The 57,671-nt window shown below is 68.2% G+C and carries 52 protein-coding genes and 1 pseudogene (1 of these 53 running past the window's edge); 18 read left to right on the top strand and 35 right to left on the bottom strand.

Annotated features, from left to right (window positions below):
- Positions 1-1,978 carry the 5' portion of an acyl-CoA dehydrogenase gene (locus A5773_RS13415; protein ID WP_067791273.1) on the bottom strand. The gene continues 146 nt to the left of window position 1, outside the view, so only the first 1,978 of its 2,124 coding nucleotides appear in the window; its start codon is at positions 1,976-1,978; its stop codon lies off the left edge, out of view.
- Positions 1,979-2,315: 337 nt separating this feature from the next.
- On the opposite strand from A5773_RS13415, the gene kstR reads away from it, so the two are divergent.
- Positions 2,316-2,915: a cholesterol catabolism transcriptional regulator KstR gene (gene kstR, locus A5773_RS13410; RefSeq protein ID WP_197505457.1), complete on the top strand. Its 600-nt coding sequence runs from the start codon at positions 2,316-2,318 to the stop codon at positions 2,913-2,915.
- Between the two features lie 69 nt (positions 2,916-2,984).
- Here the strand turns inward: kstR and A5773_RS13405 are convergent, their stop codons facing one another.
- Positions 2,985-4,064 (bottom strand): LacI family DNA-binding transcriptional regulator, encoded by a 1,080-nt coding sequence (locus A5773_RS13405; RefSeq protein ID WP_066955388.1) that lies wholly within the window; start codon positions 4,062-4,064, stop codon positions 2,985-2,987.
- 129 nt (positions 4,065-4,193) lie between these two features.
- Here A5773_RS13405 and A5773_RS13400 point away from each other — a divergent pair, with 129 nt between their 5' ends.
- From A5773_RS13400 to A5773_RS13360, 9 genes are all read left to right on the top strand, one after another.
- A complete protein-coding gene (locus A5773_RS13400; protein WP_067264622.1) occupies positions 4,194-5,135 on the top strand; it encodes a metal ABC transporter solute-binding protein, Zn/Mn family in 942 nt (313 codons plus the stop codon).
- Entirely contained in the window at positions 5,132-5,956 is an 825-nt protein-coding gene (locus A5773_RS13395) for a metal ABC transporter ATP-binding protein (protein ID WP_066955392.1), read from the top strand. The genes A5773_RS13400 and A5773_RS13395 overlap by 4 nt, the downstream gene beginning before the upstream one ends.
- Complete coding sequence (locus tag A5773_RS13390) at positions 5,953-6,813, top strand: metal ABC transporter permease (RefSeq protein WP_066955395.1); 861 nt, start codon at positions 5,953-5,955, stop codon at positions 6,811-6,813. The genes A5773_RS13395 and A5773_RS13390 overlap by 4 nt, the downstream gene beginning before the upstream one ends.
- Positions 6,814-6,844: 31 nt before the next feature.
- On the top strand, positions 6,845-7,555 hold the full coding sequence (locus A5773_RS13385; RefSeq protein WP_232001852.1) for a sensor domain-containing protein: 711 nt from the start codon (positions 6,845-6,847) through the stop codon (positions 7,553-7,555).
- Between the two features lie 58 nt (positions 7,556-7,613).
- Positions 7,614-8,372: a LamB/YcsF family protein gene (locus tag A5773_RS13380; protein ID WP_067791271.1), complete on the top strand. Its 759-nt coding sequence runs from the start codon at positions 7,614-7,616 to the stop codon at positions 8,370-8,372.
- A complete protein-coding gene (locus A5773_RS13375; protein WP_067791269.1) occupies positions 8,372-9,289 on the top strand; it encodes an MBL fold metallo-hydrolase in 918 nt (305 codons plus the stop codon). Before A5773_RS13380 ends, A5773_RS13375 begins: the two co-directional genes overlap by 1 nt.
- 5 nt (positions 9,290-9,294) lie before the next feature.
- Positions 9,295-10,536, top strand: coding sequence for an SLC13 family permease (locus A5773_RS13370; RefSeq protein ID WP_067791328.1), 1,242 nt, complete (start codon positions 9,295-9,297; stop codon positions 10,534-10,536).
- Between the two features lie 227 nt (positions 10,537-10,763).
- Complete coding sequence (locus A5773_RS13365) at positions 10,764-13,934, top strand: adenylate/guanylate cyclase domain-containing protein (protein ID WP_067264631.1); 3,171 nt, start codon at positions 10,764-10,766, stop codon at positions 13,932-13,934.
- Between the two features lie 115 nt (positions 13,935-14,049).
- Complete coding sequence (locus tag A5773_RS13360; RefSeq protein WP_067791267.1) at positions 14,050-14,892, top strand: alpha/beta fold hydrolase; 843 nt, start codon at positions 14,050-14,052, stop codon at positions 14,890-14,892.
- A 95-nt stretch (positions 14,893-14,987) separates the two neighbouring features.
- On the opposite strand, the gene A5773_RS13355 is transcribed toward A5773_RS13360, so the two are convergent.
- The 5 genes from A5773_RS13355 to A5773_RS13335 all read right to left on the bottom strand — a co-directional run bounded on the left by A5773_RS13355 (position 14,988) and on the right by A5773_RS13335 (position 23,956).
- Positions 14,988-15,299, bottom strand: coding sequence for a DUF3303 domain-containing protein (locus A5773_RS13355; protein WP_066955410.1), 312 nt, complete (start codon positions 15,297-15,299; stop codon positions 14,988-14,990).
- Positions 15,296-16,711, bottom strand: coding sequence for a cytochrome P450 (locus A5773_RS13350; RefSeq protein WP_067791265.1), 1,416 nt, complete (start codon positions 16,709-16,711; stop codon positions 15,296-15,298). Before A5773_RS13350 ends, A5773_RS13355 begins: the two co-directional genes overlap by 4 nt.
- Before the next feature lie 88 nt (positions 16,712-16,799).
- Positions 16,800-19,427: a LuxR C-terminal-related transcriptional regulator gene (locus A5773_RS13345; protein ID WP_067791263.1), complete on the bottom strand. Its 2,628-nt coding sequence runs from the start codon at positions 19,425-19,427 to the stop codon at positions 16,800-16,802.
- 91 nt (positions 19,428-19,518) lie between these two features.
- A complete protein-coding gene (locus tag A5773_RS13340; protein WP_067791261.1) occupies positions 19,519-20,760 on the bottom strand; it encodes a glycosyltransferase in 1,242 nt (413 codons plus the stop codon).
- A 1-nt stretch (position 20,761) separates the two neighbouring features.
- Positions 20,762-23,956 (bottom strand): adenylate/guanylate cyclase domain-containing protein, encoded by a 3,195-nt coding sequence (locus A5773_RS13335; RefSeq protein ID WP_067791259.1) that lies wholly within the window; start codon positions 23,954-23,956, stop codon positions 20,762-20,764.
- Between the two features lie 251 nt (positions 23,957-24,207).
- Between A5773_RS13335 and A5773_RS13330 the strand changes: the two genes are divergently transcribed.
- On the top strand, positions 24,208-25,605 hold the full coding sequence (locus tag A5773_RS13330) for an NAD(P)/FAD-dependent oxidoreductase (RefSeq protein ID WP_066955425.1): 1,398 nt from the start codon (positions 24,208-24,210) through the stop codon (positions 25,603-25,605).
- A 2-nt stretch (positions 25,606-25,607) separates the two neighbouring features.
- Here A5773_RS13330 and A5773_RS13325 read toward each other — a convergent pair whose 3' ends face one another.
- From A5773_RS13325 to carD, 6 genes are read right to left on the bottom strand one after another with little or no spacing between them, the layout of a single operon-like run.
- Positions 25,608-26,582: a glycerophosphodiester phosphodiesterase gene (locus tag A5773_RS13325; protein ID WP_232001846.1), complete on the bottom strand. Its 975-nt coding sequence runs from the start codon at positions 26,580-26,582 to the stop codon at positions 25,608-25,610.
- Between the two features lie 5 nt (positions 26,583-26,587).
- Positions 26,588-27,520 (bottom strand): 23S rRNA (guanosine(2251)-2'-O)-methyltransferase RlmB, encoded by a 933-nt coding sequence (rlmB, locus tag A5773_RS13320; protein WP_067791257.1) that lies wholly within the window; start codon positions 27,518-27,520, stop codon positions 26,588-26,590.
- Entirely contained in the window at positions 27,521-28,939 is a 1,419-nt protein-coding gene (gene cysS, locus A5773_RS13315) for a cysteine--tRNA ligase (protein WP_067791255.1), read from the bottom strand.
- Positions 28,940-28,989: 50 nt separating this feature from the next.
- The gene (ispF, locus tag A5773_RS13310; RefSeq protein ID WP_067791253.1) at positions 28,990-29,469 is read right to left on the bottom strand and encodes a 2-C-methyl-D-erythritol 2,4-cyclodiphosphate synthase; all 480 of its coding nucleotides are present in this window, start codon (positions 29,467-29,469) and stop codon (positions 28,990-28,992) included.
- Positions 29,466-30,152 (bottom strand): 2-C-methyl-D-erythritol 4-phosphate cytidylyltransferase, encoded by a 687-nt coding sequence (gene ispD / locus A5773_RS13305; RefSeq protein WP_067791251.1) that lies wholly within the window; start codon positions 30,150-30,152, stop codon positions 29,466-29,468. Before ispD ends, ispF begins: the two co-directional genes overlap by 4 nt.
- 16 nt (positions 30,153-30,168) lie before the next feature.
- Entirely contained in the window at positions 30,169-30,657 is a 489-nt protein-coding gene (gene carD / locus A5773_RS13300) for an RNA polymerase-binding transcription factor CarD (RefSeq protein WP_007166539.1), read from the bottom strand.
- A 297-nt stretch (positions 30,658-30,954) separates the two neighbouring features.
- Between carD and A5773_RS13295 the strand changes: the two genes are divergently transcribed.
- The 3 genes from A5773_RS13295 to disA are packed head-to-tail and all read left to right on the top strand — an operon-like array spanning position 30,955 to position 34,063.
- Complete coding sequence (locus tag A5773_RS13295; protein WP_067264649.1) at positions 30,955-31,503, top strand: hypothetical protein; 549 nt, start codon at positions 30,955-30,957, stop codon at positions 31,501-31,503.
- A gap of 59 nt (positions 31,504-31,562) precedes the next feature.
- Positions 31,563-32,993 (top strand): DNA repair protein RadA, encoded by a 1,431-nt coding sequence (radA, locus tag A5773_RS13290; RefSeq protein WP_067264653.1) that lies wholly within the window; start codon positions 31,563-31,565, stop codon positions 32,991-32,993.
- The gene (gene disA, locus A5773_RS13285) at positions 32,990-34,063 is read left to right on the top strand and encodes a DNA integrity scanning diadenylate cyclase DisA (protein ID WP_067791249.1); all 1,074 of its coding nucleotides are present in this window, start codon (positions 32,990-32,992) and stop codon (positions 34,061-34,063) included. The genes radA and disA overlap by 4 nt, the downstream gene beginning before the upstream one ends.
- On the opposite strand, the gene A5773_RS13280 is transcribed toward disA, so the two are convergent.
- On the bottom strand, positions 34,060-34,872 hold the full coding sequence (locus tag A5773_RS13280) for a hypothetical protein (RefSeq protein ID WP_156659631.1): 813 nt from the start codon (positions 34,870-34,872) through the stop codon (positions 34,060-34,062). The genes disA and A5773_RS13280 overlap by 4 nt on opposite strands.
- Before the next feature lie 126 nt (positions 34,873-34,998).
- The gene (locus A5773_RS13275; RefSeq protein ID WP_066955452.1) at positions 34,999-35,616 is read right to left on the bottom strand and encodes a carbonic anhydrase; all 618 of its coding nucleotides are present in this window, start codon (positions 35,614-35,616) and stop codon (positions 34,999-35,001) included.
- On the opposite strand from A5773_RS13275, the gene A5773_RS13270 reads away from it, so the two are divergent.
- Positions 35,615-36,526, top strand: a complete 912-nt coding sequence (locus tag A5773_RS13270; protein ID WP_066955455.1) for an A/G-specific adenine glycosylase — start codon at positions 35,615-35,617, stop codon at positions 36,524-36,526. The genes A5773_RS13275 and A5773_RS13270 overlap by 2 nt on opposite strands.
- Positions 36,527-36,533: 7 nt before the next feature.
- On the opposite strand, the gene A5773_RS13265 is transcribed toward A5773_RS13270, so the two are convergent.
- The 8 genes from A5773_RS13265 to A5773_RS13230 form a co-directional block, all read right to left on the bottom strand.
- A complete protein-coding gene (locus A5773_RS13265; protein ID WP_067791247.1) occupies positions 36,534-38,012 on the bottom strand; it encodes an NADH-quinone oxidoreductase subunit C in 1,479 nt (492 codons plus the stop codon).
- Positions 38,009-39,475 (bottom strand): proton-conducting transporter membrane subunit, encoded by a 1,467-nt coding sequence (locus tag A5773_RS13260; RefSeq protein WP_066955461.1) that lies wholly within the window; start codon positions 39,473-39,475, stop codon positions 38,009-38,011. The genes A5773_RS13265 and A5773_RS13260 overlap by 4 nt, the downstream gene beginning before the upstream one ends.
- Positions 39,475-40,137, bottom strand: a complete 663-nt coding sequence (locus A5773_RS13255; protein WP_067791245.1) for a hypothetical protein — start codon at positions 40,135-40,137, stop codon at positions 39,475-39,477. The genes A5773_RS13260 and A5773_RS13255 overlap by 1 nt, the downstream gene beginning before the upstream one ends.
- Positions 40,134-41,084, bottom strand: coding sequence for a respiratory chain complex I subunit 1 family protein (locus A5773_RS13250; protein WP_067791324.1), 951 nt, complete (start codon positions 41,082-41,084; stop codon positions 40,134-40,136). Before A5773_RS13250 ends, A5773_RS13255 begins: the two co-directional genes overlap by 4 nt.
- Before the next feature lie 5 nt (positions 41,085-41,089).
- Positions 41,090-43,066 carry a proton-conducting transporter membrane subunit gene (locus A5773_RS13245; protein WP_369817361.1) on the bottom strand — a complete coding sequence of 659 codons (1,977 nt, stop codon included), beginning with the start codon at positions 43,064-43,066 and terminating at the stop codon, positions 41,090-41,092.
- Positions 43,063-43,542, bottom strand: coding sequence for an NADH-quinone oxidoreductase subunit B family protein (locus A5773_RS13240; protein ID WP_067264673.1), 480 nt, complete (start codon positions 43,540-43,542; stop codon positions 43,063-43,065). The genes A5773_RS13245 and A5773_RS13240 overlap by 4 nt, the downstream gene beginning before the upstream one ends.
- A 5-nt stretch (positions 43,543-43,547) precedes the next feature.
- Positions 43,548-43,883 carry a lsr2/espR transcriptional regulator gene (locus A5773_RS13235; protein WP_066955470.1) on the bottom strand — a complete coding sequence of 112 codons (336 nt, stop codon included), beginning with the start codon at positions 43,881-43,883 and terminating at the stop codon, positions 43,548-43,550.
- A gap of 101 nt (positions 43,884-43,984) precedes the next feature.
- Entirely contained in the window at positions 43,985-44,755 is a 771-nt protein-coding gene (locus tag A5773_RS13230) for an alpha/beta fold hydrolase (RefSeq protein ID WP_066955472.1), read from the bottom strand.
- 63 nt (positions 44,756-44,818) lie between these two features.
- Between A5773_RS13230 and mhuD the strand changes: the two genes are divergently transcribed.
- The 3 genes from mhuD (at position 44,819) to A5773_RS13215 (ending at position 47,179) form a co-directional block, all read left to right on the top strand.
- Positions 44,819-45,139, top strand: coding sequence for a mycobilin-forming heme oxygenase MhuD (gene mhuD / locus A5773_RS13225; RefSeq protein WP_066955475.1), 321 nt, complete (start codon positions 44,819-44,821; stop codon positions 45,137-45,139).
- The gene (locus A5773_RS13220; RefSeq protein ID WP_067791244.1) at positions 45,114-46,478 is read left to right on the top strand and encodes a serine hydrolase; all 1,365 of its coding nucleotides are present in this window, start codon (positions 45,114-45,116) and stop codon (positions 46,476-46,478) included. Before mhuD ends, A5773_RS13220 begins: the two co-directional genes overlap by 26 nt.
- A gap of 260 nt (positions 46,479-46,738) precedes the next feature.
- Entirely contained in the window at positions 46,739-47,179 is a 441-nt protein-coding gene (locus A5773_RS13215; protein ID WP_066955481.1) for a pyridoxamine 5'-phosphate oxidase family protein, read from the top strand.
- Between the two features lie 24 nt (positions 47,180-47,203).
- Here A5773_RS13215 and A5773_RS13210 read toward each other — a convergent pair whose 3' ends face one another.
- From A5773_RS13210 to A5773_RS13155, 12 genes and pseudogenes are all read right to left on the bottom strand, one after another.
- The gene (locus A5773_RS13210) at positions 47,204-47,749 is read right to left on the bottom strand and encodes a histidine phosphatase family protein (RefSeq protein ID WP_066955484.1); all 546 of its coding nucleotides are present in this window, start codon (positions 47,747-47,749) and stop codon (positions 47,204-47,206) included.
- Positions 47,746-48,537: a CbtA family protein gene (locus A5773_RS13205; RefSeq protein ID WP_067264692.1), complete on the bottom strand. Its 792-nt coding sequence runs from the start codon at positions 48,535-48,537 to the stop codon at positions 47,746-47,748. The genes A5773_RS13210 and A5773_RS13205 overlap by 4 nt, the downstream gene beginning before the upstream one ends.
- A gap of 4 nt (positions 48,538-48,541) precedes the next feature.
- Positions 48,542-48,757, bottom strand: coding sequence for a CbtB domain-containing protein (locus tag A5773_RS13200; RefSeq protein WP_066955490.1), 216 nt, complete (start codon positions 48,755-48,757; stop codon positions 48,542-48,544).
- Positions 48,758-48,896: 139 nt separating this feature from the next.
- Positions 48,897-49,277: a YbjQ family protein gene (locus A5773_RS13195; RefSeq protein WP_066955493.1), complete on the bottom strand. Its 381-nt coding sequence runs from the start codon at positions 49,275-49,277 to the stop codon at positions 48,897-48,899.
- A gap of 69 nt (positions 49,278-49,346) precedes the next feature.
- Complete coding sequence (gene clpC1 / locus A5773_RS13190) at positions 49,347-51,881, bottom strand: ATP-dependent protease ATP-binding subunit ClpC (RefSeq protein WP_066955496.1); 2,535 nt, start codon at positions 51,879-51,881, stop codon at positions 49,347-49,349.
- 313 nt (positions 51,882-52,194) lie between these two features.
- Positions 52,195-52,533, bottom strand: coding sequence for a histone-like nucleoid-structuring protein Lsr2 (gene lsr2 / locus A5773_RS13185; protein ID WP_066955505.1), 339 nt, complete (start codon positions 52,531-52,533; stop codon positions 52,195-52,197).
- Between the two features lie 124 nt (positions 52,534-52,657).
- Positions 52,658-54,160 carry a lysine--tRNA ligase gene (gene lysS / locus A5773_RS13180; protein WP_066955508.1) on the bottom strand — a complete coding sequence of 501 codons (1,503 nt, stop codon included), beginning with the start codon at positions 54,158-54,160 and terminating at the stop codon, positions 52,658-52,660.
- 48 nt (positions 54,161-54,208) lie between these two features.
- Positions 54,209-55,024: a type III pantothenate kinase gene (locus tag A5773_RS13175; protein WP_067791242.1), complete on the bottom strand. Its 816-nt coding sequence runs from the start codon at positions 55,022-55,024 to the stop codon at positions 54,209-54,211.
- A 2-nt stretch (positions 55,025-55,026) separates the two neighbouring features.
- The gene (panD, locus tag A5773_RS13170) at positions 55,027-55,446 is read right to left on the bottom strand and encodes an aspartate 1-decarboxylase (protein WP_067791239.1); all 420 of its coding nucleotides are present in this window, start codon (positions 55,444-55,446) and stop codon (positions 55,027-55,029) included.
- The gene (gene panC, locus A5773_RS13165; RefSeq protein ID WP_067791236.1) at positions 55,446-56,384 is read right to left on the bottom strand and encodes a pantoate--beta-alanine ligase; all 939 of its coding nucleotides are present in this window, start codon (positions 56,382-56,384) and stop codon (positions 55,446-55,448) included. Before panC ends, panD begins: the two co-directional genes overlap by 1 nt.
- Positions 56,381-57,292: a Rossmann-like and DUF2520 domain-containing protein gene (locus tag A5773_RS13160; RefSeq protein WP_067791234.1), complete on the bottom strand. Its 912-nt coding sequence runs from the start codon at positions 57,290-57,292 to the stop codon at positions 56,381-56,383. The genes panC and A5773_RS13160 overlap by 4 nt, the downstream gene beginning before the upstream one ends.
- Positions 57,293-57,407: 115 nt before the next feature.
- Positions 57,408-57,671 (bottom strand): annotated as a pseudogene (locus A5773_RS13155) (hypothetical protein); the annotation flags it as partial.

Below are 57,671 nucleotides of genomic sequence, written 5' to 3'. Positions count from 1 at the left end.
TGAACTCCGCCAGCGCCTGCCGGTAGCGCACCCCGATGAGTTTGCGGACGCTGGACTGCGCCCCCGGGTCCTGCCCGCCCACGGCGAGCTGGGCGATCCGCTGGTCCAGCAGCGCGCCGGTTTGGGCGATGACGATCAACCGGCCGAGCCGATCCTGCTGCGCGGCATCGAGATCCAGCTCCGCCAGCACCTTGAGCAACTCCTCCATCGGGTTGCCCAGTGCGGTGCCGGTGGCCATCGCAATCCGCTCGTTGGCCAGCGTGGTGCGGGCCAGCCGCCAGCCGTCGTTCACCGCGCCGACCACCATCTCGTCGGGGACGAACACGTTGTCCAGGAAGACCTCGTTGAACAGTGAGTCACCGGTGATCTCGCGCAGCGGGCGGATCTCGATGCCCGGCGATTTCATGTCCACCAGGAAGTAGGTGATGCCCTTGTGCTTCGGGGCGTCCGGATCGGTGCGCGCCAGGCACACGCCCCACCGCGCCTTGTGCGCCGCCGACGTCCACACCTTCTGCCCGGTGAGCAGCCAGCCGCCGTCCCCGCGCGCCGCCTTGGTGCGCAGCGACGCCAGGTCGGAGCCGGCTCCCGGTTCGGAAAACAGTTGGCACCAGAGGAATTCACCGCGCAGGGTGCCCGGTACGAAGCGCTCGATCTGCTCCGGCGTGCCGTGCTCGAGGATGGTCGGGGCCGCCCACCAGCCGATCACGAGGTCGGGCCGCACCACCCCACCGGCCGCCAGCTCCTGATCGATCAGCAACTGCTCGGCCGGCGACGCGCCACGCCCGTGCGGCGCCGGCCAGTGCGGTGCCTGCAGCCCGGCCTCGGCGAGCGCCGCCTGCCGCTTCTCTTCGGGCAGCGCGGCGATTTCCGCGATGGCGGCGGCGATCTCCGCACGCTCGCCCTCGACGTCGGTGAGGTCGATCCCCAGGCGTCGCCGCACACCGCCCTGCGTCAGTTCGGTGACGCGGCGCAACCAGCGCTCGGCGCCGCCGAGGAAGCTACCGATGGCGTGCGCCCGCCTCAGGTACAGGTGCGCGTCGTGTTCCCAGGTGCAGCCGATGCCGCCGAGCACCTGGATGCAGTCCTTGACATTGGCTTTCGCGGCGGCGATGCCGATGCTCGCCGCCAAAGCGGCCGCAATCGAAAGCTGGTCAGCATCGCTATCCCCTGCGGCGCGTGCGGCGTCGGCGGCGGCCACCTCCGCCTGCTCGGCGCGACACAGCATTTCCGCGCACAAGTGCTTGACGGCCTGGAAGCTGCCGATCGGCTTGCCGAACTGCTCGCGGACCTTGGCGTAGTCGACGGCGGTGTCCAGCGACCAGCGGGTCACGCCCGCCGCCTCGGCCGCCAACACCGTCGCCGCCAGCTCCTCGACGCGCTGTGGCGAGTCGGTGATCTTGGTGGCCGGTGCCGACGTCAGTACCACCCGGGCCAACGGCCGGGAGAAATCGGTGGCGTCCAGGGCCTCGATCTGCACGCCGTCGCTCTCGGAGTCGACCAGCAGCCAGGTCCCGCCGGCCGGCAGCAACAGGACGCCCCCACCGGCGGCACCCAACACCAATGGCAGCACGCCCGAGGCCCGCGACGTTTCGCTGTCGAACTGCGCGTCCCCGTCCAGCGCCAGCCCGGCGAAGCGTTCGCCGGCGGCCAGTTGCGCCAGCAGTTCGGGGTCGGAGACGACGAGCGTTGCCAGCGCCGTCGTCGCCACCGGCCCGGGCACCAGTGCCTTGGCGGCTTCCTCGACCATCGCGCACAGGTCCTCGACGCTGCCACCGGCCCCGCCGTGCTCCTCCGGGATCGCGACTCCGAAAATGCCCAGCTCGGCGAGGCGGGCGAACACCGGGCGCCACGCGTCGGCGTCGCCTTGCTCGACCTCGCGGATCGCGGTCGTCCCGCCGGGTCCCGCCGCCGAATTGCGGGCCCAGTCGCGCACCAGCGCACGCGCGGCGAACTGCTCGTCTGTGACGGTCGCTACCACCCTCGGGACCTCCGCGTCCTTCGACTCGACGTGACATTGGGGCCTACGACCCCTAGCTCTCGATTCTCCTGCGTGTCTCGGGTCGCTGCGCAACCCGCCTCGTCGCAGACTAGAACGTGTTCTAATAGTGCCAGCGATCGACCGTCAAGTCGAACGCCATCACAGCAGCACACGCGGCTGTCCCGGCGGTACGGAGGTGGGAAATTCACACTCAGCATGCGTATCGTTTGCAAGCGAGCCGCCAGGAACAGGAGCAACCCGTCATATGCCAGCCGGTGCCAACTCGAGGGCCAACGCGAGCCGCGCTTCTGACTCGCAACCGCGCGAGGTCATGAACGTGGCGGTATTGGCGGAGTCCGAACTCGGCTCGGAGGCACAGCGGGAACGCCGCAAGCGGATCCTGGACGCCACCATGGCCATCGCCTCCAAGGGCGGCTACGAGGCGGTCCAGATGCGCGCAGTCGCGGACCGCGCCGACGTGGCGGTGGGGACGCTGTACCGATATTTCCCGTCGAAGGTGCACCTGCTGGTGTCGGCGCTGGGCCGGGAATTCAGCCGCATCGACGCCAAGACCGACCGCTCGTCGGTTACCGGGGGCACGCCGTTTCAGCGGCTCAACTTCATGGTCGGCAAGCTCAACCGTGCGATGCAGCGCAATCCCCTGCTCACCGAAGCCATGACGCGGGCCTACGTCTTCGCCGACGCCTCCGCGGCCAGCGAGGTCGACCAGGTTGAGAAGCTCATCGACTCCATGTTCGCCCGGGCGATGGCCGAGGGCGAACCGACCGAAGACCAGTACCACATCGCCCGGGTGATCTCCGACGTCTGGCTGTCCAATCTGCTCGCCTGGCTCACCCGGCGCGCCTCCGCCACCGACGTCAGCAAGCGGCTGGATCTGGCCGTGCGGTTGTTGATCGGGGACCAGAACGGCGGCTAGGCGGCGATCGCAAGCGCGGCGTCGCCGGGCGCGGCGGGTCGCCGCCATCAGCCATGCCTCGCGCGACAGCTAGGCCGGCGGACCGGCGGTTCGGCCGCGGATCAGCTCGGTAGCCAGGACCTCCGCGACCGGCAGGCCCGACCGCGGCGGATTCAGCAGTAGCTCACCGGCCCGGCGGCCCTTCTGCAGGCTGGGCTGAGACACGGTGGTCAGCCCACGGCCGACCGCGTCGGGCACGCCGTCGAAGCCGGTGACGGTCATCTGCCCGGGCACGTAAATGCCATGTGCGCGAAGGTAATCCATGGCGGACAGGGCCAAGATGTCGGCCGTACACATCAGCGCGGTGATCCGCGGGTTGGCCTCCAGCGCCGCCTTGGCGGCGGCTCCACCGGAATCCGGCAGGTGCTCGTAGCTCTCCACCACGGTCAGCGCATCGGGGTCGACGCCGGCGGCCGTCATCGCCTCCCACACGCCGATGATGCGTTCGCGCTGCACGTCGAAGGCCGGCGACCGCAACCGGTCCGCGTCCACCAGCCCCTGCCGGCGGTCCCGGCCCAGCCGCATTGTCAGCAGCCCGATCTCGCGATGCCCGAGCCCGAGCACGTAGTCCGCCAGCTCGCGCATCGCCGCCCGGTCGTCGATGCCCACCCGGGACACACCGGCGAGCCCCTTCGGCTGGTCGACGACCACGACCGGCAACCGGCGCTGCAAGACGACCTGCAGGTACGGGTCCTCTTCGCAAACCGAATACACCACGAAGCCGTCCACACCGGCGCCGAGCACCGCGCCCGTCCCGTCCTGGATGCTGCGGCCGGGCCCGACGGCCACCAGCAACAGTCCCTGCCCCAGCTCTTCGCAGGACTGGGCGACCCCTGCGACGAAGTCCCGTGCCGCCGGGTCACTGAAGAAATAGGTCAGCGGTTCAGCCATCACCAGCCCGACCGCACCGGCCTTGCGGGTGCGCAGCGAGCGCGCCACCGGATCGGGGCCCGGGTAGCCCAGCCGCCTGGCCGTCGCCAGCACGCGCTCACGCAGGTCGGAGGAGAGCTGATCCGGCCGGTTGAAGGCGTTCGAGATCGTGGTGCGCGAAACCTTCAATTCGTCCGCCAACGACGCCAGAGTCGCACGCCGGCGCGGTGCGGGGCTCACAGTCGGTGACGCTACAGCGAATCCCCACCCGCGCCTAAGCGGCTTCCACTCGTCACTTTGTAATGGAAACGATTTTCATTAGTATTATGTGTCGGCCAGTCGGCCAGCGAGAGGACATCGGACGTGCGCATGGCGCTCAAGCGGGGACGAAGCGCGGCCGCCAACGCACCGCGTTGGCTGCCTGCCGTCCTGCTCCTGCTCGCTGCCGGCGCCGCGCCCACCGGCTGCGCCAGCCCGGCGCATCCACACGCGACCGCCGTGGTCGCCTCGACCGGGGTGTGGGGCAGCGTGGCCCGCGCCATCACCGGCCGTCGCGTCGCGGTCACCACCCTGCTGCCCGGCGGGGACACCGACCCACACTCCTACCAGGCCAGTCCATCGGACGCGGCCGCGATCACCGACGCCAGCCTGGTCGTCTACAACGGCGGCGGTTACGACCCGTGGGTCGACCAGGTGCTGGCCGGGCATCCCGGCGTGAAATCGATCGACGCCTATGCGTTCCTGAAAAACTCCGGCACCGCAGCGCAGCAGGCCAACGAGCACGTGTTCTACAACCTGGACGTCGCGAAATCGGTCGCGTTCGCCATCGCCGACCGCATGGCCGTCGTCGACCCGGTCCACGCCGCCGACTACCGCGCCAACGCCGCCGAATTCTGCCGCGGCGCCGACGGCATCGCCATCTCCGAACACGCCATCGCCAGCGCCTACCCCGGCACCGGGGTCATCACGACCGAACCTGTCGCGTACTACCTGCTGGCGGCGTCCGGCCTGGTCAACCGCACCCCGCAAGCCTTCACCGCGGCCAACGAGAACGAAACGGATCCCGCGCCGGCCGACATGGCCTTCGTCCTCGACCTGATCGACCACCGTCAGGTGTCGGCGGTGCTGATCAACCCGCAGACCTCGACCACCGCGATCAACGGCGTGCGGGACGCCGCGCGCCGCGCCGGCGTGCCGGTGACCGAGGTGAGCGAGACGCTGCCCGACGGGACCGATTACCTGAGCTGGCAGCGCAACACGGTCAACCAGCTGCTGACGGTGCTGCAGTCCGGCCGGTCAGTACAGCCGTGAGCCTCGATGCGGTTCCGGCCGTCGACCGCTACCGGGACACCGTCTCGCTGCGGGGGGCGCGGCTGGCGTTCGGTGACCGCGTGCTGTGGGATCACCTCGACCTGTCGGTGTCGCGCGGCGAGTTCATCGCCGTCCTCGGTCCCAACGGCAGCGGCAAGACGTCACTGCTCAAGGTGCTGCTGGGCCAGCTGTCGCTGTCCGCCGGGGTCGCACTGGTGGACGGAAAGCCGATGACCTCGGGCAGCGGACGCGTCGGCTACGTGCCGCAACACCGACCGATGGACCACGACGTGATGCTGCGTGGACGCGACCTGGTTCGGCTGGGCGTCGACGGACATCGTTGGGGCAGCGTGCCACGCAGATCCGCCGACCGGGCCCGCCGGCGCGCGGCCGTGCGCGAGGCGCTGCGACAGGTCAACGCCGAACACCTGGCCGACGTCCGGGTGGGGGTGATGTCGGGCGGCGAGCTGCAGCGGATTCGCATCGCGCAGGCGCTGGTCAGCGACCCGATGCTGCTGCTGTGCGACGAGCCGCTGCTGGCCCTGGACCCGGCGAACGCGAAGCTGGTGTCCGCCCTGATTGACCGCCGCCGCCGCGATGCGTCGACCACCGTCATCGTCGTCACCCACGACGTCAACCCGATCCTGTCCTACGTGGACCGGTTGATCTATCTGGTCGACGGACGATTCCGGATCGGCACCGTCGAAGAAGTGATGACCACGGAGACCCTGTCCATGCTGTATGGGGCCGACATCCAGGTGGTGAAGGTCAAAGACCGCTACGTGGTGGTGGGCGAGCCGACCGACTGGGCCCACCAGTGAACCCTCGGCTCACCGGCGTCCTGGCCCACCTGCTCGACTTCGACGTCACCGCCCACCTGCTCGGCCACGACTTCGTCCAGCAGGCCCTGCTCGCGGCCGCGCTGCTGGGGCTGGTGGCCGGGTTGATCGGACCGTTCATCGTGATGCGTCAGATGTCGTTCGCCGTGCATGGTTCCAGCGAATTGTCGTTGACGGGAGCGGCTTTCGCGCTGCTGGTCGGCGTCGAGGTGGGGGTGGGCGCACTGGTCGGCAGCGCTTTGGCGGCCGCGCTGTTCGGCGTTCTGGGGCGGCGGGCCCGCGAACGCGACTCGGTCATCGGCGTGGTGCTGGCCTTCGGCCTGGGCCTGGCGGTGCTGTTCATTTACCTCTACCCGGGCCGGACCGCGACCAGCTTCGCGCTGCTCACCGGGCAGATAGTCGGCGTCGGCTACACCGGGCTGAGCATGCTGGCGCTGGTATGCCTGCTCGTCATCGCCGTCATCGCGACGTGCTACCGCCCGCTGTTGTTCGCCACCGTCGATCCCGACGTCGCCGCGGCCCGCGGCGTGCCCGTTCGCGCGCTGGGCATCGTGTTCGCCGCACTGGTCGGCGTGGTGGCCGCTCAGGCCGTCCAGATCGTCGGGGCGCTGCTGGTGATGTCGTTGCTGATCACGCCGGCGGCCGCGGCCGCCCGAGTGGTGGCCTCGCCGGCGGCGGCGATGGTCGCCTCGGTCGTCTTCGCCGAGGTTTCCGCCGTCGGCGGCATCGTGCTGTCGCTGGCGCCGGGTGTCCCGGTGTCGGTCTTCGTCGCGGGGATTTCGTTCGCGATCTATCTGTTCTGCTGGCTGCTGGGACGACGGCGGGAAGTTGCCTCCTAAACTTGTCGGCACAGACGTCCGAAAGGCTCTGGTGCGTAGGCAACTCCCAATCCTCCTGCAGGCGGTGGTGTGCGCCCTCGCGGCCGGCTGCACCAGCATCGTCGGCGGTAACGCCGCGCCCGCGGACACCCGCGGTCCGCTCACGCAGGCCCCGGTGGCCGTCACCGCCCTGGACGGGCTGCTGCTCGACGACAGGAAGGTCAACGACATCCTGGGTGCGGGAATGCGAATCCGGTATCGCACCCAGGAGATGTGGGACTCCACCCAGACGTTCAGCGAGAAGAGCTGCTTGGCGATGGCCGGGCCCGCCCAGCAGGCCGTATATGCGGACACCGGCTGGACCGCGGTGCGCGGCGAGCGACTGGACGACAGCTTCGACGACCCCAAGGTGCGCAACGACTCCGTCAACCAAGCCGTGATCGCCTACCCCACGGCCCGCCAGGCGAACGCGTTCTACGAGGCCTCGGTCAAGAGGTGGTCTGCCTGCGCCAACCGCCGCTTCGTCGACCATCCCGCCGGCCAGCCCGAGATCGCGTGGGCGGTGGCCGATTCCCATCAGGTCGGGGGCACGCTCAGCACGTCCGAAGAGCAGGTAGGCAGCGAGGACGGCTGGCGGTGCCAGCGCGCGCTCACCGCGCGCAACAACATCGTCATCGACGTGGCCGCCTGCGGCTCCTTCCTGCCCGGTGCGTCCGCGGTCGACGTCGCCCAACAGATCGCTGCCGCGGTCGTCACCCGGTAGCGACGGGGAGACGACCGGCTCTCCGGATGGCACTGGCGCCGCCCCATAAGCTGGGCGGGTGGCCCGCATCGACCTCAACGCCGACCTGGGCGAGGGCTTCGGCGTCTGGCGCCTCGGTGATGACGACGCCATGCTGCGGATCGTCACCAGCGCCAACGTGGCATGCGGGTTCCACGCCGGGGATCCAGCCGGATTGTTACGGGTCTGCCGGTCCGCCGCCGAGCGCGGCGTCCGCGTCGGGGCACAGGTGAGCTACCGCGACCTGGCCGGTTTCGGCAGGCGCTTCATCGACGTCGCCGCCGACGACCTGGTGGCCGATGTGGTGTATCAGATCGGCGCGCTGCAGGCCGTCGCGCACGCATCGGGTTCCGCGGTGTCCTACGTCAAACCCCATGGCGCGCTGTACAACACGATCGTGTCCAACCGCGACCAGGCGGCCGCCGTCGCGGAGGCGGTGCGGCTGGTGGACCCGGCGCTGCCCGTGCTGGGCATGGCGGGCTCGGCGTTCTTCGACGAGGCCTCGCGCCGCGGCCTGCGCACGGTGGCCGAGGCCTTCGCCGACCGCGCCTACCGCGCGGACGGCCAGTTGGTCTCCCGCCGCGAACCCGGCGCGGTGCTGCACGACCCGGCGGCGATCGCCGACCGCGTAGTGGCCATGGTGTCCTCCGGCCGGGTCACCGCCGTTGACGGCACACCGATCGCGGTCAGCGTGGAATCGGTCTGCGTGCACGGCGATTCGCCCGGCGCGGTGCAGATCGCGACCGCCGTCCGCGACCGGCTCGCGGCCGCCGGCGTCGAGATCGGGGCGTTCGGCTGATGCGGCTGAAACTCGGCCGGCCCGACATCGGCCGGTATGCGGATCGGTTCGACGCGCCCGGCGCCGAACCCGGATCCCTGTCGGTGACGTGGATGGGCGTGGCGACGTTGCTCATTGACGACGGGTCGTCGGCGCTGCTGACCGACGGCTACTTCTCCCGACCGGGCCTCGCGCGGGTAGCCGCCGGCAGGGTGGCGCCGTCGCCGGCCCGCGTGGATGGTTGCCTGGCCCGGGCCAAGGTGTCCCGGCTGGAGGCCGTGATCCCGGTACACACGCACATCGACCACGTGCTGGATTCCGCGTTGGTCGCCGACCGCACCGGTGCACGACTGGTCGGCGGCCGGTCGGCGGCCAACGTCGGGCGCGGATACGGACTGCCCGAGGACCGGCTCGTCGTCGCCGCCAGCGGCGAGCCGATTGCGTTGGGCGCCTTTGACGTGACGCTGGTCGAATCGCATCACTGCCCGCCGGACCGGTTTCCCGGCATGATCGAGGCGCCGGTGACCCCGCCGGTCAGGGCGTCCGCCTATCGCTGCGGGGAGGCCTGGTCGACGCTGGTGCACCACCGCCCGTCGGGCCGGCGGCTGCTGATCCAGGGCAGCGCCGGTTTCGTCAAGGGCGCGCTGGCGGGCCACCGCGCCGAAGCCGTCTATCTGAGCGCCGGACAGCTGGGCCTGCAACCGAAGCCGTACCTGGTCGACTACTGGACCGAGACCGTGCGCGCGGTGGGCGCGCGCCGGGTGATCCTCATTCACTGGGACGACTTCTTCCGGCCGCTGTCAAAGCCGCTGCGGGCCTTGCCCTATGCGGGCGATGACCTGGACTCCTCGATCCGCATCCTCGACGAGTTGGCCGCAGCAGACGGTGTCGCGCTGCACCTGCCGACGGTGTGGCGGCGCGAAAACCCCTGGGCCTGAATACATTGAACCTGACCCTTGCGCTGGTGCTGCTCGCTGCCGTCCTGGCCTTCGCCGTCGTGCGCCCGAGGGGCTGGCCGGAGGCGGCGGCGGCGGTCCCCGCGGCCCTCATCCTGATCGCGGTGGGCGCCATATCGGTGCATCAGGCGTTCGAGGAAGTGGCCGGTCTTTCGGGGGTGGTCGGCTTCCTGGGCGCGGTGCTGGTGCTGGCCAAGCTGTGCGACGACGAGGGCCTGTTCGAGGCGGCGGGTGCGGCGATGACGCGCGGACGCGTCGGGTCGCGCGGCCTGCTGCTGCGGGTTTTCGCCATCGCCGCCCTGATTACCGCCGTTCTGAGCCTGGACACCGCGGTGGTGTTGCTGACCCCGGTCGTGCTGGCCGGCGTCCGCCGGCTGCGAACCCCGGTGCGGCCCTACGCCTTTGCCACCGCGCACCTGGCCAACGGCGCTTCCCTGCTGCTGCCGGTGTCCAACCTGACCAACCTGTTGGCGTTTCACACCGCCGGCCTTTCGTTCACGCGGTTCACCTTGTTGATGGCGTTGCCGTGGGTGGGCGCGGTGGTCACGCTGTATGCAGTATTCCGCTGGTTTTTCGCCGCCGACCTGCGCGTGCAGCCGCACCCTGAGCAACCCGGGCCGGCGCCGCGGCCGCCGGTGTTCGTGTTGGCGGTGGTCGGGCTGACGCTGGCCGGCTTCGCGGTCGCCCAGTCCATCGGGGTGGCCCCCGCCTGGGTGGCGCTCGCCGGCGCCGCGGCCCTGGCCGTGCGCAGCCTTAGCCGCGGGCACACGTCGGTGGTGGACATCGCGCGCTCGGCGCACGTGTCGTTCCTGGTGTTCGTGCTCGCGCTGGGCGTCGTCGTGCGGGCGGTCATGCTCAACGGCATGGACAAAGCGATGTCGGCAGTGCTGCCGGCCGGTTCGACGCTGCCCGCACTGCTCGCCATCGCCGCGTTGGCCGCGGTGCTGGCCAACGTCGTGAACAACCTGCCCGCCACCCTGGTGCTGCTGCCACTGGTCGCGCCGAGCGGACCGGTCGCGATCCTGGCCGTCCTGCTCGGGGTCAACATCGGACCCAACCTGACCTACGTCGGGTCACTGTCGAACCTGTTGTGGCGGCGCGTGCTTCGCCAGCACGATGTGGACGCCGGAGTCGGGGAATACACCCGCCTCGGGCTGTGCACCGTGCCCGTGTCGCTGGTGGTCGCGGTCGTCGCGCTCTGGGTGTCGGCGCGGGTGCTCGGCGTTTAACCCCGGTGGTATGCCCGAGCTGCTCCCGGGCCTCCGCGCGCGGTTGGTGCAAGGGGGCACCCGTGAGACAGATTGAAGATCCCCAGGTCAGCGGACGCCGCAGCTGGCACAAAAGCCGCCCCTGACACCGCCGCCACTTAACGCTGTGTCAATATCGCTCTTCTTTGCTGGTAAAGACCCTATTCTTTGCGCATCGGGGAGTCGGGACCCGGATGGGCGGTGCTGGCATGACGGCTGCTGAAGTGGCATGCGTGGCATGCGGCACAGAACTGCGCCAGAATGCGAAATTCTGCGACGCCTGCGGGTCGCCGTTGACCGGGTCGGACACCCGCGCCGAGTACAAGCAGGTGACGGTGTTGTTCGCCGATGTGGTGCACTCGATGGACATCGCCGCAGCGGTAGGTACAGAGCGGTTGCGCGAGATCATGTCCGAATTGGTTGTCCGGTCCTCGGCGGCGGTGCAGCGCTACGGCGGGACGGTGGACAAGTTCACGGGCGACGGGATCATGGCGATCTTTGGGGCACCGGCTGCGTTGGAAGACCACGCATTACGCGCCTGCCTGGCCGCGGTGGACATCCAGCGGGAGGTGGAGCGCCTGGCAGCCGAGGTGGACCACGGGGATGGCGTGACGCTGGAGCTGCGAGTCGGGCTCAATTCCGGTGAGGTGATTGCGGGCAAGATGGGCTCGGACCCTGCCGGTTACACGGCTGTCGGGCAGGAAGTCGGAATGGCGCAACGCATGGAATCCGTGGCGCCACCCGGCGGGGTGATGCTTAGCGAGTCGACCGCGCGGCTCGTCGAGGCCTCCGTATTGTTGGGTGAGCTTGAGGCAGTGTGCATCAAGGGTTTCAGCACACCAGTGGGCGCACGCCGGCTGCTCGCACCAATCACGGAAACCAGGCACCCAGCCAGGTGGCGGTCGAAGCTGGTGGGTCGCGACATGGAGCTCGGCACCCTCGCCGGGTTACTCGATCAGGCGAAAGACGGCAACGGCCGCGTGGTCCGGCTGGTAGGACCGCCTGGGATCGGCAAAAGTCGGTTAGTGCTCGAGACAACCGCGATTGCGACCGAGCGCGGCGTCGAGGTCTACACGACCTACTGTGAATCCCACACCAGCGACATCCCATTCCACGTAGCGACTCGACTCATCCGGGATGTGTTTTCGATCGGTGGTCTCGGACCGGATGCGGCGCGCGCAAGGATTCGCGCCAGCCTGCCGGAGGCTGATCCTGAAGACCTGTTGTTGCTGGACGATCTGCTCGGCGTCTCTGATCCCGGCGCCTCGTTGCCGGTCGTTCATCCCGCCGCGCGCACGCGCCGGTTGACGTCATTGCTCAATGCGGCCGCGGTCGCTCGGACGTCTCCGGCGATTTTCGTGATCGAGGACGCGCATTGGATCGATCAGATCAGCGAGGCGATGTTCACCGAGTTCGCTAAAGCAGTGCCGCTGACGCGCGTGCTTTTGTTTATCACTTACCGGCCGGAGTATCACGGGCCGCTGGACCGGTTGCCGGGCTCACATCCCATTTCGCTTTCGCCGCTTCGGGATTCCGCTTCCACGGAACTTGTTAACGAATTGCTCGGGTCAGATCCATCGGTCAACGAGTTCGTCGAGCAAGTTACTCAACGCGCCGCGGGCAATCCGTTCTTCGCCGAAGAGATCGTGCGTGACCTGGCCGAGCGGGGAGTGGTGGGCGGCGAGCCTGGCGCTTATGTGTCGCAACACCACCCCACGGACCTGCGTGTCCCGGCCTCGCTGCAAGCTGCCATAGCCGCCCGCATCGATCGCCTCGGTGCGGCGGGAAAACGCTCGTTGAACGCCGCGGCGGTCATCGGACTCCGATTCGAGTCGGACCTGCTCGCCGGCATCGCGGAAGGCATCGAGCTACGAGACCTGGTCGAAGCTGAACTCATCGACCAGGTCGGGGTCACACCCGGACAGGAATACGCCTTTCGGCATCCGCTGATCCGCACGGTGGCCTACGAATCTCAACTCAAGGCGGATCGCTCTCGGCTGCACCGCAACCTGGCCACGGCGATCGAAGAACGCGATCCGAAATCGTGCGACGCGAACGCAGCGCTTATTGCTGAGCATCTCGAGGCGGCTGGAGACCTCAGCGCGGCGTGGAATTGGCACATGCGTGCCGGCGCATGGGCCCAGTCCCGCGATGTGCGGGCTGTGTATACGAGTTGGCAGCGGGCTCGCGACGTTGCCGACCGCCTTCCCGTCAACGAGCCCGACGGGTCCGCGATGCGGATAGCACCGCGAATGCTGATTTGCGGTAACAGCTGGAGACTCGGTATCAGTCTCGAGGAAGCCGGATTTGACGAACTTCGTCAGCTCTGCACCGCTGTTGGAGATGATCTGTCGCTGGCGCGCGGAACGGCCGGCATGCTGATGATGTTGTTGCTTCACAACAAGTTTCGCGAGGCGGCTGCTGGCGCATCGGAATGCGCCAGATTAATCGAGACGCGCGTTGAGCCGGCGCTGGTTCTCGATGTCATCTGCGCAGCAAGCAATGCCAAGTATCAAGCCGGTGAGGTCGTCGAAGGATTGCGGTTGGCCCAGTTGGCCGTCGATGCGTCCGGTGGTGATCCGACCAGGCCAAGCACGATCCTCAGGGTTCCGGTGGCTCTCGCATTGGCGTTTCGTGGACTGAACCGACTGTGCCATGGACTGCCCGGCTTTCGTGACGACCTCGACGAGGCCGCCTCGATGGGCCGGGCGTCGGGGGACACGTTGAACTACTCCACGTCCCTTTTTTGGAAGTACGGCTTTCCTGTTCTCAATGGTGCCGTACTACCCGATCAGATGGCCGTCCAGGAGACCGCCGAAGTGCTGGAGATGGCCAAGCGTTCCGGTGACGACTACGCAGCGGATCGCGCGCGAATAATTCGCGGCCTCATACTCGTTCGCCGGCCGGGTCAGCGGGCAGCTGGCTTGAAGCTGCTCAACTCGTTCGGCGAGGACTCGTCGCAGAACGACCTGTCAGCGTGGTGGCTGCGGCTCGTTGACACCGATATCGCGAAGGAAAAGGCCAGAGTAGGCGACCTCGATGTAGCGATTGCGTTGGCACGCGATGCTGTGGACTTCAGATTCACCTCAGGGGACATGACCTCTCGTGGGCCTGCCGTCACGGTGCTGGTGGAATCACTGCTCGGGCGAGGCACCGAGTCCGACATCACCGAGGCCGCTGCGGCTATCGAGACGTTAGCGGCGGTTCCGGTCGACCCGGGCTTCGTGCTGCACGAACTGCCCCTGCTGAGACTTCGTGCCCTGCTGGCTCAGGCTCGCGGCAACGACGCTGGATACCGATCATTCGCGAACCGGTATTGCGCGATGGCCAATGACCTTGGCTTCGAAGGGCATATGGCGATTGCAGAGGCGATGACATGACCACAGCCCGGGTTGGCATCCAGTTGGACACAGACATGAGACCAACCGCAAAGCCGCATGCCTGGTTGATGCTACGAACCGGAACTCCTGTTCTTGGAGCTATTAGGGGTGGTAGATGCCGCTTTCCGAGCTCATGATCGATACCGTTCTCGGGCGCCTACACGTCGAAGTCGAAGGTGAAGGATCTGTTGCGGTGCTGTGGCATAGCCTGTTCGTCGATTCCCGCTCCTGGTCGCGGCTACGCGGGCTGCTTCGAGAAGACCGACGCCTAGTCCTGATCGATGGCCCTGGCCACGGGAAAAGTGGTTATCCGACAGCAGATTTCGATCTCGACGATTGTGCCAAGGCGGCTACCGAGGTACTCGACGCCTTGGGTGTGCAAAAGCCCGTCGACTGGTTAGGTAACGCATGGGGAGGCCACGTCGGGCTCACGCTGGCCGCCAGTTCACCGGACTGGTGCCGCAGCGTGGCGACGATCTCTACCCCGGTGCAAGCGCTCAGCCGCCGCGAACGGATGACGATCGTGCCGATGGTGTGGGCCTATCGCTACGTCGGTGCCGCTCCCCCGCTCACGAATGCGGCTGCAGTCGCCATCCTCGGCAAGGAATTCATGCGGTCGCAGCCCGATGACGCCGCCGCCGTGATGCAGGCATTCCGCGGCGCGCCCCGAGCCGGCATGCATCGCGCCATGAAGTCGATCATGTTGAACAGGCCGGGTCTTGATCCCCTGCTACCACGCATCGACACTCCGACCGTGATGATGGTGACGACCGCGGACCCGATCCTTCCGGTCGCACAGATCCACAACGCGGTGGCTCAGATGCCTGCCGCGCGAGCCGTCGAGCTATGCGGTGAGGGCCATGTGGCCCCGATCATGACGCAGGTCGACGAACTGGTGGAGATCATTAGGGCGTTCTGGCGCGACCCGCGGGATTACGTCGCAACCGGGTCACTCTGATCTGGTGTCTAGGAGCGCGAGCAGACGCAGCCCCGGGGTTTGAGCGAGTCTGCGTCTGCTCGCCTAGTAACCGCCACCACTGTGGCGGCTGGCGTTCAGCTGATCGAATCTCTGAACTCCACGCCTTCCTGCAGCGCCTGAGCAGCTTGGGCCATGTCGACGACGGGATAGATCTGGTATTCGGCGATCATGGCGAATTTGCTTGTGGTGTCCGCCAAGTCGGCGGGGTTGTCGGTTTCCACCACGGCGAAACCGCCACTGCCATCCACTCGACCAAGGAACTGGTGATACGTCGAGCTCTGAGGCTGCGTCCACTTCGAGAACACGGCCAACCCGCGCCGCAAGGACTCTTCGTTCTCGGCTGCCGAGCCGCTCACACGGTAGGTCCACGCCAGTACATACTTCATTGCATCCTCCTTGGGATTTCGTTGGTTTTGACGGGGCCTGGGGTCCGCGCACGGACACGGGCGCGGATGGGCGCGGCGGCAACCACCGTGAATGGTGTTGCCAGCGGGAAGTCTTCGTCGAGCGATTCGATCTCGGCCGCGCGAATCATCGTCGCGACTGCGAGTGTGGCCTCCAGCATCGCGAAGTGGTCGCCGACGCATGACCGCGGACCGCCGCCGAAGGGGAGGTACTGCCAACGGCTTCGACCTCTCGACCGTTCCGGAAGGAACCGGTCCGGGTCGAAACGCAGCGGGTCCTCCCATAGCGCGGGGTCGCGGTGCAGCGCGTAAAAGCTCACCATCGCCATGGTTTCGGCCTCGACCCGATGGCCGTCCACGACGATGTCGCGGGTGGGGCAGCGCATCGTTCCCGCCGCGGGCGGACACAACCGCAGCGCTTCGTGCAACACGCGCACGGTCAGGGTGAGCTCGGGCACATCGTCTGGGGTCAGCGCCCGCTCACCCAGCGCGGAGACCTCCGCGCGGACCTGCTCCTGGATGTCGCGGTGGCGTCCCAACGACCACAACGCGTAGGTCAGGGTGGTCGAAGTGGTGTCGTGGCCGGCGAGCATGAACAGCACCAGCTCGTGGCAGATCTCATCGTCGGACAACGGCCGGTCGGTCTCTGGATCGATCGCCTCGATGAGGGCGCGCACTAAGGGGGCATCTAGATCGGGGTCGACACGAACCGCGTTCAGAATCTCGGCCGCCAGCTGGTGCAGGGTGTCGTTGGCCCGGCGAGCGGCGCGCTGGCCTCTGGTGGGCAGCCACCGCGGCGGGTTCACCGGCCGAGCCGCGCGGTCGGCAACCCATGTCAGTGAAGCGCGCAATGCACGACCCACTTCGTCGGCGCGCTCATCGAGGTCAACCCCGAGCACCGAGCGCCCCAGTGCGCGCAGGGTCAGCTTGCGGCACTCCGTATCGAGGTCCAAGAGCGCGCCGCCTCGCCAACCGTCGGCGACGGATTGCGCCGCCGCGGCCATGTGTCCCGAATAGCCGGCCACCCGTCGCTTGGTGAACATCGGCTGCAGCGCGCGTCGTCGCGGTAGCCAGCGGTCGTGCGGAAGGTCGAGTAAGTTGCCGCCCATCAGCGCGAGCAGCTCCACCATGGTGCGGGTACGGCCCCGGTCGGCGATCTCGTCGGTGCGGCCCAACAGATCACGCGCGCCTTGCGGGCTGGCAATCAATACCACGTTCGGTAACAGCCACTTCGGACCGAGCACGAGCCGGGTGATGGGGCCGCCGGCGTCCACCAGCGCTTGCATGCCGTCGACATAAGACCGCACCGCCTTAACCTGCCGCCAATACGGGAGCGGGTTCTTCGGCGCCAGCGAGCGCGGCCTGACTTCAGATTGTTCGAGCATCTCGACCATGCCGACTCCTTTGTCGAATGGCACGGTATTGCCGAATCAGGTGCGTTCACATGCGTAGTCGGCTACTCGACTTCGCGAGTATTTGGGCTCAGCCCGTCCCGCAGTCACCCGGCCCGGATCTGACGATCGACGCCAACGCCTCGCGTGATTGAGCCCCAACCCGCTGGCACGCCCGGTAGACGTGTCCTTCTACAGTGCGCACCGACATCACCAACTTCTCGGCGATCTGGCGGTTTGAGAGGCCGGCCACGACGAGCTCGACGACATCGCGCTGGCGGCCCGACAACTTAAGGCCCGTCGGCGTGCGCAGCGCGGGCGTGCATAAACCGCCACATTTTTGGGCCAACTCCTTGGCCAACGCCGCGGCATACAGTCCGCGCCTGTGCTGCTGGCTTTCGTTGAACGCGACCGAAGCCTGCGCCGCCGCGTCAGCGGCCGCGGCCCGATCACCGATCTGCCGGTACGCTGCCGACGCCTCCAGCAGGCCTTCGCCATCACCTGAGAGCAGGCTTTCCGCATGCAGGGCAACGGCGTTGGCCAGCGGCAGCGACAACGCCGCGGCTAGCTCGCGTGCCCGCACCGCCTGTGAGGCGTCGCCCCATTGGGCCGCGACCTGTATGCAGGCCAGCTCATGGGTGGGCTGGCCGCGCTCGCGGGCAAGCTGAGCAGCCTGGTGGGCGCTCGTCACGGCCTCGCTGAGACGACCGCTTGCTGCCAACGCCCAACCGCTAGCCAGCGACAGGGCGGTGTGCATGAACAAAAAGTCAGGCGGCACACACGACCGCGCCCCAGCTACAGCGTCGTTGGCCTCGGTGGGTTGTCCGAGCTTGGCGTGGGCCTCAGCCAGGGCGAAGTAGCTCGCCGCGCGCAAACCCGTTGTGACGGAGTGTTTTTCCACCCCGGCAAGCGCTTCGTGCACCAGTCGGGCCGCCTCGGCGACGGCACCGCGCACCAGTTCGGCGTTCCCCAGCAGGAGCGCCAGGTTCGCATACGCCAGACCCGGAATGTCGCGGGCGGAGTCGGCCAGTTGCTCTGCCGTGGTGACGAATTCGTCGATGCGCCCGGTCAATCGGCAGGCACGACCGTAAACAGCCCCGAACCAAAACCGCATATGGGACGCCTGGAACGACGTCGTCGTGCGCCGCAGCGCCTGCTCGGCCACGTCCGCGAGCTCATCGACCTCCCCCAGCGCACCCATCGCCATGATCAGCGCAAGCGATGCCATCATCGCGTGAAAGCCTGGTAGGGCTTCGAAACTCAATGCGGCCCGGGCCCGTTCGGCCGCAAGCGCGCAGCGCGCGGACATCGCGTCCAGGCAGGCCTGGACGGCCAGACGCTCCGCCGCCTGTGCCGGGGTCTCGGGGCTCGCGGCGAGACCGTCCAGGATCGCCGCAGCGGCTTGCGGGTTACCGAGCATCCAGGCCAGGTTGGCGGCCCGCACCGTCGCCCAGTGATGGCCGTCAGCCAAAACGGTGCCAGCCATGTCGCGCAATTCGGTCTCGGCCTCCTCGCCACGTCCGAGCAGCACCAGGTTCATTGCCAGCACCCCGGCCGCTCCGGGTGCCCCGGCTTGCGAAGCCGCAGTGGCGAACCGGTCAGCCAGATCCAGGTCCAGCAGCGTCATGGCGTGCCGCGCCGACTCCAGATAAAGGTCGGGGTCGGGATCAAGGTCCGATTGGAGCCTCAGCAGCGCGCGCCGCACGGTCGCCTGCATGTCGGCGTCACCGTCTTTGGTCAGCCGGGTCACCAGCCTGCCCCTGATTCCCGACAGATACATCTCGCCGGCGCTCGCGCGGCGCAGCTCACCGAACAGCGGGTGCGCCAGCCTGGCCGTCAGGCCGCCACCGGAGCGCTCGACGTTCACCAGACCCATGCTCTCGGCAACCGTCAGGTCGCGCCGGCGCGCCAAATCGCACAGCGCATCGACGGCCAACGGCTCGCACTGCGACAGCGTGTCTACCACGAGTGCCACTCCCGGGCTGAGCCGACCCATCTGGCGCGCGACGGTGTCGGAAAGGCTCGCCGAGACCGCGACGTCGCCGTCCCACATCCACACCCCGGCCAATTTGCGCATCCGCCCGGCCGCTATCTGATCGCTTAGTAGCTGCTGGAGGAACAAGGTATTTCCCCCGGTCAGCTTCCGGAACCTCGCCGCACTTCGGGCGTCGACTGGACCGCCAAGCGTGCTCTCGATCAGTTGGCGTGTTGCGCCGGCGGAAAGCGGTTCGAGATCGATGCGCGCCAGCAGCCCGTCCTTCCACAACGCCGTCACGGCGTCGGGCTCCGCACCGCCGGTTCGTAGCGTTACCACCAGCCGGGCCCCGCCCGACTGCGCCAACTGGTGAACGACAAGGGCGGACAGCCCGTCGAGCAGGTGAGCGTCATCGATTCCGACCATCACACGAGCCCGATGCTGTTGCGCGACAAACGAATCGATCACTCGGCGCACGTTTGCCAGTGGATCCGACATCGCATCGCCGAGCGCCCCGATGAACGCCCCCAGCGGTAGCGCACAAGCCGACTCTGTGCCGACGATCCACTTTGTCCGCTCACCGGACGCCTCTGCGCAGCGGAGCACTTCGCGGGCCAGCCTGGTCTTGCCCACACCGGCGGCTCCGGCGATCACTACGCCGGAGTGCTTGCCAGCCCCGTTCAATACGCGGCGAATGATCGCTAATTCAGTGTCACGCCCGGTCAACGGCTCTCCGCTGATCACGCGGCGACTATAGCGGTGCGGCGGTGTCACGCGGGCGGCTTTCTCGACGTTTCGTGGCACCGATTTATACCCCGTAGACCCTTTGCTGAGGTCAGCTGACGTTGGTGCCGAGGAGGCGCTGCTCGAAGAGATCCGCGCCGCGGGCCGTCCCGCCGGTGGCCTTGAATCCGGCCGCCACCCGTTTCGCACCGTGGGTCATCGTCATCGCTTCCCGCACTTTGGTGCGCAGCCGCGACGTTGAGAGTTTCTTTGCCGGCAGGCGGGTACCGCACTGGGCCACCTCGACGCGCCGCGCAACCTCGAGCTGGTCGCGACCGTATGGAACGACGCACACCGGTATGCCACGGGCGAGCGCCTTTTGAGTTGCGCCCATCCCGCCGTGCGTCACGGCACACACCGCCCGGTCCAGCACCAAGCCGTGCGGGATGAATTGCAGCACGGTTGCGTTGCGCGTCGACGCTACTTCGTCCGGTCGCCCGGCGGGCAAGGTCGCGACCACATGCACCGGCTCGTCCTTCAGTGCGGCGAGCGCGGTCCGGATCAGGTTGGTGTCCGCTTGTTTCTCCGATGACGTGGTGACCAGCACTATCGGCTGGTCGATTGAGGCCAGCCAATCGGGGACGGTGTGCGGCCCGGGGTCGACCACGCATGGACCGATCAGCTGCACCGCATCACCCCAATCCGTTTGCGGGTACTGGAACGGCTTGCCGCTGGCGACCAGCAGCAGCGGTGCGCGGCGCAAGAACTCGTCCATCGACGCGACCGACCGCAATTCGAGATCCGCGCGAATCCCGTTGATCGGTGGGAGCATCACCCGCTGCAGCGGACCCTCCACCGCGATGCGCACGGCGGCATCGCGCAACCGGCCCAACGCGCCCGACATCGGCCTGAGACCCGGGCCAAACGGTGGCACGCCGGGCGACCGCAGTGGCGGCGTGTACGGCACGAAACATGCCCATGGGATCTCACCGGTTTCGGCCGCCGACAGCGCCCCCCAGCAGTTCACGTCGACGAGCAGTGCATCTGGACCAACCCGCGCTATCGCGTCCCCGAGATCGGCGACTTCGTGCACGGCACGCCGGCCAAAGCTCGCAACTCCACGCTTGAGGGCGACCAGAGGATTGGCCGTCACCTCGCTGTCCCCGAGCTCGATCGCCTCGATGCGCGGATCGATCGCATCCGCCGTGAAGCCGAGCTCTCGCCCGATGTCTACACCGCTTGAGAGTGTCCGCACATAAACCCCGTGCCCACGGCTCGACAGCTCCGATAACAGCGCGCTCATCGGCAATAGGTGCCCCAGCGCGGGCGAGGTGTACGCCAGGATCGTCGCCACTTCAGCCCCGCCGCAGTGCAAGGGATTCATCGACCATCCGGCGTGCCTCGGGCTGCCGCCCGCGGGCATCGAGCTTGTTGCATGACTCGAGGTAAGCCTTCGACAGTTCGGCGTACTGGTCCGGGCGGCCTTCCGCCCGGGCCAGCAGCGCGCCGGATTTCAGCCACCACAGATCCGTAGCCGCGATGCCAGGCCGCCGAACGTGCCACCGACCGACGATGTCGCGGGCTTCGCGGAGGTCTTCGACGGATCCTCGCTCAACGAGCAGTTCGATGAGCGCCTCGGCCGTACAGCCGACGAACACTGGACTGCCGCTCTCGGAGTGCCGCAAGAACGTGGGGCGAAGATCGTCTATCGCTTCGTGGATCCGTCCTCTGCGGGCGGCATCGACCGCCAGATCGGCGGCAATGCTCGTCATCCCGATGTGATGCAGCTTGTGCTCCTCGATCAGGACGCGGGCGCGGTCAAGCAGATCGATGGCCTCGTCGCGCGACGTGTTCTCCGTGCGCAGCAGGGCCGATCCATGGGCCCACAGTGTGGCGATGATGCCGCTGACGTCGCCCAGCGATTCCCCGCATCGCAACGCCTCACGCGTCTCGTCGACCAAATCGTCGCCCCTGCACAGACCCAGCACCGCAACTGTTCCCGCGTAATGCGACATGGTCGCGTAGTTGAGGGGGCCGAGCGTATGTGCTTGTTCAAGGCCCTCCCGGAAATCCCGCTTGCCCTTACTGCAGTCGCCGAGGCACATGCCGATGATTCCGCGAAGAATTTGCGCCGCAACCGTTTCGTTCGCGGGCACATCCCCAGCCAGTGTCAGTATCGCGTCAATGACCCTTAGCGCGGCGTCGAATTCGCAGTTGGCAAACCGGATGAATGCTAACGAATTGAGGATTATGGCCCTGGTCGCCGCATCGCACACAATGCCGCTGACCATGTCTTCGAGCTCCGATGCCAGCGCCAGGGCCTCGGGAACCCGAATGTCGTTGATACTGAACGACCAGATGAGTCCGGCGGTCGCGAGCGCGAGCGGTGTCAGGTCGGTGGCCTGCGTGCTGAGACCGCGAAGCTCTTCGTAGAGACCGTCGGCGCCATCGGCGTCGCTCACGTAAAGCGCCGTAGAGATCAGCATGGCGCGCGGCGCGATTCGCATCGCGGTCACGTCCTCGTGGTCGTCGGACAGCCCATCTGCGATGCGGCGCGCACTCTCCCATTCCGCGCGGGCGGCGCGGATATCGCGCGGCCGAAGCCGTTCCGCCGCACGCAGATGCCAATGGTAGGCCTGGACGAGTTCGCCGCCCGACTCCAGGTGGGTTGCGATTAATGCCGCGTTGTCGTCGACGGCACCCGCGTCGCGCGCCTCGATCGCGGCGGCCAGCCGGCGGTGGGCCTGCACGCGGACGGCGCTCAGTTGTGACTCGTAGGCGACCGTGCGCACCAGCGGATGGTGGAAGCAATACCGTTGGCGCGGAACGAATTCGATCTGATCGATCAGCTCGGCCGACACCAGCTCGGCCAGGCTCGTGGATGCGCTCTCCGGCAGCAGAGCGTGCAGTGCGTCCACGTCGAAGTGGTTACCGATCACCGCCGCGGCGTTGAGGATCGACTTCGTGGTCGCGGGCAACCGATCGATGCGGGCGGCAAGCACCGCTTGCACCGTGGCCGGAACGGCGATTTCGTCGGCATCGCCCGTCAGGCGGTAGGCACCGCGACCGCCCGAGAGCACGCCGCGGCCCGCAAGGTCGCGAACGATCTCCTCGGCGAAGAAGGGATTGCCGGCCACCGCGGCTGCAATTCGTTCGCCCAGGCCACCCAGCGACTGGTCGCCCCCGAGGAGCTGGCGGACAAGGCGGACGGACGTCGATTCGGTCAGTGGCTGCAGCGTCACCGTCTGGTTCGATCGATTGCGTAGCGCGCCACGGAATTCTGGCCGGTAGGTCATGACGAACATCGACGTCGTCCCGTCGAGGGTGCTCGCGAAATCAGCGAGGACGTCGTCGCTGGGCTGATCGATCCAATGGGCGTCCTCCAGTGCAAACACCGTCGAAGTGGAGCGTGCCCGAACGGCATGCGCCAGGATTTCGATCAGCCGTCGGCGCCTCGCTTCGGCGCTGACCTGCAGGTGAGGGGCCATGGTGTCGGCGATGCCCATGGCCTCGAACAGGATTTGGGCGTCGGCGGAGTCCCGTCCAAGCAAATCTGCGTATTGCATGCTCGTGCGTTCGCGGGCCTCGCTTGCGCTAAGGCCTTCCAACTTGAACATGGCGCGCAGCAGGCGCGACAACGCCCGGAACGCAACCGTGCTGGTGTGCGCTTCGCAGCGGGCGACGACGATGTCGGCGCCTTGACTTGCGGCGATCGTCGTGAACTCCCTGAGCAGGCGGCTCTTGCCCAGCCCGGGGCGACCGACAATCCCAACGAGGCAGCCGGAATGGGCGGCGAACAGGGTTTGCAGCCGGCGCATCTCCGCATCGCGGCCCAGCATCAGGCCTTCTTGGCGGCCCAACACCATCCGCTCGGATTCCATGGCGAGGAGTTGTCGCGCGGGCACGGGTGCGTCGGCACCCTTGACGGAAATGTCTTCGACGGGACCGAGCCGGGCCGCTTCCTCGACGAGGCGTGCCGTGGAAAGCGAGCACATGACTCCACCCGGAGGGGCGGCGGCCTCCATGCGTTGTGCCATTCCGACGGGGTGGCCGACCGCGGTGTATCTTCCTTGGCCTGAACCTATTTCGCCGGCGATCACTGCCCCCGAGTTCAGCCCGACTCGCACCTGCAAGGTGACGCCGGCACGGCGAAGCACCTCGGCGGCAAGCTCTTTGGTGACCGATTGGATCTCCAGAGCGGAAATGCACGCCCGCAGCGCATGATCCTCCAGGGCCACAGGGGCACCGAACAGCGCCATCAAGCCGTCACCGGTGAACTTATCGACGGTCCCGTGATAGCGCTGAACCACGGCCGCCGCACGGTTGAACATCTCGTTCATGATCTCTTGGAGCAGTTCCGCGTCGAGGGCCGCCGCAAGCTTCATTGAGCCGACGACGTCGGCGAACAGCACGGTTACTTGTTTGCGTTCGCCGCTGGCCGGTCTTGGGATGACTGGAGAGCCGCAGACATCGCAGAAGCGCGCCTTGGCGCGCAGGTCGTTGCCGCACAGCCCACATCGGCCGGTGGCCTCGCTGACCGGGCTAACCATCCACCGATCTCCTGCGCCGTCAAAAGCCCCCGCGTGATCCCCATGATCGCCCATAGCGCCCCGCGGGCGGCACATATCCGCGAAACCTGCTCGCTGGAGTTGCCCAGAAGCTGGTCGGACCCTCCGCCGCGCTTTGCAGGACGACGGCTGACTCGGCACCCGCAAGTGGCGTAGCCGACTACGCTATCCCCTCCGACGGCGGCCGGTGAGCATGACTTTTGTCAGCTATCGGTGAGCGAAGGCGGTGTGCGATGTCCGACAAAGAGGCCAGGATCGGCAGTCACGCGGTGGTGTTGGGGGCGAGCATGGCCGGTTTGCTGGCCGCGCGATCGCTAGCCGACTTCTTCGACACGGTGACGGTCGTGGAGCGTGACCCGCTGCCCGATGCCCACGCCGCCCGCCGGGGCGTGCCGCAGGGACGGCACCTGCACGCTCTGTTGGCCCGGGGAGCACAGGTGATCGAGGGGATGTTCCCCGGCGTCCTCGACGAGATGGTTCTCGACGGCGCGCATCACTTCGACGGCCAGGATCTCTCCGAGCTCTACTACAACGTCGGCGGGCATCTGATGGCGCGGCGCGGCAGCGCCACGGGGCTGACCGCGTACAGCGCGACACGGCCCTTTCTCGAAGACCATGTCCGCACGCGGCTGCGCGAGATTCCCAACGTCACCCTGCTCGACGAACACGTGATCCTGGGCCCGGTATCGACACAGGATCGCCACCGCGTCACGGGAGTGCGGGTGGTCTGCGGCCGCACCGGCGAGCCCACCACGCTGCCCGCCGAGTTGGTCGTCGATGCCACCGGGCGCGCCGCACGCACCCCGACCTGGCTGGACGACTTGGGGTACGACCGCCCGCATGAGGATCGCGTCGACGTCCAGCTGACCTACGCGAGCCAGGCGCTGCGCATGACGGCGGAAGCGCCGCGGGAGCTCGGCTTCCTCATCGGTATCGTGCCCGGCAGGCCGAGAGGTTGCGGCCTGTTGCACTGCGAGGACGACACCTGGCTGCTCACGGTGATGGGGGTGGCCGGCCAGGAACCGGCGTCGCTCGACCTTGCGGAGATGTGTGATTTCGTGGCGGACTGCGCGCCGGCCCACCTGCTCGCCGCGGTGCGAGCCGCCGAACCCATCGGGGAACCGGTGCGGCACCGGACGCCATGCAGTCGATGGCGCCGCTACGACAAGCTGCGGCGCTTCCCCGAGGGCCTGCTGGTCATCGGAGACGCGATCTGCAGCTTCAACCCGGTCTACGGCCAGGGCATGACGGTCGCCGCGCTCGAGGCGTTGGCGCTGCGCGACTGCTTATCTGCCGGTACTGACGATTTGGCGCGGCGCTACTTCCGAGCCGCGGCAGCACCGATCCGCCAAGCCTGGCACCTATCGACCAACCCCGACCTTGCCCTGCCCGAAATCCACGGCACCGCACCGCTCGTCGCTCGGCTGTTCAACAAGTACGTCGATCGGGTGCTCACCGCGGCCGAAAGCGACACCGCAGCGCTGAATCAGTTCATCAGAGTGACCTCCCTCGTCGACCCCGCGACGCGACTGTTGCGCCCGAACATGATCTGGCGTGCTGCCCGCGCGCGCCGACCCGGCATCGATGCCGATATCGCGCCCGCCGACGTTCTGGTGGAAGCGCCGCGCTGACGCTAACCCCGGTGGTAGGCCGGCGGCAGCGGCATCCCGAGATCGGCCAACACGCCCCGCAACCGGGTCGGGTAGTCGGTGATGATGCCGTCGACGCCGTCGGCGATCTGTTCGCGCATCGCGGCCGCATCGTCGACTGTCCACGGGATCACCTTCAGCCCCAACGCATGTGCGCGATCGACATACGGCTGGCCGGCTACCAGCTGGTACCTGGGCGAGATGATGTCCGCGCCCACCAGCTTCGCCCCGATCATCGGATCGCCGATGGCGGTGGCGTTCGCCCCGGCCAGCCACGGCGAGTCCGGCACCCAGGTGTCCTCGTTGTACAACGCCACCAACGGAATTGACGGCTCTTCCCGGCGCACCATGGGCAAGGTCCGCCAATCGAAGCTCTGGATCTCCACGCGGCCGACCTTGCCGGCCGACCTGACCGCCGCCAGTATCACGTCGACAAACTGTTGGGGGTCGGCCGAGGTGCCGGGCTTGTCGGCTGCCACCTTCGTCTCGACGTTGTAGCGCACGGCCGCATGGTAGGAATCGGCCAGCGCAAACACCTCCGCCAGGACGGCTATCTTGTTGCCCCGCACAACTTCAGCATCGGGAAATTCGGCCAGCCGCCGCCCGCAGTCCAGCGTGCGAATCTGGTTCAGGGTGAGTTCGTACACCAACTTGCCGACGTAGGGATACTGCGGATCGCCGGCGAAGGCGGGCCCGGTGTCGGCGCATTTTTCGGCGTCGATCGTCGGATCGTGCCACACCAGCGGTTGCCCGTCTCTGGTGATGTTGATGTCGAGTTCAAGTGTGCTGACCCCCAACTCGAGTGATTTCGTGAAGGCCCGCAACGACTCCTCCGTCGTCTCCCCACGCCCGCCGCGGTGAGCCTGCAGGTCGAATTCGGGGGTTTGGGCGCCGGCCGCGGGCGCCAGCACAACGAGTAGCGCCAGCGCGGCACCGAGGCGCACGGGCCGCCGGCGCACCGGAGCTAAGCCCTGCGCTGGCGCGCGATTTCGGCGAGCACCACCCCGGCGGCCACCGAGGCGTTCAGCGATTCGGCGTGCCCGGCCATCGGGATGGACACCACCTCGTCGCAGTTCTGCCGGACAAGTCGCGACAGCCCTTTGCCTTCCGATCCGACGACCACCACCAGCGGGTCGGCGCCGTCGATATCGTCGACGACGGTGTCACCGTCGGCGTCCAGGCCGATCACCCGGATGCCTCGGTCGGCCCAATCTTTAAGCGTTCTGGTCAGATTGGTGGCCCGTGCCACCGGGATGCGCGCCGCGGCCCCGGCACTGGTGCGCCAGGCCACCGCCGTCACAGACGCCGAGCGTCGCTGCGGGATCAGCACACCGTGGCCGCCGAACGCCGCGACCGAACGCACGATCGCACCGAGGTTGCGCGGATCGGAGATGTTGTCCAGCGCGACCAGCAGGGCGGGCGGTGAGTTGATCGCGGTGGTCAGCAGGTCGTCGGGGTGGGCATAGTCGAACGGCGGCACCTGTAGTGCGATGCCCTGATGCAGGTGGTTGCTCGTCATCCGGTCCAGGTCGGCACGCGGCACCTCGAGGATCGAAATGCCCGCATCCGCTGCGCGGGTCACGCTTTCGGTGACCCGCTCGTCGGCCTCGATGCCCAGCGCCACGTACAACGCCGTCGCCGGCACGCCAGCCCGCAGGCACTCGAGCACCGGGTTGCGGCCGAGCACCGTCTCTGTCTCGTCGGTGGCGCGCTTGGCCGGCCGCCGCGGCGGCGACTGGGCGCGTTTGGCTGCGGGATGGTTCGGACGCAGGTGCGCCGGCGGTGTGGGACCGCGGCCCTCGAGCGCGCGGCGACGCTGGCCGCCCGAACCCACGGTGGGTCCCTTCTTGCTGCCCGCTTTGCGTATTGCCCCGCGGCGCCGCGAGTTGCCGGCCATCTAGTTGTCGCGCTTTTCTTCGCGGGCCAAAAGCTCCCACTGCGGCCCGTCCGCGGTGTCGGTGACGTCGATGCCGGCGAGTTTCAGGCGATCCCTGATCTCGTCGGCGAGCGCCCAATTGCGTTGCTCGCGAGCCTTTTCCCGGCTCTCCAGTTCAGCCCGCACCAACACCTCGACCGCGGCCAGCGCGGCCGTCGTCTCGTCGCGGGTTTCCCAGCGCTCGTCGAGCGGGTCACAGCCCAAGATGCCCATCATGGTGCGGATCGTGCGGGCTTGCTGCAACGCGCCGTCGTGGTCGCCGGTGTCGAGAGCGCGGTTGCCCTCGGCCCGGGCGTGGTGCACCTCGGCCAGCGCGGCCGGAACCGCCAAGTCGTCGTCGAGCGCCTCGGCGAACCGCGGGGTCCATTCGCCGGGCTGGACGGCACCGACGCGAATGCGGACGCGGTGCAGGAATTCCTCAACGCCCACATAGGCTTTCACCGCGTCCTGCAGTGCGGTGTCGGAGAATTCCAGCATCGAGCGGTAGTGCGCGCTGCCCAGGTAGTAGCGCAGCTCCGCCGGTCGCACCCGCTGCAACAGCGCCGGGATGGCCAGCACGTTGCCCAGCGACTTGCTCATCTTCTCGCCGCCCATAGTGACCCAGCCGTTGTGCAGCCAGTAGCGGGCGAATCCGTCACCGGCGGCGCGGCTCTGCGCGATCTCGTTCTCGTGGTGCGGGAAGACCAAGTCCATCCCGCCGCAATGGATGTCGAACTCCGGCCCCAGGTAGGTGCGGGCCATCGCGGAGCATTCCAGGTGCCAGCCCGGGCGTCCGCGCCCCCAGGGTGTGGGCCACGACGGCTCGCCGGGCTTGGCGGCCTTCCACAGCGTGAAGTCGCGTTGATCCCGCTTGCAGGTGGCCACGCCTTCGCCCTGATGGACGTCGTCGATCTTGTGACCGGAGAGCTGGCCGTACTCCGGGTAGCTGAGCACGTCGAAGTACACGTCGCCGCCCGCCGGGTACGCGTGGCCGGTTTCGATCAGGCGGTCCATCAATTCGACCATCTGGGTGATGTGCCCGGTGGCGCGTGGCTCGGCCGACGGCGGCAAGACGTCCAGGGCGTCGTAGGCGGCGCTGAACGCGCGCTCGTAGGTGGCCGCCCACTCCCACCACGGCCGGTCGGCGGCGGCGGCCTTGTTGAGGATCTTGTCGTCGATGTCGGTCACATTGCGAATGAAGGCGACGTCGCAGCCGCGCGCCATCAGCCAGCGGCGCAGGATGTCGAAGGCCACGCCGCTGCGGACATGGCCGATGTGCGGCAGGCCCTGAACGGTGGCGCCACACAGGTAGATGGAGACGTGGCCCTCGCGCAGCGGAACGAAATCACGCACGGCACCGGCCGCCGTGTCGTGTAGCCGCAAGCGGGCGCGATCGGTCACGACGTGCCAGCTTACCGGGTGGTTCCGAGTTGCCCGGCGCTGCGCGCGCCTTAGCCGGCGGCGATCACCAATGCGGTGGCGATGGCGGCGCGCCCCTCGCCGCGGCCGGTCAGGCCCAGCCCGTCGGTCGTCGTCGCCGCCACCGCGACCGGAGCCCCCAGCAGCTCCGATAGCACGCGCTGCGCCTCGGCCCGGCGCGGACCGACCTTCGGCTGGTTGCCGATCAGCTGCACCGCGGCGTTTCCGACCCGAAAACCGTCCCGGGCCACCAAATCGGCGACGTGGCGCAGCATGTCCGCGCCGCTGACCCCTTTCCAGCGGGGGTCGTCTACCCCGAAAACGGCGCCGATGTCGCCCAGCCCCGCGGCCGACAGCAGCGCGTCGCACAGCGCGTGCGCCCCCACGTCGCCGTCGGAGTGGCCGGCGCAGCCGTCGGCGCCGGGAAACAGCAGACCCAGCAGCCAGCAGGGCCGGCCGGGTTCGATCGGGTGCACGTCGACCCCGAGGCCGACCCTAGGCAGCTCGCTCACCGGCGCACGACCGCCTCGGCCAGCAACAGATCGAGCTGGGTGGTGATCTTGAACGCCAGCACGTCGCCGTCGACCACCTGCACCTGGCCGCCGACATGCTCGACGAGCGAGGCGTCGTCGGTGAAATCGGCGGTGCCCGCGCGCAGGTACGCCCGCAGCAGCAAGTCACGGGCGAAACCCTGCGGCGTCTGCACGGCGCGCAGTCCGGCCCGCTCGGGTGTACCCAGGACCACGCCGTTGGCGTCCACGGCCTTGATGGTGTCATGCAGGGGCAGCGCGGGCACGACGGCGTCGTGCCCGGCCCGCAACGCGTCCACCACGCGCACGATCAGTTCCGGCGGCGTCAGGGCACGCGCGGCGTCATGGACCAGGACGAAATCGGGTTCACCGGCGATGGCCGCCAGCGCCAGGCTCACCGATTGAGTGCGATCGGCGCCTCCGGTGACGACGGTCGCTCGCTCCCCCAGGACCCGCTCAGCCTCATTGACCCGGGCCGCAGGGACGGCCACGACCACGTGGTCGACGACTCCGGATTTCAGCAAACCCTCGACGGCGCGGTCCAACAGGGTGCGCCCAGCGACCTCGCAGAATGCTTTGGGGATGCCTGCGCCCAGTCGCTCGCCCGACCCTGCGGCCGGAACCACTGCGACAACCGTGCCCGAGGAGAGCGTCCCCGTGACCACCGAAGAGTCAGGGCCTTCAGGAAGCGGCGGCCAGAACCTCGTCGAGGATGGTTTCCGCCTTGGCGTCGTCGGTGCTCTCGGCCAGCGCCAATTCGCCGACCAGGATCTGGCGGGCCTTGGCCAGCATGCGCTTCTCGCCCGCGGACAGGCCACGTTCCTGGTCCCGACGCCACAGGTCGCGAACTACCTCGGCGACCTTGTTGACATCGCCGGAGGCCAGCTTTTCCAGGTTGGCCTTGTAGCGGCGCGACCAGTTGGTCGGCTCTTCGGTGTGCGGAGCCCGCAGCACCTGGAACACCTTGTCGAGGCCTTCTTGCCCGACGACGTCGCGGACACCGACGTACTCAGCGTTGTCTGCGGGTACTCGAACTGTCAGGTCTCCCTGCGCCACCTTCAAGACGAGATATTCCTTTTGTTCCCCTTTGATGGTGCGGGTTTCAATCGCCTCGACTAACGCAGCACCGTGATGCGGGTAAACAACGGTGTCGCCGACCTTGAAGATCATCTGATTCGAGCCCCTTTCGTTACTTCAGTCTAACACGGCCGCCCAATCGCGCGTGGAGCAACGATGCAGGTCAGGGGCACAACACGCGCAGATTAGGGGTTGACAGGGGGAGCAGAACGTGCAGTGATGCACATTACCAATGCGTCTATTCGGCCCCGGGAGCGGCCCCTGAGCGCCGTAAGGGAGCCCGCGGGACGGGCTCCCGGGCTGGTCTTACGCCCCGCGCTACCGCGCGCGAAACCTTCCTACTACTGTGCATAGTTGCATCAGTCGAACCGGCCCAGCAGGAGGCATTGAGTGAACCGATTCGAGATCAGCCTCTCGTTCCGGGCCGCGCTCGTCGGCCTGGTTGCGGTGCTCGCGGTCCTGCTGAGTGGCTGCGGGGCCGGCCAGGTATCGCAGATGGCCGTCCAGGAGCCCGCCATCAACGGCAACAAGGTCACCTTCAAAAACGTGGCACTGCGCGACATCCGCATGCAGGCCACGCAGACCGGTGAAGCCGTGCAGCCGGGCCGGACGGTCGATCTGGTGCTGGTAGCCATCAACCAGTCGCCTGACGTGCCGGACAGATTGGTCAGTATCACCAGCGACGTCGGCTCGGTGGCCGTGAGCGGAGACGGCCGCCTGCCCGCCGGCGGAAGGCTGATGATCGGGACGCCGGAGGGACAGAGGGTGGCGCCCGGACCCTTGGGCGCCAACACCAACGCCGCCAAGGCGACCGTCACCCTAGCCAAGCCGGTCAGCAACGGCCTCCTGTACAACTTCACCTTCAACTTCGAGAAGGCCGGCCAGGCCACCGTGCTGGTGCCGGTTTCGGCCGGGTTGAACCCGCCCCAGCAAAGCTAGGCGCGCGTAACCGCCTGTCATAGCGGGGATTTGTCGTACCGGCTCGATACCGTCATGGCGTGGCAAATCCGCGCTCGCAATACCGCTGCTCCGAATGCCAGCACGTCACCGCCAAGTGGGTGGGCCGGTGCTTGGAGTGCGGCACCTGGGGCACCGTCGACGAGGCGCCGGTACTGACCGCGGTCGGCGGCCGGCGAGCGGGTCCGGCCTCTGCGTCCGCTTCCCGGCCCGTCCCGATCACCTCGGTCGAACCCAACGCCAGCCAGCACCGCTCGACCGGCGTCGGGGAACTCGACCGGGTGCTCGGGGGCGGCGTGGTGCCCGGTTCGGTCACCCTGCTGGCCGGCGATCCCGGCGTGGGAAAGTCGACGCTGCTGCTCAAAGTCGCCCATCGCTGGGCGCTTTCGGGCCGGCGCGCGCTGTACATCTCCGGTGAGGAGTCCGCCGGCCAGATCCGGCTGCGGGCCGACCGGATCGGCTGCGGCGCCGACGAGGTCTACCTGGCGGCCGAATCCGATGTGCACACGGTGCTGGACCACATCGCGACCGTGCGGCCCGCCCTGGTGATCGTGGACTCGGTGCAGACCATGTCCACGACCGAGGCCGACGGCGTCGCCGGCGGGGTCACGCAGGTCCGCGCGGTCACCGCCGCGCTGACCGCCGCCGCGAAGGCCAACGGCGTCGCGCTGATCCTGGTCGGCCACGTCACCAAGGACGGAGCCATCGCCGGGCCGCGCTCGCTGGAACACCTGGTCGACGTGGTGCTGCATTTCGAGGGCGACCGCAACGGGTCGCTGCGGATGGTCCGCGGGATCAAGAACCGGTTCGGCGCGGCCGACGAGGTCGGCTGTTTCACGCTGCACGACAGCGGAATCGAGGACGTATCCGACCCGTCGAACCTCTTCCTGGATCAACGGCCGGCACCCGTCGCCGGGACCGCCATCACCGTGACGCTGGACGGGAAGCGGCCGCTGATCGGAGAGGTGCAGGCGCTGCTGGCGACCCCAGGGGGCGGCTCCCCGCGCCGCGCCGTCAGCGGCATCGACCCCTCCCGGGCTGCGATGATCAGCGCCGTGCTGGAAAAGCACGGCAGGCTGCCCGTCAGCGTCCACGACATCTACCTGTCCACCGTGGGCGGCATGCGGCTGACGGATCCCTCCTCGGATCTGGCCGTCGCGATCGCGCTGGCCTCCGCATACTCCGATCGACCGCTCCCGACGACGGCGGTGATGATCGGCGAAGTGGGGCTGGCGGGCGACCTGCGGCGGGTCAGCGGCATGGATCGACGGCTGGCCGAGGCCGCGCGCCAGGGATTCAGCATCGCGCTCATCCCGGACGGCGACGACCCCCGCCGCGAGATCGTGCCCGATGGGATGCGGGCGCTGCGGGCACCGACCATCGTCGCGGCGCTGCAACACATGAAAGCCATCGCCGAGCCGCGCAACGGCTGGACGCGTAACACCGCGGGGCCGCACAATGACACGCTGTGACACGTCCGACACTGCGTGAGACCGTCGCCCGCCTGGCGCCGGGCACCGGGCTGCGAGACGGCCTGGAGCGCATCCTGCGTGGCCGCACCGGTGCGCTGATCGTCATCGGCAACGACGAAAACGTCGAGGCCATCTGCGACGGCGGCTTCGCCCTCGATGTCCGGTACGCGCCGACCCGCCTGCGCGAGCTGGCGAAGATGGACGGGGCCGTCGTGCTGTCCACCGACGGCAGCCGCATCGTGCGGGCCAATGTGCAGCTGGTGCCGGACCCGTCGATACCCACCGACGAATCCGGGACGCGGCACCGCTCGGCGGAACGCGCGGCGATTCAGACCGGTTACCCGGTGATCTCGGTGAGCCACTCGATGAACATCGTGACCGTCTACGTCGGCGGGGAGCGCCACGTGGTGGCCGATTCCGCGACCATCCTGTCGCGGGCCAACCAGGCGATCGCCACCCTCGAGCGGTACAAGACGCGGCTCGACGAGGTCAGCAGGCAGCTTTCGCTCGCCGAGATCGAGGACTTCGTCACGCTGCGCGACGTGATGACGGTGGTGCAGCGGCTCGAGCTGGTCCGGCGGATCGGTCTGGTGATCGACTACGACGTCGTCGAGCTGGGCACCGACGGTCGCCAGCTGCGGCTGCAGCTCGACGAGCTGCTGGGCGGCAACGACATCGCGCGGGAACTGACCGTGCGCGACTACCACGCCAGCCCGGAGCCGCTGTCCCAAGCGCAGATGACCGCGACACTCGACGAGCTGGACGCCCTCTCGGACACCGAGCTGCTCGAACTCACCGCGCTGGCAAAGGTTTTCGGCTACCCGACCACGGCGGAGGCACAGGACTCGGCCGTGAGCCCGCGCGGCTACCGCGCGCTGGCCAGCATCCCGCGGTTGCAGTTCGCCCACTCCGACCTACTGGTCCGGTCGTTCGGGACGCTGCAAGGCTTGCTGGCGGCCAGCGCCGGCGACCTGCAGTCGGTCGAGGGCATCGGCGCGATGTGGGCCCGCCACGTGCGTGAGGGACTATCGCAGCTCGCGGAGTCGACGATCTCCGATCCGCTTAGTTAGCCGGCTGGGGCCGGCGCGACCGGCGGTGCCTCCGGCGGCGGCGCGGCGGCCGGCTGACCCGGCCCGGGCGCCGGGCCCGGCGGCGGTGGCGGCTGGTTCATGATGAACGGGACCGGCTGCGAGCGCAGGTTGCCCAACTGCACGACGAGGTTGTAGGTGCCCGGCCCGATGGCCGGCCGGGGCAGCGGGCAGTGCGGCGCCGACCCCATCCCCGTCCACGTCACCGCGGTCGTCACCTGCTCGCCCGGGGTGAATGTCTTGATCAGCGTCTCGTTGGAGGGCGCGCAGTCCAGGTTCGACCACAGTCGCTTGTTGTCCAGCGAGTACACGTACGCCGCCAGCACCGCGGCGCCGACATCCCGCTTGCAGGACACCAGGCCGATGTTGGTGACGACCATGGTGAACTTCGGCTGATCGCCGATGAAGTACTGGGGCGCATTGGTCAGGCCCTTGACGGCCAGCGTCGAATCGGGGCAGTCATCGCCCTCTTTCAGCACCGGCGGCGGCTGCACCGCTGCCGTCGGGGTGGGCATCTCCGGGTTCTGGCCCTGTTGCGGCGGCACCCCCGGGTTGGGCTGTTCCCCGGGCGCGGCCGGCGGAGGCGCCTGCGGCGCGGGCGAGCCGGGCTTGCTTTGAGCGGAATTCGGTTTGTCGGCACTGGCGGGCTTGGCGCCCGTGTTGTGTCCCATGAAGGCGATGACCGCGGCGACCACGATCCCTAAGACGACGACCGCGACGCCCACGGCCAGGCCACGGCGCCGCCAATAGATCTCGGTAGGTAGCGGGCCACGCGGTTCAAGATCCAGCACGTTTGCAGCGTAGGTCCAGGTCACGTCGAGTTGCCTGACCCGCCTCGGCGTGTCGCGGGGTTTGCTGGCTGACCGCCGTGTTAGTGACGACCGCCCTGGGCCCCGCTGAGGCTGGCTATTCGCCCGCTATTCGCCGATGTCGCCGACGTGATCGACCAGGGCCGCGCGCCCGTCGGCGAGGTGATAGGTGGCGCCCGCTATCGCCAGGGTGCCATCCGCGATCCGTTCGGCGATCGCCGACGAACGCGACACGAGCTGGGCGACCGTTTCACGCACATGCCGTTCCTCGAACTCGTCGACGCGGCTCAGGCCGTCGCGACGGCCCATCAGGACCGAGGGCGCGACCCGCTCCACCACGTCGCGCACGAAACCGCCCGGTATCGCACCGTCGTTGATGGCGGCCAGGGCGGCCTTGACGGCCCCGCAGCTGTCATGGCCCAGAACGACGATCAGCGGCACGTCGAGGACCGTCACGGCGAACTCGATGGAGCCCAGCACAGCCGAGTCGATGGCCTGTCCGGCGGTGCGCACCACGAACATGTCACCCAGACCCTGGTCGAAGATGAGTTCGGCCGCCACCCGGCTGTCCGCGCAGCCGAACACGACCGCGGTGGGCTTCTGCCCGCCGGCCAGGCTGGCCCGGTGTTCGACACTCTGGCTGGGATGCTGAGGCTTCCCGGCGACGAATCGCTCGTTACCCTCTTTGAGTGCTTTCCACGCGGTTACTGGGCTGGTGTTAGGCATGGCTGACATCATGCCGCATCCGCCGGTAAACGGACGGCCAAATATTGCGGCCGATGAGTTGCTCGAGTGGTACGAACGATCCCGGCGCGACCTGCCCTGGCGGGAGCCCGGCGTCACCGCATGGCAGATCCTGGTCAGCGAATTCATGCTGCAGCAGACGCCGGTCTCGCGGGTACTGCCGATCTGGTCGGACTGGGTGCGGCGGTGGCCCACCCCGTCGGCCACCGCGGAGGCCAGCGCCGCCGACGTGCTGCGGGCGTGGGGCAAGTTGGGTTACCCGAGGCGGGCCAAGCGCTTGCACGAGTGCGCGACCGTCATCGCGCGGGAGCACGGCGACGTGGTTCCCGACGACGTCGACACCCTGCTGACCCTGCCCGGCATCGGCAGCTACACCGCACGCGCCATCGCCTGTTTCGCCTACCGTCAACCGGTTCCGGTGGTGGACACCAACGTTCGCCGGGTGGTGGCACGCGCAGTGCACGGGCTGGCCGACGGAGGTTCGGCGTCGGCGGTGCGGGACATGGCCGACGTCTCCGCGCTGCTGCCCACCGACGATAGGGCGCCGCGGTATTCGGTCGCCCTGATGGAACTGGGCGCGACGGTGTGCACCGCGCGAACGCCGCGGTGCGGGTTGTGCCCGCTCACCCGGTGCGCGTGGCGGGACGCCGGTCATCCCCCGGCGCAGGGGCGCGCCCGGCGGGTGCAGACCTACGCCGGAACCGACCGGCAGGTCCGCGGACGCCTGCTGGACGTGTTGCGCGGCAACGACTCTCCGGTCACCCGGGCGGAGCTGGACGTGGCGTGGTTGACCGATACGGCCCAGCGGGACCGGGCCCTGTATTCGTTGCTGGTCGACGGCCTTGTGACGCAGACGGCCGACGGCCGGTTCGCACTGGCGGGCGAAGCGTAATCGCGCGTCAGAGGTCGTTGCCGGCGTAGGACTGGTTGAAGCTTTTGTTGGCCAGCGGGAAGTCGGGGACGATCGTGTCGGCCATCGCGACCGGCAGCGCGGGCCAGTTGAACCATGACGGATCGACGATCTTCGCGCGAGTGATCCGGTTGGCGGCGCCGGTTTCGACGCGGTGGACGGTGGTGCCGCGCCAGCCTTCGACGATGCCGATGCCGCTGCCGGGTGTGCGCGGCGCGGCCACGTCTTCGGCGTATTCGATTGGCCCGCTGTGTGATTCGATCAGATGGCAGGCCAGCTCGGTGGACGCGGCGAATTCCTCGCGCCGCACGGTGTATCGGGCCAGCACGTCACCGCCGGCGGCGTCGGTCTCGGTGACGGGCAATGCGGTGATGGGGTGTTCAAGCCGGGCGTCGGTGCGCATACCGCTGGCCCGAGCGACGTAGCCCAGGCAACCGAGCGCCTGAGCGTCGTCCCGCTGTAGGACGGCGGTCCCGGCGAATCGGTCGTACACCACGGAGTTGCGCAGGGTCAGCTCGGCAACCTGCGCGACGTCGGCCGCAATGGACCGCAGGTCGCCGACGTCGGGTAGCCCCCGCAGCGCGACCCCGCCGGGGCGGATGGCACCACGCAGCAGCCGGTGCCCGGTGACATTTTCGTTGAGCCGCAGCAGTTGTTCGCGGATGCGTTGAGCGTGGGCGTTGGCGAGCCCGAACCCGACGTCGTTGGCCAGCGCGCCCAGATCGGCGGCGTGGTTGTAGAGACGTTCGAGTTCGACCAGTAGCGCCCGCAACCGGTGCACCTCGTCGGGAAGCTCCATTCCGAGCGCGTCTTCGACGGCGAGGCAGTGGGCGAGCGCGTGCGCGGCGGAGGTGTCGCCGCTGACGCGCTCGGCAAGACCGACCGCGGCGCCGGCCGGCCGGCCCTCGAACAGCTTCTCGATGCCGCGGTGGACGAACCACAGTCGGGCCTTGAGCCGCAGCACGGTTTCGCCGGCGACGGAGAAACGGAAATGGCCGGGTTCGATCAACCCCGCGTGCACCGGACCCACCGGGATTTCGTACACGCCGGGACCCTCGACGGTGACGAACGGGAAGCGGCCGGCGCCATCGAACTTGGGGGCGGGCGACGCGTCACCGCGCATGGGATACCAGTCCTCGGGCCAGTGGGCGTGGCGCACCAGCCGGCGCGCCTTGGGGTGGCCCACGCACCGGATGCCGTACAGGTCCGCAATTTCGCGCTCGAACCGGCTGGCTGGAAAGGACAGGTAGGCCAGCGATCGGACCGTCGGGTCATCCTTAGGCACAACGCATTCGAGCTCGACGCGGCGATCGGGATATCCGGCGAGGAACAGGTAGACGACGCGTAGAGCGGCACCGTCGTCGTGGGCGGCCACCAGGGCCAACCGAAACCCCTTGCCCAGCAGGTCTTCTGTCGTTTCGGCCAATCTGCCCTGAGACAGCCGGTGGCGCTGCCATTGCGGCTTCATAGCGGTCCCCCGACGCTGCTGGCCGCGGCGGTGAACAGGTCGGTCAGTGGACCGGCGGTGACACCGAGAACGATCGATGCGGCGATGCCGACGAGCAGGGCGGCCGCCACCGTTCGCGGGACGGCGATTTCGGGAGCGGGGCCGGGGCCGCCCAGCAGGATTCGGCCCGAGTTGCGGGCCAGCGCGGCGAAGGCAACCGCAACCAGCGCCATGCCGGTGGCGAGCACCCAGGTGAGCCGGGCGTCGGCCAGCGATCGGCCGATGGCCAGCTCACTGGCGAACATCGCGAACGGCGGCATGCCGAGCAGCACGATCACGCCGACGGCGAGCGACACACCGATGAGGCGGGAGCGTTGCAGCACGGCGCGGATGTCGGCTATCGCGGTCGAGTTGTGCGCGGCCTGCAGCTGTCCGCTAGCCAGGAAGAGGACCGTCTTGCCGATGCCGTGCGCCAGGACGTGCAGCAGCAGCGCGGCGATGGCCAGGGTGGTTCCGGCCGCGGCGGCGATCGCGATCAGGCCCATGTTCTCCATCGAGGAGTAGGCGAGCATGCGTTTGAGGTCCGTTGTCACCGTGAGCATCAGGGCGGCGACCAGCAGCGTCGCCAGCCCGAGCACCAGCAGGCCCGACCGCATGAAAGTGGGTCCGGTGGCCGTGCCGATGATCGGCTTGAGGCGGATCAGTACCGAGAAGGCCACCGACAGCAGCACCCCGCTCATCAGAGCAGACACCGGTGCCGGGGCCTGGCTGTGGGCGTCGGCCAACCAGGTGTGGAAGGGAACCAGCCCGGCCTTGGCGCCGTAGCCGACGAGCAGCAGCCCACCCGCAAGTCGAGCGATGCCCGGATCGAGCCCGCCCGCATGCGCCGCCAGCACATCGAGGTTGAGGGCCGCGCCGGCCGGCGCCCCGGCATGCTCGGCGGCGTAGTAAAGCAGCACCGTGCCCAGGAAGGCGATGGCGATGCCGACCGAGCAGATCACGACGTACTTCCACGTCGCCTCGAGCGCGCCGCGGGTGCGGCGGTGCCCGACCAAAAAGGCGGTGATCACGGTGGTCGCTTCGATCGCGATCCAGATCACGCCGATGTTGTTGGCGCACACGGCGACAACCATCGCGGACAGGAAGCCCGCCGTCAGCGCGCCGTATGCCCGGGCACCGCGCGTGTCCGTGTGACCGTGCGCGAGTTCGGCATCGAGGTACCCGATGCTCGCCCAGGTGGCCAGTGTGGCAACGATTCCGATGACGATCAGCATCGTGACGGTGAGCGCGTCGAGCCGCAGCAGGCCGCCCAACGCGAACCGCGTTCCCGACCCGACCCGCAACGCGAGCGCCGCGCCACACGCGAGCACCGTGACCGCCGAGAGGACGATCAGCGTCGCTGTCGCCCGGCGCCATCCGGCAATCAGGACGGCGACCGAGGCGCCGACCGGGGTAAGGATCGCCGCAAGCAGTAAACCGGTCATCAGTCGTGCAACTCCTGCAACGCGTCCAGGTCCGCGCCGCCGAACGCGCGGGACAGCCGGCCCGTCAGTACACCGATCACGATGACCGCGAACAACACGTCCAGCGAGGCGCCGAGCTCGACGATCAGCGGCACCCCCGCGGTGAGCAGGAACGCGGTGGCCGCGATCCCGTTGTCCAGCATGAGGAATCCCGCGGCCTGCGACACCGCATGCCGCCGCGTGACCATCACGAGCAGCGCGATGAGCACCACCGCGGTGGCGGCCGGGACGGCGGTGGTCGTGGCGGCCGGCTGCAGATTCACCAGGGGCCGGGTGGTGGCGAACGCGGTCAACGTCAGCGCGGCGGTGATGAGGAGCGACGTGGCGGTGTTCACCAACGGGGTGGCTTCCCTGCGCGATCGCGCTTCGGCGCCGCCCGCGCGGGCCAGCAGCCGCGGCAGCACCGCAACCCGCAAAATCAGCACGGCCACACCGACACTGATGAGCGCACCGTCGCCGTCGTACAGCCCCCGGAGGACGGGAATGGCCGCCAGGGCGACCCCCTGCCATGCCAGCAGGCGGATGATGGCGACCAGGTCGCGGCGCCACACGATCAGCACGGCGGCCAGGAGCAGCCCGCCGGCGGCGAGGTCGACGAGTACCGAAAACGAGCCGTACGTCATGTCGGAACCACGAAGAAGTTGGCGGCGACGACCGCAAGCAACGCCAGCAGGAACGATCCGGCCAGCAACTCGGGCACCCGGAACAGCCGCAGCTTGGCGACGAACACCTCGACGGTGGCCAGCAGCCCCGCCAGCAACGCGACCTTGGCCGCCACGGCCGCGACACCGATGACGATGTCAACGACACCGGGGCGGCCCCCCGCAATGCCCCACGGCGCGAACAGGTTTGCCAGCAGCGCCAAGAGCACGGTCAGCCGCATCCCGGCCGCCCACTCGACCAAAGCCAGCCGCGGACCGGCGTATTCGAGGACCATCGCCTCGTGAACCATCGTCAGCTCGAGATGGGTGGCCGGGTTGTCCACCGGCAGCCGTCCGGTCTCGGCGACGATCACGATTACCAGCGCGGAGAACGCCAGCACCGCCGCCAGCGACACCACTTGCCCGGGATGGGTGATCGTATGCGCCACCAGCGCACCGAGATTCGCCGATCCCGCCGGCATGGACAGCGCGAACACCGCCAGTAAAATGGTGGGTTCGACCAGCGCGGCGATGGTGATCTCGCGGCTGGCACCCATGCCCCCGAACGAGGTGCCGGTGTCGATGCCGGCCAGAGTCAGCGCGACGGTGCCCACGAACAGCAAACCGACCACGGCGAACAGGTCGGCGCTGGTATCCAGTGGCGATCCGGTGGCGACCAGCGGTGCGATGGCGGCGATCAGCAATGTGGTTCCGGCGACGATCGCGGGCGCCGCCCCGAATACCACCGTGGTTCCGCGCGGCGTGATCTGTTGCTTGCCAAGCTGTTTGACGATGTCGCGCCATGGTTGCAGGATGCCGCCGCCGGCGCGGCCTTCCCAGCGCGCGCGTACCTGCCGGGTCAGCCCGACCACCAGCGGCGACCCGGCCACGACGCCGCCGATCTGGGCCGCGCCCGCGACATAGGACAGGACATTCATCGGGCTACCACCAGCACGATCAGCACACCGAGCGCACCGTAGGCCAGATACAGGTGCACGCTGCCGGTGTGGGCGCGCCGCACCAGGCCCGCCGCGGCCCAGACCGCCCGGATCACCGGCGCGTAGCAGCGCTCCTCGATCGCGTCCGCGATTCTGGTGCGGTAGGTGATTTTGTCGGCCAGATACCGGGATTCGACGCTGTGGGTGACTTCGATGTCGGTGTCGGGTCGCAGGACGTCATCGAAGATCCGTTGCAGCGGCTCGGCGAACGACGTGGCCGTGTATTGCATTCGCGCGGTGAGATCGTCGGCGCCACAGGCCCACAGCGGCAATGTGGCGGGCGCCGGCCGCCGGCTCCGGCGCCAACGGGCCAGCGCGGCCGCGGTCAGCGTGGCCACCACGACGCCGACTGCGATCGCGCCGGGTGCGATCGAGCCCGGTACGCCCGGCAGGCGCACCATGGCGCCGAGGGTGGTGAATTCCATTGCCCGGGTACCCGGCAGCGCGGCGACCGCCTGGCGCAGCGCGGGTGCCACCACCGCGGGCGTCACGGCCAGCACCAGGCAGGTGGCCGCCGCGATGGCCATGCCGGCCAGCATGGTGCGGGGCGCCTCGCGTGCCTGGGCGGCCTGTTCGGAGCGCGGCCGCGCCAGAAACCCGATACCGAACGCCTTGACCATTGCCGCCACGCCCAGCCCCGTGGTGAGCGCGACCGCGCCGACCGCGAGCGGCGTGGTCAATGCCAAGACGGCGGAATGCTCTCGCGCAGTGTGGATCAGCGACTGCACCAGCAGCCACTCGCTGACGAACCCGGCGCCCAGCGGCAGCCCGGACGCGCCGAGCGCGGCCACTCCGAAAAGGCTTGTCGTCACCGGCATCCGGCGGGCCAGGCCGCCCAGCCGGTCGAGGTCACGCAGCCCGGTGGCTGCCAATACCGACCCGGCGGCGAGAAACCCGAGGCTCTTGAATGCCGCGTGCGCGACGAGGTGCAGCATGGCAGCCGCCGCGGCGATCGTCGCCGGACCGTTCGCGCCGGCGGCCGCGAACAGCGTGGCCGCTCCCAACGCCAGCGTGATCAATCCGAGGTTCTCGGTAGTCGAATACGCAAGTAGCCGTTTGAGATCCGTGGCCACCGACGCCTGCACCACGCCGTAGAGCGCCGACACCCCGCCGACGACCATCAAGGTCAGCCCCCACCACCGCGGCCCCGGGCCGAGCAGCTGCAAGTCGACGCGGCAAATGCCGTAGACCCCGAGGTTGACCATCGCCGCGCTCATCAGCGCCGAAACGGGACTCGGCGCCTCCGGGTGGGCGCGCGGCAACCACGCGTGCAGCGGCACCAGCCCCGCCTTCGAGCCGAACCCCGCAAGCGTCAGCAGGAACACCGCGGTGCACGCGCCTTGCGGTATCCGGTGCAGGTCGGCAAACCGGTCCGCGCCCCCCGCCGCCGACAACATCAGCAGGCCGACCAGTATCGCCACGAACCCCAACTGGGTCATCACGGCATACACCAGGCCGGCCGAGCGAACCATCGGGCGGGTGTGGTCGGTCAGCACCAGCACCAGCGACGCGACCGCCATCAACTCCCACACCAGCAGGAAGGTGGTGACCGACCCCGCGGCGGGCACCAGCAGCATCGCCGTGACGAACGCCGGCAGGACGGCCAGGGTGACGGGGCCCAGCCGCTCGCGTCGGGCGTATCCGATCGTGTACAGCCCGACCACCAGCGCGACCGCCCCGGTGATCGCCATGAAGAATCCGCCCAGCGGATCGAGCCTCAGCTCGACGCCCGCCAGCGGAAGCAACCATCCGATGCGGACGGCGCGCACCGGGCCGAACATTCCGAGCCCACCGGCCCATATCCCCGCCCCACCCAGCAGCGAGGTCAGCACGCCCGCGCTGACGTACCCAGAGTACTTGGCATGCAACAGGTTTGGTTCCGGCGCCACGCGGGCCGCCAAGGCAGCGGTCACCGGCCGGTCACCGACCGCAGGGCCGCGACGATTTGGCTCGGCGTCGGCGGGCATCCCGGGATTTCCAAGTCCACGCACACCGTCTCGCCGACTGAGCCGGCCACACCATAGGCGTCGCCGAACACCCCGCGATCGATGGCGCAGTCCCCGCAGGCGATCACCCGTCGGGGTCGCGGCGTGGCCTCGATCGTGGCGCGCAAGGGGCCGACCATGTTGTGTGTCACGACACCGGTCACCAGGAGCGCGTCGGCGTGCCGTGGGGAGGCCACCAGGCGGGCGCCGAACCGCTCGGCGTCATAGACCGGCCCGAAGGCGCCCGCGATCTCCACCTCGCACCCATTGCACGAACCCGCGTCGACGTGCCGAATCTGTAGCGAACCACGCACCCCGGCAGGCGGCTCGGTCGTCGCCTCCGGTGGCGGGGCTGCGGGTTCGGCGATCCGGCCGACGCGCAATACTTTGCTGATCCAGCCCATCGGCGCTACCCCGCACCGCCGGCGCGCAGGCCTTCCAACATCGCGACGCGGTCGCTCAGCACCCCGGTGAGCACCTTGCGTGCCACCGTGAGCAGTTCGGCGATGTCCGGGGAGGCGATCGAGTAGATCATCGTGTTGCCATCCCGCAGCGCCTCGACCACCCCGGCCCGGCGCAGAACGCCGAGCTGCTGGGACAGGTTCGATGCTTCGAGCCCGACCTCGGGCAGCAGTTCGGCGACCGACTTGTCACCAACCACCAGAAGCTCCAGGATCCTGATCCGCGCCGGGTGCCCCAGCGTCTTGAAGAACTCGGCCTTGAGCTTGTACAGCGGCTGCGTCACGCAAATCTCCTGAAGCCTACAAGCATTCTATATTCGAACGATTGAAGAATTTATCATATGGTGATACAGGTCGTCACATCGAGCGGCCAGGCACTCGGGAGTCAGTCGCGTGCAGGCAACGCCGCCAAGAAGGACTCGACCGCGTCGCGGTACACCTGCGGCGCCTCGTCGTGAATCAGGTGGCCGGCTTGGGGGACATGCAAATACGTTGCAGCCGAGTTCATTTCGGCCATTTCCCGCATCTGCCCCGGCGGCGTTACCGAGTTGCCGGCCTCGATGAGCAGCGCCGGGGCACGCACGGCCCGCCACTGCTCCCAGTAGTGGCGCGTGCCCCATTCGGCGGCGATCTCGATCCACCGCGCGGTATGTCCGTGCAGGCGCCAGCCGGTGGCGGTGCGGTCGAAGGCCTCCAGGAAGTACCGTCCGGCAACGGCCCCGAACTCCTCGAATACCCGCTCTGCGGAACCGAATTCGACTGGCAGCGCGTGTAGCCACGGTTCCCATGGGCCGGTGGTGCGGCCCCGGAAGTCGGGGGCCATGTCTTCAAGCACCAGCGCGGAGACCAGTTCCGGACGCTCCGCGGCCAGACACCACGAGTGCAGCGCGCCCATCGAATGCCCGACCAGCGTGACCGGCGTTTCCAGGGTGCTCACCGCGTCGGCCAGGTCGGCCACGAAACGTTCGGTGCCGACCGGGTTCGGGTCGTCGACGCCGCGCCCCCGATGCCATAAGGCGTCGTAGGTGTACACCACGCCCAGCCGAGTCAGCCACGGGAGCTGCCGCGACCACGTGGTGCCCCGCCCCATCAGGCCGTGCACCAGCACCAACGGCTCGCCTTGGCCGCCGCGGCAAGTCAGCAGTTCACTGGGCATGTCACCATCCTGCGTGCCCCGCCCTGCAGATGGACAGGCCGGGCGAAGGGGTAGCCTAGCGGCATGCCGCCAGTGGTGAAGATCAACGCAATCGAAGTGCCCGCCGACGCCGGCCCGGAGCTGGAGAAGCGGTTCGCACACCGGGCACACGCGGTCGACAACCAGCCCGGCTTCCTCGGGTTTCAGCTGCTGCGCCCGATCAAGGGCGAGGACCGCTACTTCGTCGTGACGCAGTGGGAGTCCGAGGAGGCATTTCAGGCGTGGGCGCAGGGGCCCGCGATTGCTGCCCATGCGGGCGAGCGGGCCAACCCGGTGGCGACCGGGGCCTCGCTGCTGGAATTCGAGGTTGTGATGGACGTTGCCGGCAACAAGCAGGCTGGCTAGCGGGTACTCGGCCCGGCGCCGCGCGGTGGCGTTGAGTGCCGCCGCCGCACTGGTAGTCACGTTCGCGCCCGGTTGCGCCTCCTCCCCCTCACCGCAGGCGAACGCGGCCAATCCCGGTCGGCAGATCGACGTGCGGACGCCGCCCGGTATCCGGGCACAGCAGACGCTGGACATGCTCAACTCGGACTGGCCCATCGGCCCGGTCGGTGTGGGCACCCTGGCCGCGCCCGACATGGTCAAATCGGTGGAGACCACCATGGAGTCGCTTTGGTGGGACCGGCCGTTCACCCTCAACGGCGTCGATCTGGGCGCCAGCGTGGCCACGTTGCACCTGACGTCCTCCTACGGTGCGCGACAAGACATCCGAATCCACACCGACGACGGCGGCTGGGTCGATCGGTTCGACCTCGACACGCAGGCACCAAAGATCGATTCGTGGCACGACATCGATGCGGTGTTGAGCAAGACCGGCGCCCGCTACTCCTACCAGGTCGCCAAGGTCGACAACGGGCGCTGCGATCCGGTGGCGGGTACCAACACCGGTGAATCTTTGCCGCTCGCATCGATTTTCAAGTTGTACGTGCTGCACGCCCTGGCGGGTGCCATCAAGGACGGAACGCTCTCCTGGGACGATCAGCTGACTGTCACCGACAAGAGCCGCGCGGTGGGCTCGTCCGGTTTGCAACTGCCTGCCGGAGCGCAGGTTTCGGTTCGGACGGCCGCCGAGAAGATGATCGCGACCAGCGACAACATGGCGACCGACCTGCTGATCGGAAAGCTGGGCACGCACGCCATCGAAGAAGCGCTCGCCACGGCGGGCCACCACGACCCGGCCAGTATGACGCCGTTCCCCACGATGTACGAGCTGTTCTCGGTCGGCTGGGGTAAGCCGGACTTGCGCACCCAATGGCAGCATGGGTCACCACAAGTCCGCGCTCAGCTGTTGGAGCAGGCGAATTCGACTCCCTACGAACCTGATCCGGTCCGTGCCCACTCCCCGGCATCGTCCTACGGCGCGGAGTGGTACGGCAACGCCGAGGACATCTGCCGCATCCATGCGGCCCTGCAAGCCGACGCCGTCGGCAAGGCCGCACCGGTCAGACAGATCCTTTCAGCGGTCGCGGGCATCCAACTGGACCGCAACGTCTGGCCTTACATCGGCGCGAAAGCCGGTGGGCTGCCCGGTGATCTGACCTTCAGCTGGTACGCCGTCGACAAAACCCAGCAGCCGTACGTGGTCAGCTTCCAGCTCAACTGGCCGCGCGACCACGGGCCGACGGTCACCGGGTGGATGCTGCAGGTCGCCAAGCAGACCTTCGCGCTCATCGCACCGCGCTAGCGGTTGGCGGAGCGGCAGGGTATTCGTCCGATGGCTAAAGTGACGCAGACCACATACCACGCGGGACTTTTGGCCCTTCCCGACGGGGCGGCGCCAGACGAAACTGCATAACCTGCCAGAGTCGGGGGTCCGGACGGAGGTAGCGCGGTTTTGTATGTGCAGATGGGCCTTCGGCGGCAATTGAGAGTGGCTGCGCCTCATGATCGCCGCGACCGCACCGGTCACGCATGCGGTGGCGCGCATCGAGCGGAGACTGGCGAATGACAGCGTTGACACCGCCGCGCGAGGTGATCCAAATCGATGACCGCGAGGCGATGGGATTGCTGGGCAGTATCGACCATGGTCGGGTGGTGTTCACCGAGAGGGCACTGCCCGCGATCCGACTGGTCAACCATCTCGTCGACGACGGGCGGATCATCGTGCGTACCCGCCTGGCAGCCAAGGTGTCCACCGTGGTGCGGTCGGGCGCCGACGCCGGTGTGGTGGTGGCCTACGAGGCCGACTGCCTCGATCCCGAGCGGCGGGCCGGCTGGACCGTGGCGGTCACCGGGTGGGCAACCACGATCACCGACCCCCAGCAACACGCACGCTACGAACGACTTTTACGCCCGTGGGTCAACATGACCATGGACACCATGATCGCGATCCAGCCGGAGATCATCACCGGCATCCGCATCGTCGACGACGCTGGCGGAGAATAGCCGCCTCGGTCGGTCCGGCCGCAGTCAGAGGCGTAGCGTCCAGCGGCCATTGCGAAAGTGCAGTCCGGTGCGACTCATCGGTGCAACGTCGATGCCCCAGAACGATTTCGGGGGTGAGTCGAGGCCGTGCAGGATCGCCGCCCGGATCACCGCGGGGTGCGTCACCGCGACGGCGGCCGACGCGCTCTCGGTCAACGAATTCAGCCATCCGGCCACCCGCCGCATCAGGTCGGTGATCGACTCGCCGCCGTGCGGCGCCCGGGTGGGATCGGTCAGCCAGACCCTCAGGTCGCCGGGGGGCACGTCCTGAAGCCCCTTCCCCCGCCATCGACCACAATTCAGGTCGGCCAGCAGCGGGTCGGTTGCGGCATCCAATCCCAGCAGCTCCGCCGTTTGCCGGGCCCGTCGCTCGGGCCCGGTGAAATGTCGTGCGTCACGGCCTAATTGGGCGACGGCTTCGGCCTGCCGACGGCCCATGTCGTTGAGGGGTTCGTCGGCGGGGAAAAGCGCGGCCGCCATGGCATCGGTCATCGCGTGCGACACCAAGGTCAGCCGGACGACCTCCGTCACGCCGCGATGCTCGATGCCCGTCCACTCCCGGCGCGCTCCTGTCGCAGCCGCCCGGCGAGCGTCGCGAACACCACGCCGATGGTCGCCCACAACACCAGCTGGGTGGCCAGCGACAGCATCCGGAATTCGTAGAGGACGTCGGCGGGAAAGCCCGGATAGACGATCGCGCCCGACGCGTCGCGCAGCGGTCCGGGCGTCTCGTCGACGTTCGGCAGCAACATCATCACCACCGCAACCGCCGCGACGTATCCGCCCACCGCGAGCAGCCGGCCGTTCCACGCGCCGAACCGAGCCGTCAGCCCCCGCGCCAGCCACGCCGCGGCGGCGGCCAGCACCACTGACGCCAGCAGCATCACCAGATACCAGCCGGTGCGCGCCCCGATCGTGTCCGCCTGCCCCACCGCCGGTGGGTTCGGCGGATACTTCACGAACGGCACCAAATAGACCGCGACGAACGCGGCCGTCGCCAGCAGCAGCGAAAGCGCCCGCGCCCCAACATTTGTCGCACGCGCGGCGACGACGCAGAACAGCACTCCGAACAGCGCGCCCATCGCGAGGCCGAAGACGAGCACACCGAAGCCCAACCCGGCAGTGGACTGGACTCCACGGCTGAACAACTCGGCGCCGTGCTCGTGCACGCCATGGGCGTTCTCGGCGTCGGCGCGGCCGTCCTCGAAAGCGATCGCGCGGCCGATCACCGGCTCGGCGCAGACGCGGGCGAAGGCGAACGCCAGCACCGCGCCGACTGCACCGGCCAGCAGGCCGCGTCCGATCAGACGCTTCTCCACGCGATCAGTGGCAGGGGAAGCCGAGCAGGTGCCGCGCGTCGTGCATGAACTCGTGCACGTGCGAATCGCTGCCGAAGAGCGACACCGCGCCCTGGTCGACGCCGACGAAGTAGAGCGCCAACAGCGCCAGGAAAGCGGTTGCCGCCAACCAGACCGCGGCACTTGCCGCTGACAGGTCAACCGATCGGGTGCGGCTGCCGGTCAGCTCGGGATTCGACACGATGGCACTCCTTCCGGGGATATACGCGTCCCCGTTGGTGATGACGGGCCATGGGTCTGACTATCGACAGTGGCGCGACCGTTCTGGACTTTCACCAGATTCCGTTGCCCGTCAGGACGAAGTCAGTGTAAACCGGGGGTCAATGCTGCGGCGGTGGGGCGCCGTAGCCCAGCTGGCTCGCCGTGTATTTCGCGGCCTCGGTGACCGGTGTGGCCTGAACCGCCGTGCCGTACGCGCAGATCTCGGTCCACACGTCACCGATCTCGGTCGTGTCGAAACGCATTGCGACAATCGCGTTGCCGCCGCGTTTACGCGCCTCGTCGATCAGCCGGCCCATCGCTTCGTTGCGGCTCTCGGCCAGGTTCTTGGTCATGCCGGCCAGCTCGCCGCCGAACATGGCCTTGAAGCCCGCACCCATCTGGGAGAACGCGTTGCGCGAGCGGACGGTCAACCCGAATACCTCGCCGCAGACGCGCTGAATCTCCCAGCCCGGAAGGTCGTTGGTGGTGACGATCAGCACAGGCGGACTCCTTAGCTGCGAAACGGGCGGTTAATCCCGTCAGAGATTAACCACCCGTTTGCTGCAGTGCTACGGCGTTTCAGGGGCCGCGTGCGCTCCGGCCTTCGCCAGGTCCGGCTCGGCCGGCGGCTTGCGGGCCCCGGTGAAGGTGAACACCGCGTCCTCGCCGGGGCTCTCGCCGTCCCAGTTGTCCACGTCGACCGTGACGATCTGCCCCGGCCCGACCTCCTCGAAGAGGATCTTCTCGGACAGCTGGTCCTCGATCTCGCGCTGGATGGTGCGCCGCAGCGGGCGGGCACCCAGCACCGGGTCGAAGCCACGCTTCGCCAGCAACGCCTTCGCCTTGTCGGTCAGCTCCATGGCCATGTCCTTGGCCTTGAGCTGCTTGCCGACGCGCTCGATCATCAGGTCGACCATCTGGATGATCTCGTCCTTGGTCAGCTGGTGGAAGACGATGATGTCGTCGATGCGGTTGAGGAACTCCGGGCGGAAGTGCTTCTTCAGCTCGTCGTTGACCTTCTGCTTCATCCGCTCGTAGTTGTTGTCGCCACCACTCTGGGTGAACCCGAGGCCCACCGGCTTCGAGATGTCGGACGTACCGAGGTTCGAGGTGAAGATCAGCACGGTGTTCTTGAAGTCCACCGTGCGTCCCTGGCCGTCGGTGAGCCGGCCGTCCTCGAGGACCTGCAACAGGCTGTTGTAGATCTCCTGGTGGGCCTTCTCGATCTCGTCGAACAGCACCACCGAGAACGGCTTGCGCCGCACCTTCTCGGTGAGCTGGCCGCCCTCTTCGTAGCCGACGTATCCCGGCGGGGCGCCGAACAGCCGCGACGCGGTGAACCGGTCGTGGAACTCGCCCATGTCGATCTGGATGAGCGCGTCGTCGTCGCCGAACAGGAAGTTGGCCAGCGCCTTGGACAGCTCGGTCTTACCGACACCGGACGGGCCGGCGAAGATGAACGATCCCGACGGCCGCTTGGGGTCCTTCAGCCCGGCGCGGGTGCGGCGGATCGCCTTGGAGACCGCCTTGACGGCGTCCACCTGGCCGATGATCCGCTTGTGCAGCTCGTCCTCCATGCGCAGCAGGCGGGTGGTCTCCGCCTCGGTGAGCTTGAACACCGGGATGCCGGTCCAGTTGCCCAGCACCTCGGCGATCTCGTTGTCGTCCACCTCGGCAACCACATCGAGATCGCCTGAACGCCACTGCTTTTCACGCTCGGCGCGCTGGGCGACAAGGTTCTTTTCGCGGTCGCGCAGGCTGGCGGCCTTCTCGAAGTCCTGGGCGTCGATGGCCGATTCCTTCTCCCGGCGCGCGTCGGCGATCTTCTCGTCGAACTCGCGCAGGTCCGGCGGCGCGGTCATGCGGCGGATCCGCATCCGGGCGCCGGCCTCGTCGATCAGGTCGATCGCCTTGTCCGGCAGGAACCGGTCGTTGATGTAGCGGTCGGCCAGGGTGGCCGCGGCCACCAGCGCCGAGTCGGTGATGGACACCCGGTGGTGCGCCTCGTAGCGGTCGCGCAGACCCTTGAGGATCTCGATGGTGTGCTCCACCGTCGGTTCGCCCACCTGCACCGGCTGGAAGCGGCGCTCCAGGGCGGCGTCCTTCTCGATGTACTTGCGGTACTCGTCGAGCGTGGTGGCGCCGATGGTCTGCAGCTCACCGCGGGCCAGTTTGGGCTTGAGGATGCTGGCCGCGTCGATCGCGCCCTCGGCGGCACCGGCTCCGACCAGCGTGTGCAGCTCGTCGATGAACAGGATGATGTCGCCGCGGGTGTTGATCTCCTTGAGCACCTTCTTCAGGCGTTCCTCGAAGTCACCGCGGTAGCGCGAGCCCGCCACCAGCGAACCGAGGTCCAGCGTGTAGAGCTGCTTGTCCTTCAGCGTCTCCGGCACCTGGCCGTGCACGATGGCCTGCGCCAGGCCCTCGACGACGGCGGTCTTGCCGACGCCGGGCTCGCCGATCAGCACCGGGTTGTTCTTGGTGCGCCGGCTCAGCACCTGCATCACCCGCTCGATTTCCTTCTCACGGCCGATGACCGGGTCGAGCTTGCCTTCCATCGCGGCGGCCGTCAGGTTGCGCCCGAACTGGTCGAGCACCAACGAGGTTGACGGGCTGCCCGATTCGCCGCCGCGGCCACCGGTGCCGGCCTCCGCGGCCTCTTTGCCCTGGTAGCCGCTCAGCAGCTGGATGACCTGCTGGCGCACCCGGGTCAGCTCGGCGCCCAGCTTCACCAACACCTGGGCGGCCACGCCCTCACCCTCGCGGATGAGACCCAACAGGATGTGCTCGGTGCCGATGTAGTTGTGGCCGAGCTGAAGCGCCTCGCGCAGGCTCAGCTCAAGAACCTTCTTGGCGCGCGGCGTGAACGGGATGTGTCCCGACGGCGCCTGCTGGCCCTGGCCGATGATCTCCTCGACCTGGCTGCGGACGCCCTCGAGGGAGATGCCCAGCGACTCCAGCGACTTGGCGGCGACGCCCTCGCCCTCGTGAATCAGACCCAACAGGATGTGCTCGGTGCCGATGTAGTTGTGGTTGAGCATCCGGGCCTCTTCTTGCGCCAGGACGACGACCCTGCGGGCACGGTCGGTAAATCGTTCAAACATCGGTGGTTACCTGCTCTCCCTCACCATCGGTACTAGCCTCTCAGTGGCCCACCGGTCCCCGTTGGGGCCGGAATCGCATACCTGCCATCCACTGTAATGGTCGGCCTGCCAGGGGGCATAACCTTGCGGTTCCTTGCTCTTCAAGACCCGCAGGGCCGGTTTAGGGCGATTCCCCTGTGATTACAGCGCCGTAACTGAATCAACGTGGCGGAGTGGCAATTCGTTTCCTTACTCACCGGCGACATTTTTCGCGGCCAGCGAAACGACAAACCGGCGCCCAGGCCTGCCGCCCGGACGCCGGTTGAGAGGTTTGTCAGGTCGCCGCGTGGAACGCGTCGATTACGTCGGCCGGGATGCGGCCGCGCGTCGAGACGTTGTGACCGTTTCGGCGAGCCCACTCGCGGATCGCCGCGCTCTGTTCACGGTCGATCGCGCCGCGGCCGCGGCCGGAACCGGAACGCCCACGCCGGCGACCACCGACCCGACGGCCGGCTTCCACCCACTGCTTCAGGTCGCTGCGGAGTTTCGCGGCATTCTTGGACGAAAGGTCAATCTCATAGGTCACCCCGTCGAGCCCGAATTCGACAGTTTCGTCGGCTGCGCCCGCACCGTCGAAATCATCGACCAAGGTGACGGTCACTTTTTTCGCCATTAGCTTATCCTCGCATTTCGTCCTGAACAGTTGCCGAGCAGATTGGGTGAGCCTCCCCGGGTCATCAATCTGCCATAACAACGCAGCATACTCAATCCGGCCCCAAGCCGCACAGTTGCACTTTTCAAGTGGAGTGCGGCCGAACAATCGGGAACAAAACTGTCTCTCGAATTGACAGTCCGGTCAAAGACATCAACAACCGATCGATACCCATTCCCGTTCCGGTACACGGCGGCATCGCATACTCGAGGGCGGCGAGAAAGTCTTCGTCGAGCACCATCGCTTCGTCGTCGCCGGCCGCCGCGGCGCGGGCCTGCGCGGCGAATCTCTCCCGCTGCACGACGGGGTCGTTCAATTCGGAGTAGCCGGTGGCCAGTTCGACGCCGCGCACGTAGAGGTCCCACTTCTCGGTCACACCGGGGATGCTGCGGTGCTGGCGCGTCAAAGGCGTTGTCTCAACCGGGAAGTCCCGCACGAAGGTGGGCGCGGTCAACGTATCTCCCACCGTGTGCTCCCAGAGTTCCTCGACGAGCTTTCCGTGCCCGTAGCCGCGATCGCGGGGAATCTCGATTCCGAGCCGGTCCGCGATGGCCCAAAGCCGCTCAACCGACGTCTCGGGTGTGATCTCTTCGCCGAGTGCCGCCGACAGCGACGGGTACATTTGAATCGACGCCCATTCTCCGTCTATGTCGTAGACGCTCCCGTCGGGCAGCGGTAGTTGTCTGGTTCCGATCGCCTCATCGGCGACCTCTTGAATAAGCTCACGCGTGACGACTGCCGAATCGTCATAGGTTCCGTACGCCTGGTAGGTCTCCAGCATGGAGAATTCCGGAGAATGGGTGGAATCGGCGCCTTCGTTTCGGAAGACTCGATTTACTTCGAAGACCTTGTCAAAACCCCCGACGATGCAGCGCTTCAGGAACAGTTCCGGCGCGATCCGCAGGTACAGATCCATGTCGAGAGCATTGGAATGCGTGACGAACGGTCGCGCCGCCGCGCCCCCCGCCAGCGTCTGCAACATCGGCGTTTCGACTTCGAGAAACCCGCGCCGTTCGAGCGAGTTGCGTATGGCGCGCACCACGGCGATCCGCTGCCGCGCCACCGTCCGGGCCTGGGGCCGGACGATGAGGTCGACGTAGCGCTGCCGCACCCGCGCCTCTTCGCTCATCTCCTTATGGGCCACCGGCAGCGGTCGCAACGATTTCGCGGCCAGTTGCCATGAATCGGCCAGGACGGACAACTCGCCGCGGCGTGAGCTGATCACGTTGCCGTGCACGTAGACGATGTCGCCGAGGTCGACGTCGGCTTTCCACGCATCGAGCGCTTCGGGGCCCACCTTGTCGAGGCTGATCATCACCTGGAGGCTGGTGCCGTCACCCTCCTGAAGTGTCGCGAAGCACAATTTCCCGGAGTTGCGCGCAAACATCACCCGGCCCGCGACGCCGACGACGTCGTCGGTCGCGGTGTCGATCGGCAGGTCGGGATGGTCGGCGCGGACCTGCGCCAGGGTGTGGGTGCGTTCGATCGCGACCGGATACGGCTCACGGCCCTCCGCCAACAAGCGAGCGCGCTTGTCCCGGCGGATGCGGAACTGCTCGGGCAGGTCTGCTGGGTCGGCGTCACTCACGACGTGCCAGCTTAAATGACCGGTCTTCGAGCTTGCGTTGACGTGGTCTCAGCGCGCGGTTTTCAGCCGACCGCGCTGGGTGTCCCGGTTGCGCTCGAACACCAGGCGCAGTCCCTGCAGGGTCAGGTGTTGGTCGTAATGGCTGGCGGTGTGCAGCTCGGGCAGCAGCAGCGGTGCCGTGTGTCCCGTCGCGACCACCGCGACGTCGTCTCCGGCAAAGCCCTCGACGTCCTCGCGAATGCGCCCGACCAGACCGTCGACCAGACCGGCGAAGCCGAATACCGCTCCGGCCTGCATGCATTCGACGGTGTTCTTGCCCACCACCGAACGCGGGCGGGACAGCTCCACCCGGCGCAGCGCGGCGGAGCGGGCCGCGGCGGCGTCCGAGGAGACCTGCACGCCCGGGGCGATCGCGCCGCCGAGAAATTCACCCTTGGCCGAAACCACGTCCACGCAGATCGAGGAACCGAAGTCGATGACGATGGCGGCGCTTTGAAACCTGTGAAATGCAGCCAGGCAGTTGACGATTCGGTCGGCGCCGACTTCTTTTGGATTATCGACGAGCAGTGGGATGCCGGTGCGCACCCCGGGTTCGATCAACACGTGCGGCATCGACGGCCAGTACTGGTCAAGCATGATCCGCACTTCGTGCAGCACCGACGGGACGGTGGAGAGGGCGGCCGCGCCGGTGAGCCGCTCGGAGTCGTCGCCGATCAGGCCGTCGATGGTCAGGGCCAGCTCGTCCGCGGTCACCTCGGACTCGGTCCGGATCCGCCAGTGCTGCACGACCTTTGCGTGCTCCTTGGACCCGGAGATCAGCCCCACCACGGTGTGGGTGTTACGGACGTCGATGGCGAGCAGCACTGTTACCGCGCAACGATTCGGGGATCCAGCAGCTCGGCGGCGTCCGCGGGCACGAATGCCGGATCGTGGCCCAGGTCGATCGGCTTGTTGTCGGCGTCGACGAACACGATCCGCGGCTCATACGACCGCGCCTCGGCCTCTTCCATGGTCCCGTACGCGATCAGGATCACCAGGTCACCGGGGTGCACGAGATGGGCTGCGGCGCCATTGATTCCGATCACGCCGCTGCCCCGCTCCCCGGTGATCGCATAGGTCACCAGGCGGGCGCCGTTGTCGATGTCGACGATGGTCACCTGCTCGCCCTCGAGCAGGTCCGCAGCGTCCATCAGGTCGGCGTCGATGGTCACCGAGCCGACGTAGTGCAGGTCAGCCTGGGTGACGGTGGCGCGGTGGATCTTCGACTTGAGCATCGTCCGTAGCATCAATTCCTCCAAGATGATTCACGGGTGTCCCGATATCCGTCCGGCCCCACGGGTGCCGGCGAAGTTTCGATCTCGATCGAGATGTTGTCCAGCAGTCTGGTGCTGCCCAGCCGGACCGCGACGAGCAACCGGCCGATTCTGTTGGCCCCCAACGGGCCCAGGTCCGCGTCGCGCAACTCGAGGTAGTCGACCGTGAGCTCAGGCACCGCATCGAGCACCGCGCGCGCCGCGGCCAGCGCGGCCTGCGGCCCGGCGTCGGCGGCGTGCGCCGCCGCCGTGAGCGCCGCCGAGACCGCCACGGCCGCCTCGCGCTGCCCCGGGTCGAGGTAGCGGTTGCGCGACGACATGGCCAGCCCGTCGGCTTCGCGGACGGTGGGCACACCGACCACCGCGACGTCGAGGTTCAGGTCGGCGACCATCTGTCGAATCAGCACCAGTTGCTGATAGTCCTTCTCGCCGAAGAACACTCGGTCCGGGCGCACGATCTGCAGCAGCTTGCACACCACGGTCAACACGCCGGCGAAGTGGGTGGGTCGCGGACCGCCCTCTAGGTCGGCGGCCAGCGGACCGGGCTGCACGGTGGTGCGCAGACCGTCGGGATACATGGCCGCCGCCGTTGGGGCGAAAACAATTTCGACGCCTTCGCCGCGCAGCAGCGCCAGGTCGTCATCCAGGGTCCGCGGGTAGGCGTCCAGATCTTCCCCGGCACCGAACTGAAGCGGGTTGACAAAGATCGACACCGCCACCACCGAGCCGGGCACCCGCTTGGCGGCGCGCACCAGGGTGAGGTGACCGTCGTGCAGCGCGCCCATGGTCGGCACCAACATCACCCGGCGGCCGGTGTGGCGCAGGGCCCGGCTGACGTCACTGACGTCGCGCGGCCGCGAGTACACGTTGAGGTCGCCGGCCTTGAAGGCGGGCGGCTTGCCTGGTCTCATCCCGCCAGGACCTCGACGACGTCGGCGGGGGCGTGGGCGCGCCGGGCGGTCCGCAGGGCGTTCACCCGGTACGCCTGCGCCAGTTCCGGGTCGGCCTGGTCCAGCGCGGCAAGGTGCCCGGCGACCGCGGCGGCGTCACCGCGCGCGACCGGACCGGTCAGCGCGGCCTGCCCGCGTTGCAGGGTGTTCTCCAGCGCCGCCCTGGCCAGCGGGCCGACGATGCGTTCGGCGATCCCGCCCGGCTGGTCGTCGACGGACTGCTGCCCGAGCAGTTCGCTGCCGCGCAACGCGGCCCGCAACGCCTCGAGCGCGTCGGCGAGCACCGTCACCAGGTGGTTGCCCGCATGCGCCAGGGCGGCGTGGTAGAGCACGCGCGCTTCCTCACGCACGCAGAACGGTTCGCCGCCCATCTCCAGGACGAGCGACTGACCGATCGCATAGCCCACGTCGTCGGCCGCGGTGATGCCGAAGCAGGTGTCGGGCAGCCTGCTGACGTCCTCATCGGAGCCGGTGAACGTCATCGCCGGGTGAATCGCGAGCGGAATGCAACCGTCCTGGGCCAGCGGCGCGAGAATGCCCACCCCGTTGGCGCCGGACGTGTGGACGACGATCGTGCCCGGCCGCACCGACGACGTCGCGGCCAGCCCGGACACCAGGCCGGCGAGCTCGCTGTCGGGAACGGCCAGCAAGAGCAGCTCGGCGCCGGCGGCCACGTCCGGCGGGGCCACCACCGGGGTATCGGGCAGCCAACGCTGCGCCCGCTGTCGCGACACGTGGGAGATGGCGCTGCACGCGACCACGACGTGGTCGGCGCGCTCCAGCGCGACCCCGAGCGCGGTGCCGACCCGGCCGGCGGAGATGACCCCCACCTTGAGCCTGGCCGGGCGCAAACCGTCGAACTGCACCATCGCAGACGACCTCACAGATTTCTTCGTTCGTTCCGGTCCCACGTGGTGGGTACCGTTCGGTCACTAAAACTGTAGTCGATTACCGGGCGGCACCCAATGTGAGGAAGCTCCCAGCTCAGCCGTCGCGGCGCCGGCGGCGGCCGCCCTCGGACGGCTGCACCTGCAACCGCGCCAACAGGTCGGCAACCGACTGGCCTCCGGTCGAGGGGCCCTCGCCCATCCCGTTCAAACCCTCCGCCTGCGGGTCCACGCCGCCGTGTCGGGGCGTGTGTTCCGGCGCGGGCGGCGGTGCCAGGCGCGGTGGTTGCTCGGCGGCGGGGGGTCGGCGCCCCGCCCGGGGGCGGCGGTGCCGGAGGTTTCCGCGGCCGTCCCGGTGGCG

This window comes from Mycobacterium sp. 852014-52450_SCH5900713 (assembly GCF_001667075.1).
GTDB lineage: Bacteria > Actinomycetota > Actinomycetes > Mycobacteriales > Mycobacteriaceae > Mycobacterium.
This window is presented reverse-complemented; position numbering and strand designations above follow the sequence as displayed.

What these genes read in the sequence shown, in the direction of transcription:
- A5773_RS13360 (WP_067791267.1), top strand. Translation starts at nt 14,050, where the DNA reads ATGCCGCTTTCCGAGCTCATGATCGATACCGTTCTCGGGCGCCTACAC.
- panD (WP_067791239.1), bottom strand. Translation starts at nt 55,446, where the DNA reads ATGCTACGGACGATGCTCAAGTCGAAGATCCACCGCGCCACCGTCACC.
- mhuD (WP_066955475.1), top strand. Translation starts at nt 44,819, where the DNA reads ATGCCGCCAGTGGTGAAGATCAACGCAATCGAAGTGCCCGCCGACGCC.
- A5773_RS13215 (WP_066955481.1), top strand. Translation starts at nt 46,739, where the DNA reads ATGACAGCGTTGACACCGCCGCGCGAGGTGATCCAAATCGATGACCGC.
- A5773_RS13260 (WP_066955461.1), bottom strand. Translation starts at nt 39,475, where the DNA reads ATGACCGGTTTACTGCTTGCGGCGATCCTTACCCCGGTCGGCGCCTCG.
- A5773_RS13270 (WP_066955455.1), top strand. Translation starts at nt 35,615, where the DNA reads ATGGCTGACATCATGCCGCATCCGCCGGTAAACGGACGGCCAAATATT.
- A5773_RS13335 (WP_067791259.1), bottom strand. Translation starts at nt 23,956, where the DNA reads ATGGTTAGCCCGGTCAGCGAGGCCACCGGCCGATGTGGGCTGTGCGGC.
- A5773_RS13255 (WP_067791245.1), bottom strand. Translation starts at nt 40,137, where the DNA reads ATGACGTACGGCTCGTTTTCGGTACTCGTCGACCTCGCCGCCGGCGGG.
- A5773_RS13375 (WP_067791269.1), top strand. Translation starts at nt 8,372, where the DNA reads ATGCGGCTGAAACTCGGCCGGCCCGACATCGGCCGGTATGCGGATCGG.
- clpC1 (WP_066955496.1), bottom strand. Translation starts at nt 51,881, where the DNA reads ATGTTTGAACGATTTACCGACCGTGCCCGCAGGGTCGTCGTCCTGGCG.
- A5773_RS13230 (WP_066955472.1), bottom strand. Translation starts at nt 44,755, where the DNA reads ATGCCCAGTGAACTGCTGACTTGCCGCGGCGGCCAAGGCGAGCCGTTG.
- A5773_RS13400 (WP_067264622.1), top strand. Translation starts at nt 4,194, where the DNA reads ATGGCGCTCAAGCGGGGACGAAGCGCGGCCGCCAACGCACCGCGTTGG.
- rlmB (WP_067791257.1), bottom strand. Translation starts at nt 27,520, where the DNA reads ATGGCCGGCAACTCGCGGCGCCGCGGGGCAATACGCAAAGCGGGCAGC.
- A5773_RS13160 (WP_067791234.1), bottom strand. Translation starts at nt 57,292, where the DNA reads ATGGTGCAGTTCGACGGTTTGCGCCCGGCCAGGCTCAAGGTGGGGGTC.
- A5773_RS13365 (WP_067264631.1), top strand. Translation starts at nt 10,764, where the DNA reads ATGACGGCTGCTGAAGTGGCATGCGTGGCATGCGGCACAGAACTGCGC.
- A5773_RS13330 (WP_066955425.1), top strand. Translation starts at nt 24,208, where the DNA reads ATGTCCGACAAAGAGGCCAGGATCGGCAGTCACGCGGTGGTGTTGGGG.
- panC (WP_067791236.1), bottom strand. Translation starts at nt 56,384, where the DNA reads ATGAGACCAGGCAAGCCGCCCGCCTTCAAGGCCGGCGACCTCAACGTG.
- A5773_RS13350 (WP_067791265.1), bottom strand. Translation starts at nt 16,711, where the DNA reads ATGGTCGAGATGCTCGAACAATCTGAAGTCAGGCCGCGCTCGCTGGCG.
- lsr2 (WP_066955505.1), bottom strand. Translation starts at nt 52,533, where the DNA reads ATGGCGAAAAAAGTGACCGTCACCTTGGTCGATGATTTCGACGGTGCG.
- A5773_RS13265 (WP_067791247.1), bottom strand. Translation starts at nt 38,012, where the DNA reads ATGAAGCCGCAATGGCAGCGCCACCGGCTGTCTCAGGGCAGATTGGCC.
- A5773_RS13240 (WP_067264673.1), bottom strand. Translation starts at nt 43,542, where the DNA reads ATGGGCTGGATCAGCAAAGTATTGCGCGTCGGCCGGATCGCCGAACCC.
- A5773_RS13355 (WP_066955410.1), bottom strand. Translation starts at nt 15,299, where the DNA reads ATGAAGTATGTACTGGCGTGGACCTACCGTGTGAGCGGCTCGGCAGCC.
- A5773_RS13275 (WP_066955452.1), bottom strand. Translation starts at nt 35,616, where the DNA reads ATGCCTAACACCAGCCCAGTAACCGCGTGGAAAGCACTCAAAGAGGGT.
- carD (WP_007166539.1), bottom strand. Translation starts at nt 30,657, where the DNA reads ATGATCTTCAAGGTCGGCGACACCGTTGTTTACCCGCATCACGGTGCT.